Genomic DNA, 57,671 nt, shown 5'->3' with positions numbered 1-57,671 from the left:
GTCCAACATGCGCGGCACGGCGCTGACCATGGACGGCGGCTGGACCGCGCAGTGATCTGAAAAAGTTTAGACTGACGGCGTCGCGCCGGCGGTTTGCTTCATGAAAAGGCCCGGCGCTCCCCTTCACGGGAGGGCGCCGGGCCTTTCACGTTTGGCGCCGGCACAGCTCCAGGAAATCCTCGCGCTCGGGCCAGGGTTCGGCCTTGTGGGCGTAGAGGCAGAACGCCGCCACCGGCAAGGCCGGCAGGTCCAGCGCCGCGCCGACGTCGGCCAGCGGCGTCCCGGTCAGGCTGTGGCGCGTCCGCACGGTCAGCCCCATCCCGGCGCTTCGTGAGTTCGCCGCCGACGGTGTTCCGCTCCAGCGGATCGGCGTAGGACAGCGCAGCGCTGACGGCCTTCTCGGCGCGCAGGATCGGCAGGGCGCGCCGCAAAAACCACGTCTCGTCGTTGAAGGCGACCTCGGACGCGCAAATGAACCGGCCCAGCTCGACACTGTCCGCCGCCGGCAGCCCGGTGTAGCGGGTGATCGAGGCCTGCTGCATCGGCACGCTGAAGACAGCGACGCCGACCGGCGCGGCCGGTGCGACCCCGGTCTTGCGGAACAGTCCCACCGACAGCCGCGCCGCCGGAAAGCTGCCGCTGTAGTGGTGCTGGCGCACCAGCTCCCGCGCGGCGGCTTCGGCGATGACCTCCACTCCGAACTCAGAGGAGAGCGCGATAGGTGTTAGAGGCTGACCGGAAATAAAGTTGCGTGATTTCGGATGGCCGTGCTTCGGTTGAGTTGCGACACAAAACCGGAAGCCACTGATGGCCTGGACCGAAACCACGCGCCCGAAGTATCGTCGGGACGGGCTGCGCTATGCAAGTGATACGACCGATGCGGAATGGGCGGTGATTTCCCGTCACCTGCCCGATCCCTGCCGACGTGGCCGCCCTCGGCGGGTTGCCTTGCGCGAGGTGGTGAACGCCATTTTCTACATCGGGCAGACGGGCTACCAATGGCGCCTTTTGCCCAAGGATTTGCCGGCGTTCACGACGGTGCAGGGCTATTTCTACCGCTGGCGCGACGATGGGACCTGGGAGCGGATCAACCATGCCTTGGTGATGGTGGTCCGTGAGGCGATGGGACGCGAAGCCAGTCCTTCGGCGGGCGCGATCGACAGCCAGTCGGTCAAGACCACCGAGGCGGGCGGGCCACGCGGCTACGACGCGGGCAAGCGCATCAAGGGGCGCAAGCGCCATCTCCTGAGCGATACCAATGGCTTGCTCGTAGCGGCAACGGTTCACGCCGCCGATGTCCAAGACCGGGACGGAGCACCAGCGCTGTTGGCTTCCATCCGAACCCTTTTCCCTTGGCTGCGTCATGTCTTCGCCGATGGCGGCTATACCGGTCCCAAATTGGAAACCGCGCTCGATCGGATCGGCACTTGGACCGTGGAGATCATCAAGCGCTCCGATATCTCCAAGGGCTTCGAACTCCTCCCCCGCCGCTGGGTCGTCGAGCGCCTGATCGCGTGGCTCAACCGAAACCGCCGCCTGACCAAGGACTTCGAGGCTACCGTCGAAAGCGCCTTGGCGTGGCTCTTCATCGCCAGCGTTAAAATCCTCGTTCGACGGGTCGCCAGAACATGACCACAGCCAGAGCGATTCAGAGTCAGACTCTAACACCTATCGCTCGCTCCCAACGTAATGGAATTCACCTGCGGGTGATTTTAAATATGTCGCCAAGTAATAAAATAACTAGATAATCTGATGTTAGCCGAATGGCATATCCGCGTATGTTTGTCGCATGGGAAAACCTAATTGTTCCACTGGACAGCCTTAGACATAATAATGCAATAATTGGCGGACTTGCTGTTATAGCCTTAGCATGATCGTACCTGCCGCCCTTCTTATCTTGCGATGAATAGGATAAAAAGAATGCAGATCAAGTCATTTCAGTTGAAGATCGCTTCGCTCTCCGGACTCTGTCTGGCAGGAACGATCGTGGCTATGGTTGGCTTTGGTATTTTCTCAGCCAATGCAACCAACGACTTCGTTGGCCAGAACGTCTCCGAACTCCTCGAAAAGAAATCGAAGGAGGCCATTCAGAATCTAGCCTCAACCCAAGCCGGCTTGATCCGTTCAGAGTTCGAAACCGCCCTCAATGCCGCTCGCACCATGGCGCACGGCTTTGCCACCATGGTGGACCAGAAGAACGTTGGTGCAGTGCCCGTTGAACAGCGCCGTGAGGCACTCAACGCAATGCTGCTGAACGTCCTGAGCAACAACAAGCTGTTCAATGGCACCTACACGGCTTGGGAAACGAATGCCCTCGACGGGCGTGACGAGCAGTTCCGCAACAGGCGTGATACCGGCACCGACGCAACGGGCCGGTTCATCCCCTATTGGAACCGCGATCACAACGGTCGGATCGCCATGCAGTCGCTCGTAGAATATGACAGCCGCGACCTGCACCCCAACGGCGTCATGAAGGGCGGCTGGTATATCGGTCCAAAGGAAACGGGCAAGGAGAGCGTTCTCGATCCCCTGCCATATATCGTGCAAGGCAAGCAGGTCTTTCTGGCCACGCTTTCCGTGCCGATCATCGTCGACGGCAAGTTCCAGGGAGTCGCCGGCTCCGACTTCGACCTCGATTTTGTGCAGAAGCTGACCAGTCAGGTCAGCAAGTCGATCTTCGACGGGCGCAATGAAGTAATAATTGTATCCAACATGGGCTTGATCGTCGCACACAGCGCGCGGCCTGAGTTGATCGGTCAGCCACTCTCCAAGCTCAATACCTCCTGGGAGCAGGATATTGCCGTAGTGAAGAGCGGGCAGCCGAAGGTCGAGATCGACACCCAGTCGAAGATGTTGCGGACGCTCGCCCCTATTACCCTGGGGCAAACCGGGAAGCCATGGGCGGTGCTGATCCAGGTGCCGCAAAGCGTCGTTCTCGCGGACAGCGTTACCCTTGGTGCAGCGCTGGATGAGCGGGCAAATTCCACGGTGCTATGGCAGGTCGGGATCGCGGTGCTGGTGGCATTCGCGGCGGTCGGGGTTATGTGGGGCATGGCACGTGGTGTCGCGCGGCCAATTCGTGCGTGCGTCGGCTTTGCGGAGGGGATCGCCGCCGGTCGCTTTGACCAGAAGCTTGACGTCGAGCAGGTGGACGAGGTTGGCGTCCTGGCCGATGCACTGCGCAAAATGCTTGCCGACCTTGTGCGTATGAACACTCAGCGGGCCAAGGACCAGACGCGTTCGGAGGAAGAGCGGCGCACAGGGATGCTGCGGCTTGCCGACGATTTGGAAGGGCAAGTCATGAGCGTGGTCGAGGGGGTGGACGGCGCCGCCCGGGCGATGGGCATCACCGCCCAGAACATGACCAGCACCGCAACACAGACGAGCCAGCAGTCGGTGGTCGTTGCATCAGCCTCTGAAGAAGCCAACGTGAATGTTCAGACCGTTGCGGCGGCAACGGAGGAACTGTCCGGCTCCATTCGCGAAATCGGACAACAGGTCAACCGCTCAGCGGACATCGCTCGCGATGCCGTCGCTGCCGCTCAACAGGCGAACAGACAAGTGTTGGGGCTGAACGAGGCGGCGCTGAAGATCGGAACGGTGGTGCAGCTCATCCAGTCCATCGCCGCCCAAACCAACCTGCTTGCTCTGAACGCGACCATTGAGGCGGCTCGTGCCGGAGAGGCGGGCAAGGGCTTTGCGGTGGTCGCCGGAGAGGTGAAGAATCTTGCTAACCAGACCGCCAAGGCAACCGAGGAGATCGCTGGTCAGGTGAATGACATGCAACGGGTCACTGGGGAGACCACAGCGGTGATCAAGAGTGTTGGCACGATCATCGGCCAGATCAATGACATCGCCACCACGATCGCCGCCGCGGTGGAGGAGCAAAACGCAGCGACACTGGAAATAGCCCGCAACGTTCAGCAAGCTGCCAACGGCACCCAGGAGGTCACATCGAACATCGAAGTTGTCCGGCAAGCAGCGGCGGAGGCCAGCGAGTCCGCAGGGCAGGTGTTGACCGTCGCCGCCCAGCTTGGCGACGAAGCGGGACGCCTGCGTGCGGTGGTGACCGGTTTCCTGTCAAAGGTCCGCACTGCCTAGAAGCTGCTACGACCTCCCTTGTATGAGGGGGTCGAGTAGCAAGCGAACGGAAAACCTAGGTAAGGACAATGGGCATCCAGAGGGAGTGTCCGGAAAGCTGCGCCCTGGTCCACGAGGTTCCGGCGGACGCCTACGGCTATGGCGGGCGCACGCAGGAACACCGTACCATCGCCGGCCGGCTGGCGGCGTAAGACCGGTTACTTCCGGCGGTATTCGAACAGGACGCTGCCGTTGAAGCCGCACCAGTTGGAGCTGGCCACCTTGTTGTGCGGGGTTTCCGGAATCTCGACGACCGAGGTTCCCTTGGCTTGCAGGACCAGCCCCTCGCCCTCGTCGTTGGGGGTCCCGACGACGAGCCGGCCGGCGGCGTCCAGGCTGCCGACGCCGGAGAAGTCGCAGACCCACCGCGCGTTGGTCGGCTCCGCGCCGCTGACGCTGACGGCCACGCGCCCGTCGCGCAGCGCCATGGCCGCGATCCCGACGAAGCCCTCGTAATCGAAGGTGCCGACGTAGCGGTCGGCGGGCTTGGGCGCGCCAGGGTCGGGGCGGAAGCTCAGCACCGCCAAACGCCGTTCATACGCCATGCGCAGGCAGGGCACGGCGTTGCCGCAGGCGTTGCGGTCGGCGATCCACGCCTTCTGGTCGGCCTTGACCGCCGTTCCCGCCGCCCCGTCCTCCGGACTGGCGCCCGACAGCCGCTTGAGCGCGGCCCGGTAGGCGGCGGACAGCCGCTCATCCAGCTTCGACGTGACCGAGTCGGCGCAGATCGCCGTCTCGGTCGCGGTGGACGCCTTGGCGCAAGGGAAGCTCGCGGCCCCGGCGGCGGACGGCAGAGCCAGCAGGACGAGGGCCGGAATCAGACGGAACCGCATGCGCGAACCTTCGGTCGTGGACACAGCTTCCGGACCGGACGGCCCCCACCGGACCATCCCCGGACGCTCTCAAGCCGAAGCCTGACGCAGCAACCGGGGGCGGTCAACGGGCGCGCGGCCCCCCTCAGGACGCCGCCACCAGCGGCGGCGGGAAGCCCTCCCAGTTCAGCCGGGTCTCCGTGCGCGCCGCCACCGGGGCCGGGACGGGTGCCAGACGGTCGCGCCGGCCGCCGGCCGGGATGCCCAGCTCCGGGAACAGCAGTTCGGCGACCCGGTAGGATTCCTCCAGATGCGGGTAGCCCGACGCCACGATGGTGTCGATGCCCAACGCCTGATACTCGCGGATGCGCGCCGCCACCGTCTTGGGATCGCCGACCAGCGCCGTGCCGGCGCCGCCCCGGACAAGGCCGATGCCGGCCCACAAATTCGGGCTGATCTCCAGCTTGTCGCGGCGCCCGCCATGGAGGTCCGCCATGCGGTGCTGGCCGACCGCGTCGGATTCCTCGCGGAACCGCTTCTGGGCGGCGGCGATGGTGTCGTCGGACAAATGGCTGATCAGCCGGTCGGCGGCGGCCCAGGCCTCGGCCTCCGTCTCGCGCACGATCAGGTGGACGCGCAGGCCGTAGCGCAGGGTGCGGCCCAGCTTCGCCGCGCGCTCGCGCACGTCGTCGATCTTGGCCTTCACCTGCTCGGGCGGCTCGCCCCAGGTCAGGTAGGCGTCGTGCAGTTCCGCCGCCAGTTGGTGCGCGGCCGGCGACGAACCGCCGAAATAGAGCGGCGGGTGCGGGCGCTGGACCGGCGGGAACAGCAGCCGGCCGCCGTCGGCCTTCAGATGCTCGCCCTCGTAGCGCACCGTCTCGCCGGCCAGCAGGCCGCGCCAGATGTGCAGGAATTCGCGGGCGTGGTCGTAGCGCGCGTCATGGTCCAGGAAGAAGCCGTCGCCGGCCAGCTCCTGCGGCGCGCCGCCGGCCACCACGTTGATCAGCACGCGCCCGTTGCTGAGCCGGTCCAGCGTCGCCGCCTGTCGCGCCGCCAGCGCCGGGGTGAACACGCCGGGCCGCAGCGCCAGCAGGAAGCGCAGCCGCTCGGTCTGCGGGATGAGCGCGGCGGCGGTGATCCACGGATCCTCCATCGACTGGCCGGTCGGCACCAGCACGCCGTAATAGCCGAGCCGGTCGGCGGCGCGCGCGATCTCCGCGAGGTATTTCGGATCGACCGGCCGGTGCCCGATCTCCGAGCCGAGATAGGCGCCGTCCCCGGCGGTCGGCAGGAACCACAGGATGTCCGGCGCGGCGGGCGTGGCGGCGGTCGCGGGCGAGGGGGTGGTCATGAACGGAACGCTCCCGATGGTCAAGGCGGCGGTGGGGGGCTGCGCGGGGGGCGGCGGAATTGAACGCGGCGCCCTGCGTCACGCCCGGAACAATGAACGCGCTGAACGCAGGGAATCAACATTAAAATCTATCTTTGAAGTAGGGTTATATGCGACAAAATGCCCACGTCGTATGCTGCACCGCCGTCCGTGAAACCGGCGGACGACGCGACGACTGACGTACAGGAAAACAAAGGACACCACGCCGTGACCGACACCGGACCGCGTTCCCTGGCCGAACTGGAGGCGCGCTTCGCCCGCGACCTCGACCTGCTGATGGTGCCGCCGCCCGCCTGGGTGCCGCCGCAGGACGGCGCGCTCGACGTCGCCATCGTCGGCGCCGGGATGGCCGGGCTGACGGCGGCCTTTGCGCTGCGCAAGCTCGGCATCACCAACATCCGCCTGTTCGACCGCGCCCCGGCCGGGCGGGAAGGGCCGTGGGGGACCTACGCCCGCATGGAGACGCTGCGCTCGCCCAAGACGCTGGCCGGACCGGCGCTGGGCTTCGCCAACCTGACCTTCCGGGCGTGGTTCGAGGCGCAGTTCGGCCGCGACGCCTGGGAGACGCTGCACCGCATCCCGCGCCTGCAATGGCTGGACTACCTGCATTGGTACCGCCGCGTCACCAACCCGCCGGTCGAGAACGGCGTGGCGCTGACCGGGCTGGCCGGCGGCGCGGACGGCGTGACGCTGAACCTGAACGGGCCGGACGGCGAACGCCGCGTCGCCGCGCGCCGGGTCATCCTGGCGAACGGCCGCGACGGGCTGGGCGGGCCGTTCGTGCCGCCCTTCTGGAAGGCGGTCGACAAGCGGTTCTGGAGCCACGCCCATGAGGACATCGACTTCGCGGCGCTGGCCGGCAAGACCGTCGCCGTGCTGGGCGCCGGGGCCGGAGCGGTCGACAACGCGGGCACGGCGCTGGAGGCCGGGGCCGCCAAGGTGTACATGCTGATCCGCCGCGCCGAGGTGCCGCGCGTCAACAAGGCGCTGGGCGCCGGCCATCCCGGAATCGTGCTGGGCTTCAACGACCTGACGGACGCGCAGCGCTGGGAGCAGAACCAGTACATCGCCGACACCGCCGTGCCGGCCCCGCACAATTCGATGCTGCGCTGCTCGCGCCACCCGAACTTCGCGCTGCTGACCGGCTGCTCCATCAACGGCGCCACGGTCGAGGACGGCCGGCTGGTCTTGGACACCACGCGCGGCCGGGCGGTGGTCGATCACGTCGTGCTGGCGACCGGCTTCACCGTGGATTGGGAACAGCGGCCGGAACTGGCGGCGCTGGCCGAGAACGCCCTGCTGTGGCGCGACCGTTACGTGGCGCCCGGCAAGGAGGGCAGCGAGTTCGCCCAATACCCCTATCTCGGAAACCGCTTCGAGTTCCAGGAGCGCAACCCCGGCCAAGCGCCATGGCTGGGCCGCGTCCACGCCTTCAACTACGCGGCGGTGATGAGCCACGGCCGGGTGACCGGCGACATTCCCGGCATCAGCGCCGGAGCGGAGCGCTTGGCGGAAGGCATCGCCAGCCGGCTGTTCGCCGAGGATTACGACCGGCACTGGCAGCGGTTGCAGTCCTTCGAGACGCCGGAACTTCTGGGCGACGAATGGACCGAGGCGGACGGCTTCGCCTGAACGGCATCGACGGTGCCTGCGCGTGCGGGCGGCGGTTCTCCCCGCCGCCCGCCGCAGGATGGTCAACATTTTTTATAAAACTATATCTATGTAGGTTTATAGATTCGAATTGACTCGGCATTTCACGATGACCATCCTGTTCGGCAACAGAAAGCACACACAAAGTTTGCTTTTTAAAAGCCATAACAGGGGTATCTCGCGACATGCCGCCCATCCGCTCCGTCTCCCCCCACGCATCCGGATCGCCGCTGGGGCGGGTCCGCCGCGCGCTGATGGCCGCCGTCGGCGCCGCGGTGCTGCTGGGCTCGCTGGCCGTCCCCGCCGCCGCCGAGGGCACCATCCGCATCGCCGAGCAGTTCGGGCTGGGCTACCTGCCGCTGCACGTCCTGCGTCACCAGAAGCTGATCGAGAAGCACGGCAAGGAGCTGGGCGTCGACGTCACGGTGGAATGGGCGCAGCTCTCCGGCGGGGCGGCGATGAACGACGCGCTGCTGTCCGACAGCATCGACCTGGGCTCGGCCGGGGTCGGGCCGATGCTGACCATCTGGGACCGCACCAAGGGCAACGCCAACGTCAAGTCCATCGCGGCGCTGAACAACATGCCGCTGTTCCTGACCACCACGAATCCCAACGTGAAGACGGTCAAGGACTTCACCGACAAGGACAAGATCGCCCTGCCGGCGGTCAAGGTCGGGGTCCAGGCCCGCATCCTCCAGATCGCCTCCGAGCAGGCCTTCGGCGAGGGCAAGTTCGACGCGCTCGACAAACTGACCATCTCGCTGCCGCACCCGGACGGCACCGCCGCCCTGCTGTCGGGCTCGTCGGAGATCACCGGCCACATCTCGGCCCCGCCCTTCCAGTACCAGCAGCTCCAGGATCCCAAGATCCACAAGGTGTTCAGCTCCTACGACCTGCTGGGCGGGCCGCACACCTTCAACCTGATCTGGTGCAAGGAAGCCTTCCGCACCAAGAATCCCAAGACCTACAAGGCCTTCCTCGACGCGCTGAAGGAAGCCGTGGCGATCATCAACAAGGACCACGCGGCGGCCGCCGACGCCTATCTGGCCGTGAACAAGGGCGACCTCGACCGCGCCTTCCTGCTGAAGCTGCTCGACGACCCGGACATCCAGTTCACGGTCGTCCCCCGCGAGATCGAGCGCTTCGCCACCTTCATGCACAAGGTCGGCGCCATCAAGAACAAGCCCGCCTCGTGGAAGGACACCTTCTTCGAGGATCTGCACACCGAAACCGGGAGCTGACGCCATGAACGCCCTCTCCTACCCCGCCGTGGACACCGCCGCCGACGCCGCCTCGCACCGTCCCCTGCTGGACGTGTCGGGGGTGACGCTCCAGTACAAGACGCGCGACCATCTGGTGACGGCCTGCTACCGGGTCGATTTCCAGCTGTTCCAGGCGGAGCGCTTCGTGCTGCTGGGGCCGTCGGGCTGCGGGAAGTCCTCGCTGCTCAAGGCGGTCGGCGGCTTCCTGGCGCCGGTGGAGGGGGCGATCCGCCTGAACGGGCATGCGGTGACGCAGCCCGGCCCGGACCGCATGATGGTCTTCCAGGAGTTCGACCAGCTTCCGCCCTGGAAGACGGTCAAGCAGAACGTCATGTTCCCGCTGCTCGCCAGCGGCAAGGCCAACCGCCGCGAGGCGGAGGAGAAGGCGCTCGACGCCATCGCCAAGGTGAAGCTGACGAAATTCGCCAATTCCTACCCGCACACCCTGTCGGGCGGCATGAAGCAGCGCGTCGCCATCGCCCGCGCCATGGCGATGGAGCCGGACGTCCTGCTGATGGACGAGCCCTTCGCCGCGCTCGACGCCCTGACCCGGCGCAAGATGCAGGAGGAGCTGCTCCAGCTTTGGGACGACGTGCGCTTCACCATGCTGTTCGTGACGCATTCCATCGAGGAGGCGCTGGTCGTCGGCTCGCGCATCCTGGTGCTGTCGCCGCATCCGGGGCAGGTCAAGGCCGAGGTGAACTGCCACGACTTCGACCTCGCCTCCACCGGAAGCCCGGCCTTCCAGTCGACCGCCCGGCGCATCCACACCATGCTGTTCGCCGACGAGGTCGAAGCGCAGGGGAGCACCGGCGCATGACCGACCTGTCCGCCCCCGACCGTTTCCGTCCCACGCCCCCGATCCGTCCCGAATACGAGCGCGCGGTCACCGACACCGGGGTGATCGGCGACGCCGCCCGCCCGCTGTCGCCCTGGGAGAAGCTGGTCAACGTCGCGGCGCTGCGCCGGGTCCTGCTGCTGGCGGTCATCGCGGCGGTCTGGCAGGCGGCGGCGGTCTGGCAGAACAACCCGTTGATGTTCCCCACCTTCACCGCCACGGCGGCGGCGCTGTGGGACGCGGCGCTGAACGACACCCTGCTGCCGATGGCCTGGGTGTCGCTGTCGATCCTGCTGAAGGGCTACGCCATCGCCGTGGTGCTGGCGGTGGGGCTGACCACGCTGGCGGTCTCGACCCGGATCGGCGACGACCTGCTCTCCACCCTGACCGCGATGTTCAACCCGCTGCCAGCCATCGCCCTGCTGCCGCTCGCCATGCTGTGGTTCGGGCTGGGGGCGGTCAGCCTGACCTTCGTGCTGGTCCACGCCGTGCTGTGGCCGCTGGCGCTGAACACCCACGCCGGCTTCACCTCGGTGTCGGAAACGCTGCGGATGGCCGGGCGGAACTACGGGCTGCGCGGGCCGCGCTACGTGGCGACCGTGCTGATCCCCGCCGCCTTCCCGGCGATCCTGACCGGGCTGAAGGTCGGCTGGGCCTTCGCGTGGCGCACCCTGATCGCGGCCGAGCTGGTGTTCGGCGTGTCGTCGGGTAAGGGCGGGCTCGGCTGGTTCATCTTCCAGAACCGCAACGAGCTTTACACCGACAAGGTTTTCGCCGGTCTGGCCACGGTCATCCTGATCGGGCTGCTCGTCGAGAACGTCGTCTTCCGCTGGATCGAGGCGCACACCGTGCGCGCATGGGGAATGGTTCGCTAAAATCATGACGTCACCTCGTTTCGATGCCAATCTGACCACCGAACGCCCGACCTTCGTCACGCATCTCGACTGCGCCTACACCGGCGAGCGCTACGAGGCCGACACGGTCCACAACCTGTCGCGCGCCGGCAAGCCGCTGCTGGTCCGCTACGACCTGGACGGCGTCAGGCGCGCTCTGACCAAGGAGGCGCTGGCCGGGCGCCCGCAGGATCTGTGGCGCTACCGCGAGCTTCTGCCGGTCCGCCGGGTCGAGGACATCGTCAGCCTGGGCGAGGCGGTGACCCCGCTGGTCCCGCTGCCCAAGCTGGCGGCGAAACTCGGCGCCTCCGAACTGCTGGTGAAGGACGAGGGGCGGCTGCCCACCGGCTCCTTCAAGGCGCGCGGGCTGGTGATGGCGGTGTCGATGGCCAAGGAGTTCGGCATCACCCACATGGCGATGCCGACCAACGGCAACGCCGGCGCCGCGCTGGCCGCCTACGCCAGCCGGGCGGGGATCCGCACGACGGTGTTCTGCCCGGCCGACACGCCGGAGGTCAACGTCTCGGAGATCGAGCTTCAGGGCGCCACGGTCTACCGGGTGAACGGGCTGATCGACGATTGCGGCAAGATCGTCGGCGAGGGCAAGGCCAAGGTCGGCTGGTTCGACGTCTCCACCCTCAAGGAGCCCTACCGGATCGAGGGCAAGAAGACGATGGGGCTGGAGCTGGCCGAGCAGCTCGGCTGGGAGCTGCCCGACGTGATCTTCTACCCGACCGGCGGCGGCACCGGACTGATCGGCATGTGGAAGGCCTTCGCGGAGTTGGAGGCCATCGGCTTCATCGGATCGAAGCGCCCGCGCATGGTCGCGGTGCAGGCCGCCGGCTGCGCCCCGATGGTCCGCGCCTGGGAGGCCGGGGAGGAGCACGCGCCGCGCTGGGAGGACGCCCACACCATCGCGTCGGGCATCCGCGTGCCCCAGGCGGTCGGCGATTTCCTGATCCTGCGCGCGGTACGCGAAAGCGGCGGCTTCGCCATCGCGGTGGAGGACGCGGCGATCCAGGCGGCGCTGGACGAGGCGGCGCGCGAGGAAGGCTTCCTGCTGTGCCCGGAGGGGGCGGCAACCTACGCGGCCTACAAGCAGGCGCTCGCCGACGGTCGGGTGGGCCGGCACGAACGCGCGGTGCTGTTCAACTGCGCCACGGGCTTGAAGTATCCGCTGCCGCCGGTGCATCGCACGCTGGACCGGCATCAGCCGATCGATTGGGAAGGGTTCTGAGGGGAGGCCTCGGCTGGCGATTGCCCCTCCCTAACCCTTCCCCGCTGGGCGCTACGGCATTCACACATCTCGCATATGCAAGAAATTTGCGACCTTTGGTAGCGAATGCCCTTCTCCCCTTGAGGGAGAAGGGTTGGGATGAGGGGTGTTCCGCCGAAGGCGGAAGCTTGCGCCCCCTCACCCCAACCCCTCTCCCACAAGGGGAGAGGGGCTCTATTCAATGCCAAGCCGCATTTCCTACCGCATATGCGAGATGTGTGAATGCCGTAGCCGCCCAGCGGGGGAGGGCCGGGGTGGGGGCAATCGCCAGCCGACGCCCCCGCACCCTCACTCCAAAATGCGGTTGCGCAGATGCCCCTCCTCCAGCAGCAAGCGCACCGTCTCGGCGGCGTTCGTGCGCATCTCGATGGCGGCAGCGTCGGAATGGAAGGCGTTGTGCGGCGTCACCACCAGACGCCCCGCCAGCCAGTCGGCCCGCTCCCGCCACGCGTCGAGCAGCGGGTGCGGGGCGGGCGGCTCGCTCGGCAGCACATCCAGCCCGGCGGCGGCCAGCCGCCCGCTCCGCAGCGCCGCCTCCAGCCCGTCGAGCCCGTCCAGCAGCTCGCCGCGCGCGGTGTTGACCAGGATGGCGCCCGGCTTGAACCGCTCCAGCCGTTCGGCGGACAACAACCCGCGCGTCGTGGAATCGAGCGGGCAATGGAAGGTCACGATGTCGGCCTGACCCAGCAGATCCTCCAGCCGGCGGACCCGCGCATAACCGACCGCTTTCTCGTGCCCGGCCGGCTGGTGCGGATCGAAGCCGAGGATGCGGTGGCCGAAGGGCTTCAGCCGGTTGACCACCGCCGTGCCGATCCGACCGACGCCCACCACCCCGACCGTCGCCTTGGCCGAGCGCAGCAGCGGCGACAACGTGTTGGTCTGCCACGTCGTGGTGTGGGACCGGGCGCGGTGGTCGTGCTCCCACAGCCGGCGCTGCAACGACAGGATCAGCGCGACGGCGTGGTCGGCGACCTCCTCCGTCCCGTAATCAGGGTTGTTGGCGAAGGGGATGCCGGCCTCGGCCAGCGCCGCCACGTCGATCTTGTCGTAACCGACGCCGAACCGCACGACGCCCTTGCAGCGCGTCAGGTGCGGAACGCTGCGCCGGGTCACGGGGGCGCCCCAGACCAGCAGCGCGTCGAGCCGCGCGAGCCGGGCCGGGTCGAAGTCCTCCTCCCGCCGGGTGTCGAAGAAGTCGACCTCCACGGCCTCGCCCAGCACCTGGGCCTCCAGCACCGGCGGTCCCATCATGTGATCGGTCACGCCGACGACCCAACGCTTGTCCCCCGTCATTCCCTCATGCCTTCCTGCTGCGAGTGAACCCAATGAGCGCGTCTTTTCCCGCTGGCCGTTTTTCCCCCGACCGCCTCGTCGCCACGCTCGACGCCATCCTGCGCCGCGCCGGCAGCGCGCCGGAGGAGGCGGCCATCGTCGCGGCCAACCTTGTCGACTCCGACGCCAAGGGCCACGCCAGCCACGGCGTGTGCCAGATCGCCGTCTACATGACCAGCCTGGAGCGCGGATACCTGACCCCCAACCGCCACGCCCGAATCCTGCGCGACGAGCCGCCCTTCCTGGTGGTGGACGGCGACGTCGGCTACGGGCAGGTGATCGCGCGCGAGGCGACCGATCTCGCCATCAAGCGGGCGAAGTCCGGGACCGGCGCCACCATCCTGGCGCTGCGCAACGCCCACCACATTGGGCGTGTCGGCGCCTATGGCGAGCAATGCATAGCCGCCGGGCTGATCGGGGTGTTCTTCGTGAACGTGGTCAGCCGGCCGCTGGCGGCCCCCCACGGTGGAGCGCGGCCGCGTCTCGGCACCAACCCGATCTGCGTCGCGGTGCCGGGCACGCCGGGCCACGCGCCGGTGCTGCTCGACTTCGCGACCAGCGCGGTCGCCGCCAACAAATGCCGCGTCGCCGCCTCGAAGGGCGAGGCCGTCGCCGAGGGCCTGCTGGTCGATCCCAAGGGCCGTCCCACCACCGATCCGGCCGTGATGTTCGCCGAGCCGACCGGCGCCATCCTGCCCTTCGGCGGGCGCAACTCCGGCCACAAGGGCTACGGCTTGGCGCTGGCCTGCGAGATCCTGGCCGGCACCATCGCCGCCGGGCTGCCGGCCCTGCCGGAGAATCTGCGGCCGGGCCGGGTGGTCAACAACGCGCTGGCCTTCCTCCTCGATCCCGACCGGGTCGCCGGTCCCGGTTGGCAGGCGCTGACCGACGCGGTGCTGGACTACATGGAGGACACCCCGCCCGCCCCCGGCAGCGACCGCGTCCGCATCCCCGGCGAGCCGGAGCGCGCGCACGCCGCCCAGGCGGCAGACCGCGGCATCGCGCTCGATCCCGACACGCTGGCGGCGCTGCACCGGATCGGCGGCGGCTTCGGCTTGGACGTGGCGGCGTTGCTGGGGCATGGCTGAGGATCCTGATTTCACATCATTGTACCGCATATGTGTGGAAATATAGTCTATATTGACAGTAGAAATAAAGCCGCGTAGCGTCGGCGCATGGATCGCTCGCTTGAGGGAATGAGACCATGCCGGACACCAACCAGCTTTTCACGCTCGACCGCCTCGACCCGCAGGTCGTGGCCTTGCACGAGGGGATGCAGGCGCAGGGGCTGGTGTCCGCCGACCCGCTCGCCATGCCGCTGCACGAGGCGCGCGCGGCGGCGGAACGGTCGCACGTCTTCCTGAACCGCAACGCCCCGGCGATCCGCACCGAGGAGATCGAGGCCGCCGGCCCGGCGGGGCCGCTGCGGCTGCGGCTCTACCGCCCACCCGGCGGAGAGGGCCGTCCGCTGCCGGCGCTGGTCTATTTCCACGGTGGCGGCTTCGTGGTGAACAGCGTCGACACCCACGACCGTCTGCTCCGCCTGCTCGCCGTGCGCAGCGGCGCGGTGGTGGTCGCGGTGGCCTATGGCAGGGCGCCGGAGCACCGCTTCCCGCACCAACACGACGAGGCGCTGGCGGCCTTGCGCTGGGTCGCCCGGCACGGAACCAGCCATGGTCTCGACAGCGGCCGCATCGCGGTCGGCGGCGACTCCGCCGGGGCCAACCTCGCGCTCGGCGCCGCGCTTGCCGCCCGCGCGCCCGGCGAGCCGCGCGTGTCCTTCGGTTTCCTGTTCTACGGCATGTTCGCGCACGACTTCCACACGCCGTCGCACCGCCGTTTCGGCGACGGGCGCTATGGCCTGACCACGGCGCGGATGCGCTGGTACTGGGGGCAGTATCTCGGCCATGGCGAGACCACCCGCGACCCGCGCGCCGCGCCGCTGCTGGCCGACCTGTCGGGCCTGCCGCCGCTGCTGCTGCTGGCCGCCGGGCTGGACTGCCTGCGCGACGACAGCCTGCGGCTGGCCGAGCGGCTGGCGGCGGCCGACGTGCCCTACGACCTGACGGTGTACGAGTCCCTGCCCCATTCCTTCGCCAGCATGACCCGGCTGGTCGAGGCGGCGGACGGCGCCGTCACCCGCGCCGCGCTGGCCGTGCGCCGGCATCTGGGGACCTGAGCCAGCGGACGGGAGTTCCCCTCATGCGTCACAGCCTCCACCGTCTTGTCGAGCCGGCGCCGTCCGCGCTCGGCAGCCACGCGCAGATCCTGCAACTGGTCCTGGACAACATGGCGGAGGGGGTCTGCGTCGCCGATCTGGACGGCCGCATCATCACCGCCAACCCGGCGGCCGAGGCGGTGTTCGGGCCGCTGCACGGCGTCGCCTTCGACGAGCGCTTCGGGTCGAGCTTCCGGTTGGACGATCAGGTCACGCCCTGCCCGCCGGCCCTGCGGCCGATGACCCGCGCCATCCGCGGCGACAGCATCGAGCGCCAGAGCCTGTTCATCGCCGGCAACCGCAGCCCCGACACCTCCGGGGAGGACCAGCGGCGCGGCACTTGGATCCGGCTGAACGCCCGCCCGCTCTTGGAGCCGGACGGGCGGATCGTCGGCGGTGTGCTGGTGTTCCGCGACATCACCCACATCAAGTCCACCGAAGACCGCATGGCCTATCTGGCACAGTTCGACCTGTTGACCGGGTTGCCCAACCGCTTCCAGTTCCGCCAGCGGCTGGAGCGGGCGATGGCCGGCGCGCGGGCCGGCGGGCGGCGGCTGGCCGTTTTGTTCCTCGACTTCGACCGCTTCAAGGAGATCAACGACACGCTCGGTCACGCGCTGGGCGACGATCTGCTGGCCGCCATCGCGCGGCGGCTCGCGGACAGCCTGGGGCCGGCGGTCTTCCTGTCGCGGCTGGGCGGCGACGAGTTCACCGTGATCGTCGAGGACGCCAGCCGGGACGAGTCCGTAACGGCGGTCGCCGACGCCGTGCAGCGGGCGCTGGCCGAGCCCTTCCCCTTGGGCGACAACGCCTACGCCCTGTCGGCCAGCATCGGCGGCGTGGTGTTCCCCGACGACGGCGAGGCCGTCGACGACCTGCTGCGCAAGGCCGACATGGCGATGTATCAGGCCAAGGAGCGCGGTCGGAGCAACGTCCAGTTCTACGACGCGTCGATGACGGCGGTCGCGGCGGAACGGCTGTTCATGAAGACCATGCTGGCCCAGGCGCTGGCGCGCGGCCAGTTCTTCCTGCACTACCAGCCGCTGGTCGAGGCCGCGACCGGCCGGCCGGTCGGGGTGGAGGCGCTGCTGCGCTGGCGCTGCGACGAGCTGGGCCTCGTGTCGCCGGCCAAGTTCATCCCGGTGACCGAGGAGACCGGGCTGATCCTGCCGATCGGGCGCTGGGTGCTCGATACCGCCTGCCGGCAGGCCCGCGCGTGGCAGGAGGCCGGGCATCCGCCGGTCGAGATCGCCGTCAACCTGTCGCCCCGCCAGCTGCGCGACCCGTCGCTGGTGGACCACGTGCGCTCGGTGCTGGCCGACACCGGGCTGGACCCGGCGCTGCTGGTGCTGGAGATCACCGAGGGCCTGCTGATCGAGGACATGGCGCTCAGCCGCCGGGTGCTGACGGCGTTGAAGGGGCTGGGCATCCGGCTGGCGCTGGACGATTTCGGCACCGGCTATTCCAGCCTCAGCTACCTCAACTGCCTGCCCTTCGACATCCTCAAGATGGACGGCTCCTTCACCCGCAGCCTCAGCGACGCCGAGGGCGACAACGCGGGCGGGCAGGCCATCGCGCGGGCGATCATCGCGCTGGCCGGCAGCCTGAACATGGTGCTGGTCGCCGAGGGCGTGGAGACGGCCGAGCAGCGCGACTGGCTGACGCGCAACGGCTGCGACCTGCTGCAAGGCTACCTGCTGGGCCGCCCCGCCGACGCCCAGGCCGTGACCCAGACCCTGCGGGCGCTGGAGCGGGAGCACGCCGCGCTTGAACACGGAGATTTCGTTATATAAAAACAAACCACCGGCCGGAAGAAGATTCCTATTTTCAATATAGGGTTTTGGCGCTACTCTCTTCCTTGCGACGGTGAAAGCGGAAAATTCCCTAAGGTTTTCCGCTCGTCGGGACCGACGGCGCTCGCAAGGCGGTCCGGTCTCGGGATCGGTGGCGCGGGTTTTGGGATGGATCCGCGCCGCCGCCTCGCCTCAGATGTCGAAGTTCGGGGCCAGATCGCCGGTGGATTGCCGGTGGCGCAGGGCGTCGGCGAGCGTGTGGTTGTCGAGCACCCCGGCGGTCGCATCGCGCACCTGCACCATCAGCCAGCGCACCGAACAGGTTCCGGGGTCGAGGCAGTCGTCGCAGGGCTTGAAGGAGAATTTGCTGGCGCAGGGGATCGGCGCCAGATGCCCGTCGACCAGCCGGATCACCTCGCCGAAGGTGATCGCCGAGGGCGGTCGGGCCAGCCGGTAGCCGCCGCTCTTGCCGCGCTTGGCGAACAGAAGGCCCTGCTTGCGCAACTCCACCAGGATGGCTTCCAGGAACTTGCGCGGGATGTTCTCGCGTGTCGCGATGTCGGCGATCAGGATCAAGTCGTCGTCGTCGACCCGCTCCGCCAGCATGATCAGGGCGCGGAGCGCGTATTTGGCTTTCTGCGACAACATTCCGACGGAATCCGATCCTGTGCGGCGACAATGGGGATGGCCGCGCGCCCGAACCGCCGCGTGGACGCGCCGGCCAGACACATAAACCGGCTTGGATGTTCGGACAACACCGGCTTTCCCAGCGGCAGAAACGGGAAACGCCCGTTTTGCCTTGCCGAGGCGCGGCCATAAAATACAAGATTTCCTCGTCTTTAAAATCTACATTTCTATAGATTTATGTATTTTAGGGATTGCGCGCTCCGCTCAAGCCGCACTAAGCTTTTCGAACAGGGAGAGACGCGGCGGGACCGGTCAAGCAACGGACAGCCGACGCCGAAGTCCACGCACCTCCATTCAAAACACTCACTCTTCTTGTGGAAGACGACCAATGAATAAGACCCTGACCCGTTTCGCGTTCGCCACGCTGGCCGCCGTCCTTCCCTTCACGGCGGAGGCGGCGGGCGGCAAGGTCGTCGTCGGTTACCAGACGGACGCCCTTCCCTCCTCGGTGGGCATCGCCAACGGCGATTTCGCCAAGGCCACCGGCACCGAGGTCGATTTCCGCAAGTTCAATTCCGGCGCCGAGATCTTCGCCGCCATCGCGTCCGGCGACGTGCAGGTCGGCTATGTCGGCTCCAGCCCCTTCGCGGCGGCGACCAGCCGGGGCCTCGACGTCAAGGCCTTCCACCTCGCCACCATTTCCGGCACCGACGAGGCGCTGGTCGTGCGCAACGGCTCCGGCATCGAAAAGGCCGGCGACCTGAAGGGCAAGAAGCTCGCCGCCGCCCCGGTCTCGACCGACCATTACCAGCTGCTCGCCGTGCTCAAGCAGGAGAAGCTGAGCGAGCGCGACGCCCAGGTCTTCGCCATCCCGCAGCCCGACATCGTGGCCGCCTGGAATCGCGGTGACCTCGACGGCGCCTTCGTCTGGGATCCGGCGCTGACCGAGCTGAAGAAGACCGGCACGGTGCTGCTGACCTCGCGGCAGGTCGCCGACCGGGGCGCGCCCACCTTCACCGCCTGGGTCGCCACCGCCCCCTTCGCCAAGGACAACCCGGCCTTCCTCAAGAGCTTCGCCGGCGTCGTCGAGAAGTACAGCGCCTCCTTCCAGAGCGACAAGGCCGCCTGGGGCCCGGACTCCGAGAACGCGAAGGCGCTGGCCAAGCTGCTTGGCGGCACGCCGGCCGATCAGGCCTCGGCCCTGTCGAACCTGTCGCTGGTCCCGGCGCAGCAGCAGGCGACGGTTTCCTGGCTGGCCGGCGGCGAGGGCAGCGGCGCCGCCAAGATCCTGAAGGCGACCGCCGAGTTCCTCAAGGAGCAGAAGAAGATCACCACCGTCCTGCCGAGCTACGGCGGCTTCGTCACCGCCGACTACGTCAAGGACGCGCGCTGACCGCCAGCGCAGGAAAGGGGATCGCCATGCTCCAGGTCCGCAACGCCAGCGTCTTCTTCCCCGCCCGCGACGGCCGGACGGTCCACGCGCTCGACCGCGCCTCGCTGGACATCGACGCCGGCAGCATCGTGGTGGCACTGGGCGCGTCGGGCTGCGGGAAATCGACGCTGCTGAACGCCATCGCCGGCTTCCTGCCGCTGTCCGAGGGCGCCATCACGCTCGACGGGCAGCCGGTGGAGAAGCCCGGCGCCGACCGGGGCGTGGTCTTCCAGAAGGACACGCTGCTGCCCTGGAAGACGGTGGCCGAGAACGTCGCGCTCGGCCTGAAATTCGCCGGCCTGCCGGCCCGGCGGCGGCGCGAACGGGCGGAGGAGCTGCTGGGGCTGGTCGGGCTGGAGGATTTCGCCGACGCAACCCCGCATGAGCTGTCGGGCGGCATGCGCCAGCGCGTCGGCATTGCCCGCGCGCTGGCGACCGACCCGAAGATCCTGCTGATGGACGAGCCCTTTGGCGCGCTCGACAGCCTGACGCGCGAGCAGATGCAGGAGCTGCTGATCGACGTCTGGGCGCGCACCGGCAAGCGCATCTTCTTCATCACCCACTCCATCGAGGAGGCGCTGTTCCTCGGCACGACGGTGGTGGTGATGTCGCCGCGTCCGGGGCGGATCACCGCGCGCTTCGACCTGGATTTCGTGCGGCGCTTCGCGGCGGACCGCGACGTGCGAGCGGTCCTGTCCGACCCGCGCTTCGCCGAGCTGCACGACGAGATCCGCAACATCGTGCACCGGCCGTCCCATGAGGGGCGACGGGGCGGACAACGCGAAGGGTGGCTGCAATGACCGATCTGGCCCGCGCCGACGACACCACCCCCGCGCCCCCAGCAGCACCCAAGCTGGTGCAGTTGCACCCCTTCGGCCTGGGCGGCGCCCGCACGGCGCCGATCAGCCTCGCGACCGGGGCGGCGCTGCTCGGGCTGTGGTTCCTGGCCGCGCAGTACCGGCTGGTCCCGCCGCTGTTCCTGCCGAGCCCGCAGGAGGTGGCGACCCAGTTCCTCGCCATCGCCGAGGACGGCTACGCCGGGGCGACGCTGTGGGAGCATGTGGCGGCCAGCCTGTTCCGCATCGTCACCGCCGCCGTCATCGCCGCGTCGCTCGCCATCCCGCTGGGGCTGGCGATGGGGCTGAACCGCTGGGCCAAGGGCGTCCTCGACACCCCCATCGAGTTCTATTGGCCGCTGCCGCCGCTGGCCTATCTGCCGCTGATGATCATCTGGCTGGGCATCGGCGAGCTGTCGAAGATCGTGCTGCTGACGCTGGCGATGTTCGCGCCGATCTGCCTGTCGGCCCAGGCCGGGGTGCGGGCGCTGCCGATCGAGCGGGTCAACGCCGCCCTGTCGCTGGGCGCCACCCGCTGGCAGCTGTTCCGCGCCATCGTGCTGCCCAGCGCCCTGCCGGAGATCCTGACCGGGTTGCGCATCGGCATCGGCGTTGGCTGGAGCACGCTGGTCGCGGCAGAGCTGATCGCGGCGACGCGCGGCATCGGCTTCATGATCATGTCGGCCTCGCATTTCCTGGCGACCGACGTGGTCTTCGTCGGCATCGGCGTGATCGCCGTGTGGGCCTTCGCCTTCTCCTACGGCATGCGCCTGCTGGAGGCGTGGCTGGTGCCCTGGAAGGGCAAGAGCTGAACCATCCTCATCCCCGGAGTTCGACCTCAGTGCCGCGTTCGCCCAACATCCTGTTCATCATGGCCGACCAGATGGCGGCCCCCGCCCTGCCCTTCTACGGACACCCGCTGGTCAGGACGCCCAACCTGTCGCGGCTGGCGGCGGAGGGCGTCGTCTTCGAGAACGCCTATTGCAACTACCCGCTCTGCGCGCCGTCGCGCTTCTCGCTGCTGTCGGGGCGGCTGCCGTCGTCCATCGGCGCCTACGACAACGCCGCCGAGTTCGCGTCGTCGGTGCCGACCTTCGTGCATCACTTCCGCGCGGCGGGCTACCGCACCTGTCTGTCGGGCAAGATGCATTTCGTCGGCGCCGACCAGCTTCACGGCTTCGAGGAGCGGCTGACCACCGACATCTACCCGGCCGATTTCGGCTGGACGCCGGACTGGGCGAACGGGGCGTTGCGCTACGACTGGTCGCACCACATGGCCAGCGTGATCGAGGCCGGTCCCTGCCAGCGCAGCCTCCAGATCGACTTCGACGAGGAGACCGCCCATCAGGCGGTGCGCAAGATCTACGACTATGGCCGCACGGCGGCTGGAAAGGGCGACGAGGCCCCCTTCTTCCTGGCGGTGTCCTTCACCCACCCGCACGACCCGTTCAACTGCCTGCCCGAGCATTGGGACCTCTACGACCACGACGCCATCGACGCCCCCGCCGTTCCGGCGATCCCCGTGGCGGAGCAGGATCCGCACAGCCGCCGCCTGCACCTCATGGACAGCCTGCACCGCTACGACCTGACGGAAGAGCGCGTCCGCACGGCGCGCCACGCCTATTACGGCTCGATCAGCTACGTGGACGAGCAGGTCGGCCGGCTGCTGACCGCGCTGGAGCGCGCCGGGCTGGCCGAGGACACCATCGTGGTCTTCACCGGCGACCATGGCGAAATGCTGGGCGAGCGCGGCATGTGGTACAAGATGACCTTCTTCGAATGGTCGTCGCGCGTGCCGCTGCTGATCCACGCGCCGAAGCGCTGGACGCCCGGCCGGGTGTCCGCCCCGGTGTCGCACGTCGACCTGTTCCCGACCTTCCTCGACCTGATCGGCGACCGCGCGCCGCCGCCGGTCGATCCGCTGGAGGGAAGCAGTCTGCTGCCGCTGCTGGAAGGGCGGGCGGGCGACGCGGAACGCCCGGTCTACGCCGAGTATCTGGGCGAGGGCACGCTGTCCCCGCTCTTCATGGTGCGGCGCGGGCCGTACAAATACGTCTCTTGCGAGGACGACCCGCCGCAGCTCTTCGACCTCGACGTCGATCCGCGCGAGCTGGTCAACCGGGCCGGCGACCCGACGCTGGCCGACGTCGAGGCGTCGCTCGCCGCCGCCGTGGCGGAACGCTGGGACGCCCCGGCCCTGAAACGCGCGGTGATCGAGAGCCAGAACCGCCGGTTGTTCGCCCACCGCGTCCTGCTGACCGGCCGCCACACGCCCTGGGATTTCCAGCCCCACCGCGACGCGGCGACCTCCTACGTGCGGAACTTCGGCGTCGCCGAGGACACGCTGAAGGCCATCGCCCGTTTGCCGGCGGTTGAACCGGTGCCGCCGGATTTCCCGGATGTTTGATAAAGGGCACGCCGTACAAAGCCCCTCTCCCCTCGTGGGAGAGGGGTTGGGGTGAGGGGGCGCAAATCGTTCCGCCTCTGGCGGAATACCCCTCATCCCAACCCTTCTCCCACAGGGGGAGAAGGGCTTTCGTCACACCGCCGCCGCCGTCGCTTTGCCACTCTCAACCACCGCCGCCACCGGCTTCTTGAGCAACCGCAACGCCACCGCCGTCACCACCGTGCCGACGACCAGCGCCACGATGTAGCCGCCGAGCTGCGTCACCGCGTTGGGAATCGGCAGCACGAAGATCCCGCCGTGCGGGACCTTCAGCTCCGCCCCGATGGCCATGGAGATGGCGCCGGTCAACGCCGCCCCGGCCACCAGCGCCGGGATCACCCGGAACGGGTCGCGGGCGGCGAACGGGATGGCGCCCTCGGTGATGAAGGCGATGCCGAGCACGGCGGCGGCGTTGCCGGCCTCGCGCTCCTCCTTGGTGAAGCGGTCGGCGAACAGCTTGGTCGCCAGCGCGAGGCCCAGCGGCGGCACCATGCCGGCGGCCATGGCGGCGGCCATCGGCGTGTAGATCTGGCTGGCGATCAGCCCGGTGGAGAAGGCGTAGGCCGCCTTGTTGACCGGGCCGCCCATGTCGAAGGCCATCATCGCGCCGATCAGCAGCCCCAGCAGGATGGCGCTGCTGCCCTGCATGCCCTTCAGCCAGGCGCTCAGCCACGCCAGCGCCTGCGCGACCGGCGCGCCGACGACGTAGATCATCAGCAGCCCGGTCAGCAGCGAGCCCAGCAGCGGCAGGATCAGCACCGGCTTCAGCCCCTCCAAATTCCGGTGCAGCCGGATGTGGCGGTTTAGGAAGGCGACGCCGTAGCCGGCGATGAAGCCGGCGACGATGCCGCCGAGGAAACCGGCGTTGAGGCTGGCGGCCAGCATGCCGCCGACCATGCCGGGCGCGATGCCGGGACGGTCGGCGATGGAGAAGGCGATGTAGCCGGCCAGCGCCGGGACCATCAGGGCGAAGGCCGATTTGGCGCCGATCTGGAACAGCGCGTAGCCCAGCGTTCCGGCGTTGGATTCCTCGTAGACGTAGATGCCGCCCAGCGCGAAGGCCAGCGCGATCAGCAGACCGCCGGTCACCACGAAGGGCAGCATGAAGGACACGCCGGTCATCAGGTGCTTGTAGGGGCCGGTGCGCTGGGCCGAACGCTCCGCTTTGCCGGCGGCGACGGCGTCGCTCAGATGGGGCGAGCTTCCGGCGTCGCCGGCCTCGCCGTGCACGGTCGCCTCCTTGAGGGCGCGCTCGACCAGCGCCTTGCCGTCGTTGATCGCGGGCTTGGTGCCGCTCTTGAACACCCGCTTGCCGGCGAAGCGCGCGAGATCGACCTGCGTGTCGGCGGCGATCAGCACCACGTCGGCGGCGCGGATCTCCGCGTCGGTCAGCGTGTCGCGGGCGCCGACCGAGCCCTGGGTCTCGACGCGGACCCGGTGGCCCAGCGCGGTGGCCGCCTGCTGGATGCCCTCCGCCGCCATGAAGGTGTGGGCGATGCCGGTCGGGCAGGACGTGATGGCGACGATCGCCTTCGTCGCGCCGGCGGCCGGGGCCGCAGCAACCGGAATGACCGCCGGGCCGGCGCCCAGCGCACCTTCCAGCACCGCCCGCGCGTCGGCCAGCACGGCGTCGAGCGCCGCGACGGTGCGTTTCAGCCCGGCGAAGCGCTCCTCGCCGAATTCCCCGCTGCCGACCAGCAGGACGCCCTGCGCGCCCTGCACGGCGGCGGCGTCGAGCGGGGTCTGGATGCCGAGGCTGCTGCGCAGCTCGACCGTGACGGTGTGCCCCAGAGTGGCCGCCGCCTTGCGCAACGCCTCGGCGGCGAGGACGGCCTGGGTGCTGAAATCGCCCGCCGCGATCACGGCCAGCATGTTCGCCATGGTGCTTCCTCCTGGGCGGATCGGGTCCGCCCTTGATCGTTCTACAGGTCGGTCGGCGCGAGATCGGTCAGCGTGACTTGGGCGGCCAGCGCCCGCACCGTGTCCGCCTCCGGCAGGTTGGGGCCGAACTGGCCGAGCTTGGCGACCGCGAAGGCGATGGACAGGCGCGCCACCTCCTCCAGCGGACAGTCGCGCCGGAAGGCGGCGATCAGCCCGGCGACCATCGCGTCGCCCGCCCCGACCGTGCTCAGCGGGTTGACCGCCGGCAGCCGGCCCCGCACGGCCCGGTCGCCCGAGACGAACAGCGCCCCCTCCGCCCCCAGCGAGACCACCACCACGCCCACCCCGCGCCGGTTCAGGTCGCGGGCGGCGGCCAGAACATCGGGCAGGCCGGGCAGCGGCTTGCCGGCCCAGTCCTCCAACTCGTGGCGATTGGGCTTGACGCAGTAGGGCAGCGTGCCGTCGGTGACCGCCAGCGCGGCGGCCAGCGGCGCGCCGCTGCTGTCCAGCACCGTGCGGGCGCCCAGCGCCGCCAGATCCGCCGACAGCGTGGCGTAGCTGTCGGCGGGCAGCCCGTCCGGCAGGCTGCCGGCCAGCAGCACCAGCGCCCCCGGCTCCACGAGGTCGCGCAGGGACTGGCGCACGCGCTCCAGCGCCGCCGCGTCGGCGCTCAACCCCGGCAGGTTGATGTCGGTGGTGTCGGCCCCGGCGAGATCGGCGATCTTGATGTTGGTCCGCGTCTCCCCGGACAGCCGGACAAAGCCGTCGGCGATGCCCTTGGCGGCGAACAGCGCCTCGAAGGGAGCGGCGTTGGCGGCGCCCAGCAGCCCCCCGGCGATCACCGGCACGCCCCAGTCGGCGAGGCAGCTGGCGACGTTGACGCCCTTGCCCCCGGCGTTGTGGCGGACCGCCTTGGCCCGGTGGACGTGGCCCGGCCGCAGGGCGTCCAGCGTGATGGTCTGGTCGATGGCCGGGTTCAGCGTGACCGTCAGGACGGGGGTGGTCATGGCGCCCCCCCTTCCCCGGCCGCGCCCCCGTCCAGCGCGCGCACCGCGCCGGCGGTCTCGCACGCCAGCGCGCGTTGCGCCAGCTCGTGCAGCGCGGTCAGGCTGCTGTCGCGCAGGCGGTCCTTCACGCCGGGGATGTCGCGGGGCGTCATCGACAGCTCCCGCACGCCCAAGCCCGTCAGCAGCGCCGCGCCGAAGGGATCGCCGGCGATGCCGCCGCAGACGCCGACCCAGCGCCCGTGCCGCTCCGCCCCCTCCACCGTCATGCGGATCAGCCGCAGCACGGCCGGGTGCAGGCTGTCGGCCTCGGCCGCCAGTTCGGGGTGCTGGCGGTCGATGGCCAGCGCGTATTGCGTCAGGTCGTTGGTGCCGATGGAGAAGAAATCGACGTGGCGCGCCAGCACGTCGGCCAGCACGGCGGCGGCCGGCACCTCCACCATGATGCCGAGCGGCACCGCCGGAGCGTCGAGTTCCGCGCGGATCCGGTCGCACACGGCGCGCAGGGTCTCGACCTCGGTCAGGGTGGTGATCATCGGGAACATGATCGACAGCGCGCCGGGCTTGGCGTGCTTGGCGGCGCGGTAGAGGGCGCGGAGCTGCGGCTCCAGCAGATCGGGCTGGCGCAGCAGCAGCCGGGCGCCGCGCACGCCCAGGAACGGGTTCTCCTCGTGCGGCAGGTGCAAATGCGGCACCTGCTTGTCGCCGCCGATGTCGAGCGCGCGGACGATCAGCGGACGGCCGTCCAGCGCGTCGAGCATGGCCCGGTAGGTCTCGAACTGCTCGTCCTCGCCGGGCGCGTCGCCGCGCTCCAGGAACAGGAACTCGGTGCGCATCAGCCCGACGCCCTCGGCCCCCTGCGACAGGGCGACGGGGACTTGGTCGGGACGGTTGACGTTGGCGCCGATCTCCACCGCGTGGCCGTCGCGGGTGCGGGCGGGCAGGCCGCGCCGCTCCTCCTGCCGGGCCTTGCGGAGTTGCTGCTCCTCGATCCAGCCATGGGCGGCGGCGAGGTCGGCCTCGGTCGGGTTCAGATAAAGCCGGCCGGACTGGCCGTCGAGGATGGCCGGCGTGCCGTTCGCCACCCCCAGCAGCCCTCCGCCGCCCGCCACCATGGCCGGCAGCCCCAGCGTGCGCGCCAGGATGGCGGTGTGCGAGGTCGGGCCGCCCTGCGCCGTCGCCAGACCGATCACCCGCGCCATGTCCAGACCGGCGGTGTCGGACGGCGACAGATCCTCGGCGATCAGGATGCAGGGGGTGTCGGGCAGGTCGCGCAGGGTTCCGCCGCGCAAGCTCGGGTCGATGCGGGCCAGCACCCGGCGGCCGACGTCGCGCAGGTCGGCGGCGCGCGCGGCCAGCACCGGGTTGGGCAGCGCCGCCAGCCGCGCCGCGCCGCTCTCCACCGCCTCGTGCCACGCCCAGGCGGGTCCGTGGCCCTCGACCATCAACTGGCAGGCGCGGGTGATCAGGTCGGTGTCGTTCAGCAGCTCGGCCTGGGCGGTGAAGATCCCGGCCTCCGACGGACCCAGCCGGCGTGCGGTGTCGTCGGCCAGCGCCTTCAACTGCTGGCGCGTCAGGTTCAGCGCCTCGTGCAGCCGGTTGCCGCCGTCGATCAGCGATTCCGGACGATCGGGGACCGTCAGAGCGGCGCTCAGCACCGCGTGGACCGGCCCGATGGCGAGGCCGGGGCTGGCGCCGACACCGGCGACGGCGGGCAGCGCGGTCGGCGGCGTCCAGCCCTGGACGGGCGCGCGGGCCTTGCGCTCGGCCGCCGCTGCGTCGGCCTGCTCCTTGGCGGTCAGCCGGGTGATGGCGGCCTTCATCCGGGCGACGGTGGTGGCCGCGTCGGCGCCCTCGGCCGAGACCACGATCCGATCGCCCATCCGCAAGCCGAGTTGCAGCAGCGCGACCAGCGCCTTGGCGTCGGCGGTCTGGTCGCCGTGGCGGACCTGGACGCGGCCGGGCGCGGCGCGGGCGGTCTCGACCCAGACCGACGCCGGGCGGGCGTGCAGGCCGGTCGGGTAATCGACGGTCCACTCGAAGCGCTCCGCCAGATCGACGGCCGGACCGGTGGCGGCTGGAAGCGCGCTGTCCTCCGACAGGGCGGTCAGCAGCACCGCCGGGTCCGTCGCGGTGAACAGGCCGGCCAGCCGCTCCTCGTCCTGCATCAGCCGGGTCAGGCGGCGCAGCACCGCGATGTGCGCGTCCGACCGCGCGGCGATGGCGACCACCAGCCGGGCGGTCTGCCCCTCGTTCCACAGCACGCCGCCGGGAACCTGGAGGATGGCGATGCCGTTGCGGCGCACGAGGTCGCGGTCCTCGACCATCCCGTGGGGAATCGCGACGCCATGGCCGAGGAAGGTGTTCGCCACCCCCTCGCGCCGCAGCATGCTGTCGGCGTAGGCCGGGTCGATGCAGCCGCTGGCGATCAGCAGTTGGGCGGCCTCGCGGATCGCCTCCTCCTTGCCGACGGGATTGGCGCCCAGCCGGACCAGATCCGGGGGCAGCGGGACGTTGAGCGTGTCGGGGGCCATGACGGGTGCTTCCTCCGATTGTTCTTGTCTCTCGCCGTGTCTCGGGCGCCGTGTCGCGGGCTTGGCCTTCGCTGCGCGGCGCTTGGCGGCATTCTGAAAACGATTACACTGAAAACGATTACATTCGCCCTGTCAACGGCTGTTGCGTTGCAACATAACGCTTTCGAATGCGAACGGGCTTGTGCCTCATCAGGAAATGGGTGATTCTGCGGCCATGGCAATGGAAACGTTTTCATCCGGCCTGGAGGGGCATCCATGACGGTCGGGATCAAGGACGTCGCCCTGGCGGCCGGCGTGTCGGTCGCCACCGTGTCGCGGGTCATCGGCAACGGCCCCGTCAGCGAGGCTTTGCGCTCCCGCGTGGAGGACGCGATCCGTGCCACCGGCTACCGCCCCAACCTGTCGGCCCGGCGCCTGCGCTCGCAGCATTCCCAGACCATCGGGCTGATCGTCTCCGACATCCGCAACCCGTTCTTCACGGCGGTCAGCCGCGCGGTGGAGGAGGCGGCCTACCACGCCGGGATGCGGGTGATCCTGTGCAACAGCGACGAGAACCCCGAGCGCGAACTGCTGTACCTGCGGCTGATGCAGGAGGAGCGGATCACCGGCCTGATCTTCGCACCCACGCGCACCACGCTGGACGGTCTCGACGGAATTGGGCTGGACTTCCCGGTGGTGCTGATCGACCGGGGCGGGCCGTCCGGCGGCCACGACGCGGTGGTGCTGGACAACGCGCAGGCCGCCGCCACGCTGGTCGATCATCTGCACGCGCAGGGCTACCGGCGGATCGCCGGGCTGTTCGGCAACACCAGCACCACCGGCGTCGAGCGCCACGACGGCTACCGCGCCGCCATGGCCGCGCGCGGGCTGGAGGCGGACGCCCGCTTCATCCCCCCCTACGCCGAGGCGGCGGAGACGGAAGTCGCGCGTTGGCTGGGCGGCCCGGACCGGCCCGACGCGGTGGTGGTCAGCAACAGCCTGCTGCTGATGGGCGTGGTCAAGGCGGTGCGCGGCCTGGGCCTGTCGATCCCCGGAGACCTCGCCCTCGCCGGCTTCGACAACGAACCTTGGACCGAACTGGTCGGCCCCGGCCTGACGGTGATCGAACAGCCCGTCCACGACATCGGCCGCACCGCGATGGAACTGCTGTTCGAGCGCCTCGACGCCCCGGCCCGCCCGGCCCGCAAGGTGGTGCTGTCGGGAACCTGCGTCGTGCGCGGCTCCACCGCCGGGTCCAAGTCCCTGGCCGGCGCGGCGGTGCCATGAGAAAGGGAAGCAGCGTGGGCACGCCGGACGAGCCGTGGACATCCTTCACCGACCGCCGGGGCGAGCGGGAGGAGAAGCGCATCGCCGTGCTGCGGACGGCGGCGCAGGCGTTCAACGACATGGGCTACCACGCCACCTCGCTGGACGACATCGCCCGCCGCCTCAACGTGACCAAGCCGACGATCTACTACTACGTGAAGAACAAGGAGGAGATCCTGTTCGAGTGCGTGCGGATCGGGCTGGAGATGCTCGACACCGCCTCGACCGAGGTGACCGGCCATGGCGGCAGCGCGCATGACGAGCTGGTGGCGGTGATGACCACCTATGTCGGCGTCATGACCATGGATTTCGGCATGTGCGTGATCCGCGTCGGCGAGGAGCCGCTGACCGGGGAGAGCCGCCGCACCCTGCGCGCCCTCAAGCGGCGCATCGACCTGAAGTTCCGCGACCTGATCGAGCGCGGCATCGCCGAGGGCTCCATCGCGCCCTGCGACAGCAAGGTCGCCGCCTTCACCCTGGCCGGCGCCTTGAGCTGGGTCGCCCGCTGGTACCGCCCCGACGGCGATCTCGACGCCGCCGCGATTGCCCGCCAGTCCATCGCCCTGCTGCTGAACGGGCTGCGTCCACGCCCCGACTGACTCTGGCCACCGCTCCGCTCAGCGCCGCTCGATCCGGCGCAGGCGCAGGGCAACGGCCAGCGCGAGGACCAGCAGGGCGCCGTTGAACCCCGTCACGGCGGTCCAGCCGCCCTCCGCCCAGAACCAGCCGCCGGCCGACCCCAGCACGCTCGACCCGAGATAGTAGGACAGCAGGTAGAGCGACGCGGCGTGCCCCTTGTTGCCCGCCGCCATCCGGCCGACCCAGCCGCTGGCGACCGAATGCGCGATGAAGAAGCCGATCGTCACCGCGACCACCCCGGCGATCACGCCGGGAAGCGAGGGCAGCAGCGACAGCCCCGTGCCGGCCGCCATGACCAGCACACCGACCACCAGGACCAGCCCGCGGCCCACCCGGTCCGCCATCCGGCCCGCCAGCGGGGACGCCACCACGCCGAACAGGAAGACCGTAAAGATCACGCTGACCTGCCCCTGCCCGAGCCCGTAGGGCGGCGCGGCCAGCCGGAAGGTCAGATAGTTGAGGGTGGCGACGAAGACCCCCAGCACGAGGAAGCCCGTCAGGAACAGCAGCGGCAGGCCGGGGCTGCGCAGGTGGCCGAGCCACGCGGCGCGGTGATGCGCGAAGCCGGCGCCCGGCCGCCGCACGAAGTTCCGCGAGTTGGGCAGCAGCAGGACGAAGCCGAGCGCGACGACGAGGTCGATCACCCCCAGCGCCCCCAGCGCGACCCGCCAGGACGTGAATTCGGTGAGCGCGCCCATGCCGAGCCGCCCCATCATGGCGCCGAAGGCGGTGCCGCCGACATACAGCCCCATGGCGGCGCCCAGCGCCTTGGGTTGGACCTCCTCGGCCAGATAGGCCATGGCGACCGCCGGCACGCCGCCCAGCATGATCCCTTCGAGCGCGCGCAGGACCAGCATCATGCGCCAGTCCGGCGCCGCCGCGCTGGCGATGTGGAGGATGGCCGCCGCCGCCATCGAGGCGAACATCAGCCCCCGGCGCCCGGCCGATTCCGACACGGCCCCGGCGCACAGGATGGCGAAGGCCAGGCAGCCCGTCGTCACCGACAGGGCGAGCGAGCTTTCGGACGGGCTGCGGTGGAACTCGGCCGCGAGGCTGGGCAGCAGGGGCTGCACCGCGTAGATCAGCGAGAAGGTCGAGAAGCCCGCCAGGAACAGCGCGACGCTGACGCGCTGGAAACTCGCCGTGCCCGGCTCGGTCCAGACGGCCGGCGAGTCCGGGGAGCGTGTTCGGGAAGAGACGGCTTGGCTTGGCTGGGGGGCGATCCCCCCGCTGGGCTGTGAGAGGGTGGGCTGGGCGAGAGACGCGGTGGTCACGGCGGGCCTTTCCTTTCCGACAGGCCGGACTCTATCGGACCTCCAGCTATCGCACGTCAGCAATTTACCTCAATCAGCTATCGCGCTATTTTATAAGTCCCATGGACATCGCCCAGCTCCGCACGTTCATCCACGTCGCCGAACTCGGCAGCCTCAACAAGGCGGCCGGGCGGCTCCGCATCGCCCAGCCGGCGCTCAGCCGGCAGATCCGCCTGCTCGAGGAGGAGTTGGGGGTCCGCCTGTTCGACCGCCACGGCCGGGGCATGGCGCTGACCGACGAGGGGCGGGACACGCTCCGACACGCCACCCGCGTCGTCGCCGCCCTGGAGGAGCTGAAGGCCAGCGCCGCAGGCCCCGGCACGGCGCTCAGCGGCCATGTCGCCATCGGCCTGCCGCCGACCGTCGCCGACATCGTCTCGGTGCCGCTGGTCGCGGCCTTCCGCGCCCAGCATCCCAAGGTCATGGTGCAGCTGGTCAGCGCCTACAGCGGCTATCTCCTGGACTGGCTGTACCGGGGCGAGATCGACCTCGCGATGCTGTACGACCCGCGCGCGACCTACGCGCTGCGCTCCCAGCCGCTGATGCGGGAACGCCTGTTCCTGATCGGCCCCCCCGGCGCGGGGCTGGCGAAGGACCGCCCGGTGCCGTTCCGGGAGGCCGCCCGCGAACCGCTTCTGCTGCCCAGCCTCCGCCAGGGCCTGCGGGTGATCCTGGAGAAGGCCGCGCTCGACGCGGGCGTCGCGCTGAACGTGATCGTCGAGACCGACAGCTACACGGCCCTCAAGGATCTGGTCCGGCACGGCCACGGCTGCACCATCCTTCCGTTCACGCCGATCCACGAGGACGTGGCCGCCGGACGGCTCACGGCCGCGCCCCTCACCGACCCGGCGCCGACGCGGCAGCTGGTGCTGGCCTATCCCTCGGACCGTCAGGTGTCGCGCGCGGCGCGCTACGCCGGCGAGGTTCTGACCACGATCCTGCGCGACCACGTCGAGCGGGACGTCTGGGCCAGCCCGACGCCGGCGTAAGCCGCGCTACGCGCAGACCTCCCGGACGCAGGCGCGCAACCAGCGATGCGCCGGGTCGGCGTCCAGGCGCGGGTGCCAGAGCAGGGAGACCGTGATCTCCGGCAGCGGGACCGGAAGGGTGAAGCTGTGCATTCCAGCGCGCAGGGCCGCCGTGTGCCGTTCGGGGACGCTGGCGATCAGGTCGGTGGAGCGGGCGAGCGCCAGCGCGGTCGAGAAGCCGGCCACGATCGTCACGATCTCCCGCTCCAGCCCAAGCGCGTTCAGGGCGTCGTCGACCCGTCCCTTGTCGTGCCCCTGCCGCGACACCAGAACGTGCCGGCCGGCGGCGTAGCGCGCGGACGTGACCGCGCCTTGGCTCAGCGGATGGCCCGGCCGCACGACGCCGACGAAGCGGTCATGGAACAGGGCCTGCGCGCGGACCTCCGGCCCCATCGCCTTTCCCACGACGCCGGTTTCCAGATCGACACTCCCGTCGCGCAGCGGTGTGCTGTCCTTGTCCGGCTTGGCCACGAAGCGCAGCCGCACGCCGGGAGCCTCCGCGCCGACGCGCGCGATGAGATTTGGCCCGAAGGTCTCCACGAATCCCTCGCTGGTCCGCAGCGTGAAAATCCGCACGAGCTTGGCGAGGTCGAGCGCCTCGGCGGGCCGCAGAACCGCCTCGCCGTCCTGCACGAGCCGGCTCACCAGATCGCGCAGTTCGAGCGCGCGCGGGGTGGGAACGAGGCCGCGCCCGGCCCGGACCAGCAACGGATCCCCCGTCGTCTCCCGCAGCCGCGCCAGAGCCCGGCTCATCGCCGAGGGGCTGAGCCGCAAACGCCGCGCCGCGCGCGCCACGCTGCCCTCCGCGAGCAGGACGTCGAGGGTGACGAGCAGGTTGAGGTCGGGGGTCACCATGGGGGGATCCTGAGCGGGGTTGTGGAGGTTCGGCCACGGTTGCCCCCACCCCCTCCCTCCCCCGCCTGTGGCGGGAGAGGGGGCCGGACCCTTGTCGGCGTTCGGCGGAGTTCCCTCTCCCGCGCTAGCGGGGGAGGGTTAGGGAGGGGGCAACCGTGGCCGAACCCATCCAGCCCTGCTTAACACGGACCGACCCAGATAGGGCGTCAAACGCACGAATACCCTGCAAACGCTGCGCGTTCCGCCATGTCCCGCCACCAGCTAGCGTTCCGCGCAGCCGTTGGAACATGGAGTTCAAAGTGAAGCCAATCATCGCGGGAAACGTCGCGGAAGACATGGAACGGACGGCGCCGGTCCGCTGGGCACTCGCCGGCCTTTCGCTGTCCATGCTGCTGCCCTCGCTCGGCACCAGCATCGCCAATGTCGGCCTGCCGACGCTGGCGCAGGCGTTCGCCGCCCCCTTCCAGGCCGTGCAATGGGTGGTCCTCGCCTATCTGCTCGCCATCACCACGCTGATCGTCGGCGTCGGGCGGCTTGGCGACCTCATCGGCCGGCGACGGCTGATGCTGGGCGGCATCGCCCTGTTCACGGCGGCATCGGCCCTGTGCGGCGTCGCCCCCACGCTGTGGCTGCTGATCGCCGCCCGCGCGGCGCAGGGGGCCGGCGCCGCCGTCCTGATGGCCCTCGCCATGGCCTTCGTCGGTGAAACCGTTCCGAAGGCGAGGGCCGGCAGCGCCATGGGGCTGCTCGGAACCATGTCCGCCATCGGCACCGCGCTCGGCCCGTCGCTCGGCGGCGCCCTGATCGCCGGGCCGGGATGGCGGGCGATCTTCCTCGTCAACATCCCGCTGGGCGTCCTGACCTTTCTCCTCGCGCACCGCACGCTGCCGGCCGACCGCCGGGGATCGGGGAACGCTGCGGGGTTCGACCGGGCGGGAACGCTGCTGCTGGCTCTGACGCTGGCGGCCTACGCGCTCGCCATGACGATGGGACACGGCCGGTTCGGTGCGCTCAATCTGGGTCTGCTGCTGACCGCCGCCATCGGCGTCGGCCTTTTCCTGCGCGTCGAGGCGCGGGCCGCGTCGCCCCTTATCCGGCCGGCGCTGTTCCGCGATCCGGCGTTGGGCCCCGGCCTCGCCATGAGCGCGCTGGTCTCGACGGTGATGATGGCGACTCTGGTGGTCGGGCCGTTCTATCTGGCGGGCGGGATGGGGCTCGACGCGGCGTCGGTCGGGCTCGCGCTGTCGGCCGGTCCGCTCGCCGCCGCGCTGGCCGGCGTGCCGGCCGGCCGCCTCGCCGACCGTTTCGGGGCCGGGCGAACGGCCATCGCCGGGCTTGCCGGGATCGCCGCCGGCTGCCTCATCCTGTCCGCGATGCCGGCCCCGATGGCGATGACGCTCGGCAGTCCCGGATACGTCCTTCCCATCGTCGTCGTCACCGTCGGCTACGCGCTGTTCCAGACGGCCAACAACACCGCCGTCATGGCCGATGTCCACGCGGACCGGCGGGGCGTGGTGTCGGGCATGCTCAACCTGTCGCGCAACCTCGGCCTCGTCACCGGGGCGTCGGCCATGGGCGCCGTGTTCGCGCTCGCGTCGGGCGCCGCCGACGTCGCGACGGCAAGCCCCGAGGCCGTGTCGACCGGGCTGCGGATCACCTTCGCGGTCGCGACGGGGTTGGTCGTCGCCGCGCTCGTCGTCGGGGTGGGAAGCCGCGTCCGCGCGGCGCGCCTTGGAAACGCGTCCTGATCTGGAAGGATCGCGTCGGGCGCCGGCAAGGCGCCGCTGGTGCTCTGGCGCCGGCAAGGCGCCGTTGGTGGAAGGGACTGGATTTGAACCAGTGTACGCTTACGCGGGCAGATTTACAGTCTGCTGCCTTTAACCACTCGGCCACCCTTCCATCGGGGCGGCAGAGACTTAGCCGCTCGGCCGGGGCTTGGTCAAGCCCCTAACGCAGCCGGACGCGCGGCGACAGCGGGATGGCGAGAACGCAATGCAATCCCTCCGGAGCGAAGGCCAGAACCACGTCGCCGTCCAGCTCATAGGGCAGCGCGCGCTCGATCATGCGGGAGCCGAAACCCCGGCGATTCGGCGCGACGACGGGCGGGCCGCCGCTTTCGCGCCAGTCCAGCGTCAGCGTCCTGCCCTCGCCGTCACCCTCGCCGCCATCCGCCGACCACGTCACCTCCACCCTTCCGCCATCGACGGACAGCGCGCCGTATTTCGCCGCGTTGGTCGCCAGTTCGTGGAAGGCGAGGTGGAGCGACACGGCGACGCCGGTGGACAGCATCACCGGCGGGCCGCCGATGCGCACCCGCCCGGCGCCCTGGTACGGCGCCAGCGTCAGGCCGACGATCTCCTCCAGCAAGGCGCCCTGCCACTGCTCGCGGGTCAGCAGGTCGTGGGCCTGCGACAGGATCCGCAGACGCGCCTGGAAGGCCTCCGTGAAGGCCGCCGGCGATCCCGCCGAGCGCAGGGTCTGCGCGGCGATGGACTGGACGATGGCCAGCGTGTTCTTGACCCGGTGGTTCAACTCCTCCAGCAGGAGGTTCTGCCGCTCCTCCGCCTGCTTGCGCTCGGTGACGTCCAGGGAGATGCCCATCATGCGGGTGGGCGTGCCGTTGCGGTCGTAGACCGCGCGCCCACGCACCTGCACCCAGTGCACGCTGCCATCCGGCCAAACGTTGCGGTACTCGACGTCCAGATCCTCGTGGGCGTCGATGGCATGCTGCACGGCGCGCTGTTGGCCCGGCAGATCGTCGGGAAGGATGCAGGCCTTCAGCGTCTCGTAGGAGGACAGGCCGCGCCCGTCCGAAAGCCCAAAATTGGCCGCGCAGATGTCGGAGACCTGCATCCGCCCGGTGGCGAGGTCGAGTTCCCAGGCGCCGAGCCGACCGGCCTGGAGGGCGTAGCGCAGCTGCGCCTCGCTGTCCTGCAAGGCCTGGGCGGCGCTGCGCAGCCGGTCGCGGTCGCGCGCCTCGATCAGCGCCCGGCGCACGACCAGCCGCAGGCGCTGCATGCGCAGCTTGACGACGTAGTCGGTGGCGCCCTGCTTCAGCGCCTCGATCGCGTTCTCCTCCCCCAGCACGCCCGAGACGAAGATGAAGGGCGTTTCCGGCAGGCGTTCCCGCACCAGATCCAGCGCCTGCATCCCGTCGAAATCGGGCAGCGCGAAATCCGACAGGATCAGGTCGAACGGCCCGCCCTGCTCCAGCGCGTCGAGGAAGGACTGGCGCGAGACGACATGCTCGATCTCGAAGGAGAATCCGTCCACATGGTCGAGATGGGCGCGGGCGAGATCGGCGTCGATCGGGCTGTCTTCCAGCAAAAGCACACGGCAGCGCACCACGCCCTCATCGGTCGTCGCCTCATGGATCATCGACATCATGCCTTGGAACCGCCGCGCCGATGGCTGCCCGGAGGCGGTTCGTTCAGGATGGCCCAGAAGCTGCCCAGGCCGTGGATCGCGTCGAAGAAGTCCCGAAAGCCCACCGGCTTGACCACGAAGGCGTTGACGCCGAGGTGATAGCTGCGCACCAGATCCTCCTCCTCCTTGGACGAGGTCAGCATCACGACCGGAATCTGGCGGGTGGCGTCGTTCGACTTGATCCGCCGCAGCACTTCGATGCCGTCGATCTTGGGCAGCTTGATGTCCAGGATGATCACCGCCGGCCGCTTGAAATCGGTCGGGGATTCGCCGCCTTCCGGCATCAGGTAGGCGAGCGCCTCCGCGCCGTCGCGGGCGACCACGATGTCGTTGGCCAGCTGCGCCTCCTCGAAGGCTTCGAGGGTCAGCTCCAGGTCCTTCGGGTTGTCCTCGACCAGCAGGATGGGTTTCAGTTCGGCCATCGAGTCATACCTTGGAATCGAGAATGGTCAACGGCCGGGGCTGCGACCGGGGAAGCGAAACGGTGAAGGTCGCGCCCTGTTCCAGTTTGCCCTCCGCCCGGATCTGACCGCCGTGGCGCTCGACGATGCGGCGGACGTTGGCGAGGCCGATGCCGATCCCATCGAACTCCTCCTCGCGGTGCAGGCGTTGGAAGACCCCGAACAGCTTGTGCGCGTAGGTCATGTCGAAGCCGGTGCCGTTGTCCTCCACGACGATCTCGAACGCGTCGGGCGTGGCATGGCAGCCGACCCGGATGGCGGCGTCCGGCCGGTTCCGGGTGTATTTGATGGCGTTCGACAGCAGGTTCTGCATCACCAGCCGGATCATCATCGGATCGCCCTGGATCGTGGGCAGATCCTCCACCGTCCAGCGGATGGCGCGCCCCTCCGCCTCGGGCGCCAGCAGGCGGCGGACCTCGACCACCAGCCGGTTCATGTCGATGTCGACGAAGGTCAGCGACGCCCGGCCGAGATGCGAGAATTGCAGCAGCCCGTCCACCAGCTGGCCGGCGGAGGTCGCCGCGTCGATGATGGTGTCCAGATAATGCAGTTCCCGCGTGTCGAGCTTGGACGCCGCGCGGGCGCGCAGCAGTTCGGCGTAGCTCGTCACATGGCGGAAGGGCGCGCGCAGGTCGTGCGACACGGAATAGGAGAAGGCCGCCAGTTCGCTGTTGCTGCGCTGGAGTTCGACGTTCAGCGCCGCCATCTCCTCCGCCTTGCGCAGCACGATGCCGACGATGGCGTTGCGGAAATCGCGCGCGGTCTCGATCTCCCCGGCGCGCCAGGGCATCGCCTGCAGCCGCACCGTCTCCTTCCAGGTCTCGAAGGAGCGGCGCGGCGACAGGGCCGCGCCGGCCGGAGCGGCGGGTTTGTGCGGATCGCCGCCCCATTTCACGGTCCGCACCACCTCGGGCCGGAACCAGAACACGTAGCTGGGATGAAGCTGCGAGATGGAGATCGCCAGCAGCCCGCTGGCGGTGTCCGTGCAGGATTCCGCCTCCGGCAGGAGCGAAACCAGGGAGTCGGTGGCGAACACCTCGTCCTCGCCCCGTTCGCTGAGACGCCGGGCGATGCGACGGATCATGGCTTCCGGCGGCGTGCGGCCGATCCGATGGCAGCGGTCCTCGAAGAGGATGGCGGCCCCCTCCGCGTCGCCCAGCGTCAGCAGATCGTCATGAGCCTCGACCAGCCCGGTCACGAAATGCTCGGCCGCCGCCATGTGGGCGAGCAGCCGGGCCTCGATGCGTTTCAGCCGGATGCGGTGCTCCGCCGCGTCGCCCCGGTCGAGCGCGGTCATCTTGATCGACAGCACCTGCCCCAGCAGGTCGCAGGCCGTGCGGACCGAGAAGGCTGGCTGGCGCGGGCCGGCGTGGTGGCAGGAGATCAGCCCCCACAGGCGGTCGCCGTCCATCACCGAGATCGACATGGACGCCGCCGTGCCCATGTTCCGCATGTATTCGCGGTGCACCGGCGAGACGCTGCGCAGCACCGCGAAGCCGAGATCGAGCGGCGCCTCCCCCTCCCCGCCCCCCTCGCCGACCGGCGGCAGGATCGGCACCGGGGCGTAACGCGCGTCCGCGATCAGGCGCAGCCGGTTCAGCGCGTAGAGCCGCCGCGCCTGCTCCGGGATGTCGGAAGCGGGAAAGCGCAGGTCGAGGTAGGAGGGGAGACGCTCGTTGCGGTCCTCGGCGATGACGGTCCCGTTCCACTGCGCGTCGAATTGGTAGACCATCACCCGGTCGAAGCCGGTCAGCGCGCGCACCGCCACCGCCGTCTGCGCCATCAGGCCGCCCAGGTCGGTGGCGCTCTGGAGGCTGTGGATGCTCTTGCGCAAATCGGGGTAAAGGCTTTCCAGGGTCCGCGCGCCCTCGGACGGCACGCCCTCCAGCTCAAGCACCACCGCATCGCCCGACCGGTGCGCGATGGTTTGGAAACTGCCCGTCGGAAGATGCGCGACGCCCAGCTGGATCGGTTCGCGCGCCGGCGCCTGGCCCAGCCCGCGGCACAGCTCGGCCCCGACCTCGCCCGCGAAGAGCCGATCCGCCGTCTGCCCGAACGCGCGCTCCAGCTCCACGCCCAGCGCCTCGCCGGCCCGCGCGCTGGCTCTCAGCAGGCGCAGATCCGCGCCGGAGAACACCAGAAGATGCCCGTGTGGCTGGACGCTTTCGGGGATGTGGATCGGCTCCCGCGCGCAGGCTTCGGAATCATGGAAGGTGGTGTCGTTCGAAACGGTCGTCGTCACGGTCAGCCGCTGCTCTCCGTTGGGCCTGAACGTCGTTGCGGTCCGGGAAGCCAGGGCTTCGGAACAACGGCGAACCGGATGGAACGGGAGAATAACGGAAAGCCGGCGGAAGGGGATAAACAATTCTCACAACGAAAAATCGCCTTAACATAGGTTAAGTCATATAACTTTCGGCGATATACCGATGTTTTCCAAAAACCCACTCGGTGCTCTGGGTCTTTCGCGGCACGAATCGGATGACGTGCCTTGCCTCATCCTTTGATCGTGAGAATGAATATTGCACAGGTGCCGCCACCACCTTGCCGATTGCGGGATTCGGGACGGGGCAACCGCACTCCACCTTGCGAACCCGGCTTACCAGGGAACGCCGGAGCCTCCCACGGGTTGAAGAGGGATGATCGGCGCTGCGCGGCAGCGTGCGCCGGACCGGTCCACCAGCTTCAAGCCAAGGGGAAGCCACCATGAAACGTCAGCTCCTGCTCACCGCCGCGACGGTCGTGCTGCTCGCGACGCCCGCCATCGGCATGGCGCAGCAGCCGAACCCGACCGCCCCGCCGGCCACGCCCACCCAGGCCGCTCCCAGTCAAGCCGCTCCCAGTCAAGCCGCTCCCAGTCAAGCCGCTCCAGGCCAGGGCCAACTGTCGGCGCAGGACCGCGGCTTCGTCGAGAAGGCCGCGATCAGCGACCAGTTCGAGATCCAGGCGGGCAAGCTGGCCACCGAGAAGGGCCAGAAGGCCGAGGTCAAGACGCTCGGCCGCAGCATGGTCACCGACCACGGCAAGACCGCCGAGACCATGAAGTCGCTGGCCAAGACCAAGTCGGTCGCGCTGCCCACGGCGCTCGACGCCGAGCACAAGCAGAAGCTCGACCGGTTGAGCGGGCTGTCCGGCGCCGCCTTCGATTCCGCCTATGTGCAGGGCCAGCTGGACGCGCACCGGACCGCCGTCGCCCTGTTCGACACCCAGATCAAGGAAGGCCAGGACAACGACCTGAAGCAGTTCGCGCAGAAGACCCTGCCCACGTTGCAGGAGCATCTGCACCACGTGCAGACCCTGCTGCCGTCCGTCGCCTCGACCGCCCCGAACGAGGGAACGCACGGCATGCAGACGAGCAGCGTCCTGCCCGATGGCACGCTGGCGAACGCCGCCCAGGCTCCGCAGAAGGTCAGTTTCAACAACCTGATCGGCACCGACATCTACGGCGAGAACGGCAACAAGCTGGGCGACGTGTCCGACGTCATCCTCGACCCGCAGTCGGGCGCCGCCACGGCGGTGATCCTCAACCGGGGCGGCGTGCTGGGCATCGGCGCCAAGCAGATCGCCCTCGACTACGCGCTGCTGGACACCACCGGCGAGCGCGTCGTCGCCCGCCAGCTGACCGACGACCAGGTCAAGGCCATGCCGGAATTCCGCTACGAGGACACCACCGTGTCGCTCGGCGAGCGGTCGCGCAAGTCCGGCACCGACAAGTCCGGCGCGGACGCCCCGCGCACCCAGGAGTAAGCCTTCCCCTCAACAGCAAAAGGATGCCGACATGGCGAACGCCAGCAAGAAGCACATCGGTCCGGGCGCCCACGGCAAGGGCGCCGGGGTCGGCGCCACCACCGACCTTCCCGAGGGCGCGATCGGCGAGAACATGGTCCTCTCCAACCGCGACAAGTCCCGGCATTCGGACGAACGCGGCCTGGACAGCAAGACCGTCCAGACCGACCAGCTCCGCGACCACGCCGCCAACCGTCCCGCCGAGGACTGATCGGTTCCGCTCCGAAAAAGGCGCCTCCCCAAGGGGAGGCGCCTTTTTTCATTGGGGTGTCCTGGAACGCAGGACGGAGCCTTCGAGACCGTTCCGGCCGAACGGGCTTATGGCCGGTCGGCGGCGAAGGTGTCGCACCGCTTCAGGTCGCCGCTCTCCAAGCCGGTGCGGAACCAGCGGACGCGCTGCTCGGAGCTGCCATGGGTGAAGCTGTCGGGGGAGACGCCGCCGCGCGACTGGCGTTGCAGACGGTCGTCGCCGATGGCGCTGGCGGCGGTCAGCGCCTCCTCGACGTCGCCCGGCTCCAGGATCTTGCGGTCGCGGTTGGCGTGGTTGGCCCACAGCCCGGCGAAGCAGTCGGCCTGCAACTCCAGCCGCACCGACAGCGCGTTCGCCGCCGCCCGCCCGCCGGCGCGCTGCTGGGCCGCCTGGACCTGATCGGAGATGCCCAGCAGGTTCTGCACGTGGTGCCCGACCTCGTGGGCGATGACATAGGCCTGGGCGAAGTCGCCCGGCGCCTTGAAGCGGTCGCGCAGGTCCCGGTAGAAGCCGAGGTCGATGTAGACCTTGCGGTCCAGCGGGCAATAGAACGGCCCCATCGCCGCCTCGGCGCTGCCGCAGCCGGAGTTGACCGCCCCGTTGAACAGCACCAGCTTGGGGTCCTGGTATTGGCGGCCCATCTGCTGGAACAGGCCGGTCCAGGTGTCTTCCGTGTCGGCCAGCACCACCGACACGAAACGGCTCAACTCGTCGTCGGCCGAGCCGCGCGGCGCGTCCTCGCGCACGGAGCCGGTCTGCGTGGTCGGCGCGCCGCCGTTCAGGACCTCCATGGGGTCGATGCCCAGGAACAGCGACACCACGACCAGAACGATCACCCCGCCGACGCCCAAGCCGCCCCGGCCGATGCGGATGCCGCCCCCCGGCAGGCCACCGCCGAAGCCCCCGCCGCCGCCAAGCCCACCTTGGCCGCGCCGGTCCTCGACGTTCTCGCTTTCGCGTCCCCCTTGCCACCGCATGACCATGCCTCCGCTTTCTTGTGCAGAGACCAAACCCCGGCGGCGACCGCGCGTTCCTCGGCCTGTCCGCTTTTGACGGCCGCCCGCCTCAGCGCGCCGGCCCGCCCCCAAGTTCGCCGCTCAGGACCCGGTCGCGCAGGACCCGCTTGGTGACCTTGCCGTTGGCGTTGCGCGGCAGCGCGTCCTCCAGCAGCGTCACGTGGTCGGGCACCTTGTATTCGGCGACCGCCGCGCGGCAGAAGGCCTTCACGTCCTCCGCCGTCAGCGCGGCGGATTTGGCGATGACGAAGACGTGGATCTTCTCGCCCATCACCGGGTCGGGATGGGCGACCGCCGCGACCTCGACCACCTCGGGGTGGCGGGCCAGCGCGTTCTCGAGTTCCACGCTGTAGATCTTGTAGCCGCCCCGGTTGATGACGTCGCCCTTGCGGTCGAACAGACGCACATAACCCTGCGCGTCGACCGAGCCGATGTCGCCGGAACGCCAATAGCCGTCGACGAAGCTGTCGCGTGTGGCGTCCTCGCGGTTCCAATAGCCGCGGATGGTCATCGGTCCGCGGATCCACACCTCGCCGGTGGCGCCCGGCGGGCATTCGCGCCCGTCCTCGTCGACGACGCGCAGGTCGCCGCAGGGCACGCACATCCCCACCGCGTCGAGGCAGGCGCGCGTGTGGCCGACCGGAACGACGGCGATGATCGTCGCGCATTCGGTCGAGCCGTAGGCGTTCAGCAGGTGCAGGGCCGGCAGCCGCTCGGCCATCGCCTCCACCGTCGCCTCGGGCATCGGCGCGCCGCCGAAGCCGCCGATCCGCCAGGACGACAGATCGTGCCTAGTGAAATCGCCGCGCAGCAGGGCGAGGTTGTACATCGCCGGCACCAGCACGGTGTTGGTCATCCGTTCCCGGCTGGCCAAGGCGAGGAAGCCGTTCACGTCGAAGGCCGGCATCAGGATCACGCAGCCGGCCACCCGCACCATCGCCAGCACCACGGCGACCAGCCCGGTGACGTGGGAGGCCGGAACCGCCAGCACCGCCCGCTCCCCGTCGCGGAACCGCCAGCACTCCTCGAAATGCATCGCCGAGTGGATGATGTTGACGTGCGCCAGCAGCGCGCCCTTCGGCTTGCCGGTGGTGCCCGAGGTGTAGAGGATGACGGCGGTGTCCTCCTCGCCCCAGGCGACGGCGGGCAGAGCCGCGTCCGGTCCGTCCAGCAGATCCTCGAAACGGCCGGCGGCCCCGGCGGCGGCCCCCACGGACAGGCGGAGCGCCAGCGACGGCACCGCGTCGGCGTCCGGCATGCGGTCCGTCAGCTCGGCGTCGTGGACCAGGAACCTGGCTTCGCAATCGTTGAGGATGCCGGTGATGCCGGGCTTCTGCTCCCGCGCGCTGACCGGGACCGCGACGACGCCGATGCGCGTCGCCGCCAAGAGCGCGATCAGGAACTCGGCCCGGTTGGACAGCACCAGCGCCAGACGGTCGCCCTGGACGGCGCCGCGCGCGGCCAGCGCGGCGGCGGCCTTGGTCACCTGCGCGTCGAGATCCCGGTAGCTGTAGCGGCGCGCGCCGTCGACCATCGCCTCGTTGCCGGGCGCCCGCTCCACGGCGGCGCGGAACATCGCGTCGAGCGTCTTTGGCCGTTCGCTGTAGCACGGTACGAGGCGCGTGCCGAAAAGAAGCTCGCGCCGCTTGGGAAAGCCCTCACCGTCCGGCCACGCCATGCTCGTCTCCCTCGTGAATTTGCAGCGTCTCCAGCGGAGCCACCATCGATGGGCCACCGCGTCGCGCTTGTCGTGATTTCCAAAATTATGTCATCCTGTGAACTGAGTGTCAAACAATGGCACAATCCGCCGCCGCAACAGTGGCGGGCCGCCGCGCCGGCCAACCAGGGGAGGACGACCATGCCGAAACCTCATTACGTCACCACCGAAGCCGGGCAGCTGCGCCTGTGGCGGGGCGGCAGCGGCCCCGATCTGCTGGTGCTGCCCGGCCTGATCACGGCGGCCTCCGTCTGCGCCGAAACCCTGGCCGCGCGCCTGCCGGGCTGGACGGTGAAGGTGATCGAGCTGCCGGGGATCGGCGGCTCCGCGCACGCCTGGACACCGGAGGACGACATCGGCGCGCTGGCGGCGCGGATCGCCACGGCGGCGCGATCCATCGGGATCGGCGCCTGCGCCGTGCTGGCCCTCGACCTCGCCGCCCCGCTGGCGGTCGCGCTCGGCAAGGCCCTCGCCACGCCGCCGGAGGCGATCCTGCTCGCCAACGCCGACGCGGCCGAGGGCTGGGCCGCGCGCGGCCTGCGCCCGGCCGCGCTGGCGCCGCGCCCCGACGGCACCCACCTCGCCGTGCTGTCCGCGCACATCCGCGACGCCCACATCCTGGAGCCGCGCGACCCCCGCCTGCCGGCGTTGAACGGCGATCCGCTGCCGGACGCGGCGGATCTCGCCGCCACGGTCATCGCCGCCGCCGTGGCCCCGCACCGCTACGAGGCGCTGTGGGCGTTGTGCGCCGGGGCGATGCCGAGCGCCGGGGACGGCGCGACGCGGACGACCCCGGACGATCTTCCGGCCCGGCTCGCCGCTCTGGCCGCGAGCCTGCCGGCAAGCGGCCCGGTGCCGCCGGCCCGGCCCTTCGCCGACCCGGCCCTGGTCTGGCACGATTACGTCGACACGCCCAAGGGCCGGGTGCATCTGCGCCGCTGCGGGACGGGCGGACGGCCGCTGCTCGCCTTCCAATCCGCGCCGGGGTCGTCGGCGCCGCTGCTGCCGCTGATCCGGGGGTTGGCGAAGGATTGGGAGGTGATCGCGCCGGACTATCTCGGCAACGGCGATTCCGACAAGCCGGAGCGGGCGGTGGACATCGGCGCGCTCGCCGACGACGCGCTGGCGGTGGCCGACGCGCTGGGGCTGGAGAGCTTCGACCTGTGGGGCACGCACACCGGCGCGCTGGTGGCGCTGGAGTTGACGGTCCGCCACCCCGAGCGGGTCGGCCGCGTCGTGCTCGAAGCGCCGGTGCTGCTGCCGCCGAGCTTCAGCGCCGACATCCTGGAGAACTACTTCCCGCCGCTGGTGCCCGACCGCTGGGGGCTGCACCTGCTGCAAGCCTGGAACATGCGGCGCGACATGTTCCTGTTCTGGCCGTGGTATCGACAGGAGCGCGCCGCCGGCCGCTCGCTCGGCGTGCCGGAGCCGGAGATTCTGCACGACTGGGTGCTGGGGCTGCTGAAGAGCGGGCTCCATTACGACCGCTCCTACCGCGCGGCCTTCGAATACGACACCCGCGCCCGCCTGCCCCGGCTCACCCGCCCGGCCCTGATCTGCGCCGGCCCCGCCGACATGCTGGTCGAGGGGCTGGTGGAGGCCAAGCGCATCGCGCCCGCCGGCACCGTGGTGACCGGCACCCCCGCCACCGTCTGGTACCCCGGCCAGACGGAGGCGGCGGTGACCGAGACGCTGGGCGTTTACGACGCCTTCCTGCGGGGGTAGGCGACGACGACCGGAAGCGCGGCGCGGCCCCGCCGCTACTCCCGCTCGAAGGAGCGGATGGCGTCGGCGATCATCCCGGCCAACGGCAGGGCGTTGGTCGGGTGGGGCACGCCGTCGCCCGACAGCGGCCGGCCCAGCCCCTCGGCCTCGAAACGGGCGGCGATGGCCTCGCCGAACAGGGCGTGGACGCCGAACACCCGCAGCGACGCGGCGCCCAGGCCGCGCGCCGCCCGCGCGCAGGAGAAGATCGTCTCGCCGGAGCTGATCACGTCGTCCACGATCACCGCCGGGCGCCCGGCCAGCGGCGCGTCGAAGGGCAGCGCCACCGTCACGTCGCGGTCGCCGCGCCGCTCCTTGCGCCCGACGATCCCGGTCAGGCCGAGCGGCCCGGCGACGGCCTCGACCAGCGGGGCGGCCTCCTCGTCGGGGCCGATGACGACGGTGTCGGCGGGCACGCCGTCGGCGCGCAGCCGCTCGACGATGGGCCCCGCTCCGGTCAGCGCGCGCGACGGGCGGCCGACGAACACCTCGTCCAGCGAATGGGTGCGGTGGAGATGCGGCTCGACGCAGACGAAGCGGTCGAAGCAGCGGCCCAGCCAGTCGCCGATCACCGTCTGGCTGACCGGCTCGCCCGGTTTGAAGACCGCGTCCTGGCGCATGTAGGCCATGTAGGGCGCCACGAGGCACAGCTCCGTCGCGCCCTGGCGGCGCAGGACGGAGGCGGCCAACGTCAGCTCCACCAGCTTGTCGTTGGGCTGGTCGAGCGAGCGGTAGACGATGGCGCGCTCCACCGGCTGCGGCAGCCGGACGAGGCTCTCGCCGTCGGGGAAGCGGTGCAGCTCCGCGATGTGGCAGGGAATGCCGAGCGCGTCGGCCAATCCTTGGGCCGCCTGCGCCGATTCCGGAAATCCGTAAACGCCCGTGTAGCGGGCCATGCCCCGTCCCCCCCATCGCCATGCCCCAAGCCGGGGCCGAGGGCAAGCTTGGCGCAGGAAACCACGAAAGGTCAATCGGGGCGAAGGGCAGGGCAATCGGAGGTTATCCCTAGTCCGGATCGATCTCCGGATCGCTCCATGTCCGGATCGGTCTATGCGTCTGGCCGTTCGGGCGGGGTTCCGGTTCCGGCATCGCGGCTGTACACCACTGTCCAGGAACGGCCGCGCCCGTCCGCTCCCGCCACCCGCCGCCTTGCCGGAGTTCCGATCCCGTGCGTCTCCTCCCGTGGCTTCGCGGCTGCCTGCCCAGCACCCTGCGGGGCCGGCTGTTCCTGATCTCGCTGGCCGTGGTGTCGGTGCCGATCTCCGTCGCCGGCTACCTGCTGGAGCACGAGGGCCGCCACGCGCTGCTGCGGGAGAAGGGGGAGAAGCTGTTCGGCCTGACCCGGATCCTCGACGCCCATCTCGGCGCCGGCTTCGACCCGTGGCTGGCCGGCGCGGAGGGCGCGCCGCCCGCGAACCGGGAGGCGGCGATCGGGCGGCTGTCGGCGGCGCTCACCCCCTTCACCGATCTGGTCGCCGAGGCCAACCCCGGCGTCGGCGTCGGCTATTACAGCAAGGCGCTGAACGCCATCGTCACCTACGGGCCGAGCCGCCAGTACAGCGGCACCGTGGGGACGACCATCCCGCCCGACCATCCCGGCTGGACGGTGCTGGACAGCGGAGAAAAGGCGTTGGAGACCGGGCCGCAGGTGCGCGGCCTGATCCTGAACGCGATGTGGCCGGTCACGCGGGACGGCGCGGTGATCGGCTACATCTGGGCCAACGAGCTGTCCGACGACGTGGAGCGTCAGGCCGCCGCGATGGACCGCGCCGTGCTGGCGGTCAGCGCCGGGGGGATCCTGCTGGGGCTGCTGCTGACGCTGGTGATGTCGCGCCGGCTGGACCGCGACATCCAGGGGATCATCCGGGGGCTGGCCCGCATGCGGACCGATCTGCGCCACGCCCTGCGCCCGCCGCCGGGCGAGGTCGGCGAGATCGCCGTCGAGGTCAACGGCATGGCGCGCGCCCTGCTCGACGCCCGCACGCTGACCGAGAACATCCTGCACAGCATCGCCGACGGCGTGGTCGCGGTGGACCGCGAGGGCCGGGTCACCGCGCTCAACCCGGCGGCGGAGCAGATGACCGGCTGGACGGCGGCGGAGGTCCTCGGCCAGCCCTACGGCGCGCTGTTCAAGCCGGACGGGCGATTCGCCAGCGCCCTGCTCGACACCCTGGAGACGGGGCAGGAGCACATCGGCGTGCCGCTCGACCTGCCGACGACGCGGCAGACCCTGCACGTCGCGGTCAGCAGCAGCCTGCTGCGCGACAGCCGGGACCAGACCATCGGGGCGGTGGTCGTCCTCAAGGATCTGACCGAGCAACGCCGCCTGCGGACGCAGATCATGCGCGCCGACCGCTTGGCCGCGCTGGGCGAGCTGGTGGCCGGCATCGCCCACGAGGTGCGCAACCCGCTGACCTCGATCCGCGGCTTCATGCAGTTCCTGGGAAGCTCCGACGACGTGACGGAGTGGCAGCGCTACGCCCCCCTGATCGTGCGTCAGGTGGACAGCCTGAACCGGCTGGTCACCGAGCTTCTGGAGTTCGGGCGCCCGCGCCCGCCCTCGATCCGGCCGGTGCAGATCAACGACCTGATCCGCGAGGTCTCGCTGCTCGCCGGGCGCAAGTCGAACGCGCAGGTGGTCCTGGAACTGGCGCCCGGCCTGCCGCTGGTCGAGGCCGACGGCGAGGCGCTGAAGCAGGTGGTCCTCAACCTCATCATCAACGCCACCCAGGCGATCGCCGAGACCGGAACCATCCGCATCGCCACCGACGACGAGGACGGGCGCGAGGCGGTCGTCGTGGTGGCGGACGACGGCGCCGGGATCGAGCCCGAGAATCTGGACAAGGTGTTCGACCCCTTCTTCTCCACCAAGCTCAACGGCACCGGCTTGGGGCTGGCGATGGTCCACCGGATCGTCGATGCTCACAACGGGACCATCACCGTCGCCAGCACGCCCGGCGCCGGGACCACGGTGACCCTGCGGCTTCCCTTCGTCCACAGCCTGTCGGAATCGTCATGACCCCTCCCTTTCCCACCGCCCTGGTCGTGGACGACGACGAGGCGATCCGCCAGATGCTGGCAGCCGTGCTGTCGCGCGAGGGCTTCGCCGTGACCACCGCCGCCGACGGGGTGGAGGCGGTCGCCGCCTTCGCCGCGCAGCGGCCGGCGCTGGTGCTGATGGACATCCGCATGCCGCGCATGACCGGGCTCCAGGCGCTGGCCGAGATGCGCAAGATCGACCGCGCCACCGCCGTCATCCTGATGACCGCCTACGCCGAAGTCGAAACGGCGGTCCAGGCGATCAAGGACGGGGCCTTCGACTACATCATCAAGCCCTTCGACATCGCCGAGCTGCTGCTGCTGGTCGGGCGGGCGTTGCAGATGCGCAGCCTGCGCGACGACATCGCCGTCCTGCACCGCGAGCTGTCGGCCAGCTACCGCACCGACCGCATCCTCACCGCCAGCCCACGCATGGCCGAGCTGTTGCAGACCATCGCCAAGGTCGCCAAGAGCACCGCCACCGTGCTGGTCACCGGCGAGAGCGGCACCGGCAAGGAGCTGGTGGCGGCGGCCATCCACTACAACAGCCCGCGCAGCGCCGGCCCCTTCGTGAAGGTGAACTGCGCCGCCGTGCCGGAAGGGCTGCTGGAGAGCGAGTTCTTCGGCCACGAGAAGGGCGCCTTCACCGGCGCCGCCGCCCGCCGCCGGGGCCGCTTCGAGCAGGCCGAGCACGGCACCCTGTTCCTGGACGAGATCGGCGACATCTCCGCGAGTTTGCAGGTCAAGCTGCTGCGCGTGTTGCAGGAGCGCGAGTTCGAGCGGGTCGGCGGCACCGATCTGGTGCGGATCGACACCCGCGTCATCGTGGCGACCAACAAGAACCTGGAGGAGATGGTCCGCCAGGGCCAGTTCCGCCAGGATTTGTATTTCCGGCTCAACGTCGTCACCCTGCGCACGGTGCCGCTGCGCGAACGGCCCGAGGACATCCGGCTGCTGGCGAGCCATTTCCTGCAACGCTTCGCGGCGGAGAACCGGATCGACGTCACCGGCTTCGACGACCAGGCGATGGCCTGCCTGATGGCGCACGGCTGGCCCGGCAACATCCGCGAACTGTCGAACGCCGTCGAGCGCGCGGTGGTGATGAGCACCGGTCCGTTGATCTTCTGCGAGGATCTGCCCGAACAGCTCGCCTGCCGGGGCGACGATCCCGCCGAGCCGTCCCTTGGCCCGTCGCCCGAGCCGGACCACCCCCCCGTCGCGGGCGGCACGCCCCTGCGCGACCAGGTCAGCCGCTTCGAAGCCCGCGTCGTCGCGGAAACCCTGGCGCGCAACGGCGGCAACCGCATGCGCACCGCGCAGGATCTCGGCATCAGCCGGCGGTCACTGCTCTACAAGCTCCAGGAATACGGGATTTCGTAAGGAGAGCCGGGGTATGGTCCGCCCTCGGGCCGCTCACCCTCCCCTCCCCGCCCAAGGGGCGCTCACCCCGCCATCGCGCCGCACAGCGCGTCCATCGCCGCGACGCCGCGCGTGAACGCCTCGGCCGCCGTGGCGGCCAAGGCCTGCGCCTCGTCGCGGCGCCCTTCGCGGACGCCGTCCTCCACCGCGCGCATCAGCCCGACGAAGGCCGTCAACCCGAAATGGCTCGCGGCACCGGACAGCCGGTGGGCGATGTCCTCCAGGTCGGCGTCCGCGGTCTCGGGTGCCGCCAGACGCGGCAGCCCGTCCGCCGCCGCCTCCAGCAGCAGCCCACGGATGGTCGCGAAGCGCTTGGCCCCCAGCGAGCGGACGTAGCGGTCGAGGATCTCCTCGTTCACCGTCGCCTCCCTTGGAACCGCCGCCACCGGCCGGGGCTCGGCGGCCGGCTCCGGGCGCATCGGCACGCTGTTGGACAGCAGGTGCATCAGCCGCTCCGGGAAGATCGGCTTCTCGATCACCGTGTCGATCCCGGCGGCGAGGTAGCGCGCGCGGTCGGCGGCGAAGACGTTCGCCGTCACCGCGACGATGGGCACCGCCGCGCGGTCGTCGTCCGGCAGGGCGCGGATGCGGCGCGCCACCTCCGGCCCGTCGATGTCGGGCAGGCGGATGTCGAGCAGCACCGCGTCGAAGCGCCGCTGCGCCGCCAGCGCCAGCGCCTTCTCCCCCGTCTCGGCGACGGTCACCCGGTGCCCGGCGTCGGACAGCAGACCCAGCGCCACCTCGCGGTTGATGGCGTCGTCCTCCACCAGCAGCAGCGCCAGGGAGCGCACCCGGTGGATCGGCAGCAGCCGGCCCGGCGCCTCCGGCAGGGCGACGGCCGCGACCCGCTCCAGCGGGATGGTGACGGTGAAGATGCTGCCCAGACCGACCGCGCTGTCCACCGCGATGGTGCCTTGCATGGCGTCCAGCAGGTGCCGCACGATGGCGAGCCCCAGCCCGCTGCCGCCGAAGCGCCGGGCGATGGTGGGGTCGGCCTGCTCCAGCTTCTCGAAGATGGCGGCGCGGCGGTCGGGCGGCACGCCGATGCCGGTGTCGCGGACGCTGACGGTCAGCCGTTCTCCCTCGTCCTCCCGCGCCAGCCCGACCCGCAGATCCACCCCGCCGCGCTCGGTGAACTTCACCGCGTTGCCGACGAGGTTGACCAGGATCTGCCGCAACCGCTGGCGGTCCACCACGATCAGCTCCGGCACGTCCGCCGCGATGTCGAGGTCGAGCGCGATGCCCTTCTCGCTGGCGAGGCTCTCGACCGTCGCCACCACCTCCTCCAGCACCGGCAGCAGGGCGCAGGGGCCGGGGTCGAGGTCGAGCTTGCCGTCCTCGATCTTGCGCAGATCCAGGATGTCGTTGACCTGATCGAGCAGCCCGTGGCCGCAACGCATGATCGACACGGCGTAGCGCCGCTCCCCCGGCTCCAGCCGCCCGGTCAGCAGCAGCCGGCACAGGCCGAGGATGCCGTTCAGCGGGGTGCGCATCTCGTGGCTGACGGTGGCGAGGAATTCGGTCTTGGCGGCGTCGGCGCGCTCGGCGCGCTCCTTGGCCTGCCGCAGCTCCTCGCGCGCCCGGCGGGACGCGGTGATGTCGTTGGCGATGCAGATGATGTGGCAGCGCCCGTCGCCCGACCATTCGAAGGGGTGGCGCTGGAGCGCGTAGACCGCCGTTTCCCCCTTGCCCGTTTCCCCATTGCGGGCCAGCACCAGCTCCTCCAGCCCCAGCGAGCGCAGCGCCCCCGCCGTCCCGCCGGCCAGCGCGCGCCCGGTCTCCTCGCCCAGCGCGTCCGGCAGCGCGCGGTCCTGGATGGCGGCGCGGCCGGTGCCGAAGGCCTCCTCCGCCGCGCGGTTCCACAGCACGACGCGGCCCGTGTCGCCATCGAGCACGTAGAGCACGCTCGGCACGTTGTCGATCACCGCGTCGAGGAAGGCGCGGGTCCGCCGCAGCATCTCCTCCGCCTCGCGGCGGCGGGTGATGTCGACGACGGAACTCAGCAGCACCTCCTCGCCCTGGAACTCGAAGGCGATGCCCGACAGCAGGCCCCAGATGGTGCCGCCGGACTCGGTGACCAGCTCCGTCTCGACGTCCAGCGCCAAGCCGGTGGCGAACACGTCGCGGACGAAGTCCTCGCGCACGTCCGGCGCCGCCCAGACGCTCGACGCCGGACGGCCGAGCAGGATCGCCGCCTCCGCCACGCCGAACAGGTCGGCGGCGCGGCGGTTGACGAAGCGGATCTGCCCGTCGTCGCGGCCGGAGATCACCAGCGGCACCGGCGCCGCCTCCAGCACCGTGCGCAGCCATTGCTCGTTGCGGCGCAGCGCCTCGCTCTTGACCCCGGTCTCGTGGATGTAGAAGCGCAACGCGCGGGCCAACTCGCCGATCTCGTCGGTGCCGGTGACCGGGATGTCGGCGGCCCCGCCCTCGGTGCGGTCGCGGATCGCCTCGCTGACCGCCCACAGCCGGGCCAGCACCTTGCGGCGGACATAGGCGACGCTGAGGACCATGCCGACCAGCACGACGCCGACCGAGGCGAAGAACAGCCGGGTGTAGGTGGTGGAGACCTCGATGATCTGCCGGCGGCTGTCCTCCGCCGCGCGGGTCTGCTCGACGAAGATGCCGGTGTTCAGCCCGGTGTTGACCAGCGACACCTGGTTGGCGCGGTCGACCAGCCCGGTCAGCGCCTCCGACGCCTGCAACTCGGCCTGACGCTGGCGGAAGACGGAGCGGTCGCCTTCGACCACCGCGCGCATGCCCTCGGTCAGTTGGGCGACGCGCGGGCGCAGTTCCTCCGGCAACGCCGATCGGTCGCCGGCCAGCGCCGCCAGCTGCGCCACGGCTCCGTCGCCCAGCCGCGACAGGCCGAAGCTGTTCTCCGTCTGGTGGACCGACGCGGTCAGGAACAGCAGCCGCTCCGCCTTGGCCAGCCAGCGCTGGACCGCGAGGTCCTCCTGCCCGCGCAGGGCCGGGTCGGCCAGCGCGTCGGCCACCCGCTTCACGTCGCGGTCGCGCTCGGTCAGGGCGCGGCGGGCGGCGATCCGGGCGGCGACGCCCCGGTCGATGGCCTCGCGCAGCCGCAGGATCTCGTCGCGCTGCTGCTTCAGCCCGCCGATGCGCTGGGCCGGTCGGCTGTCGCCGGATTCCAGCTCGGCCAGCAGGCGGTCGTAGCCGCCAAGCTGGTCGGACAGCCCCTGGTTGATCGTTTCCCGGCCGAAATTGTCGTTCGACAAGGCCAGTTGTTCCAGGCTGCGCATGATCCGCTGGTGCTGGCGCTCCAGCTTGGCGGCGGCGACGACGGCGGGGAACTGTTCGGACGTGACCCTGGTGATGCCGGCGTGCAGCCCGTCGAAGGCGACGTAGGCGCCGAGCCCGATGAGCAGGGCGACCAGCCCGTTGAAGGCCAGCGCGCCGTACAGCCGGGCGCCGACACCGATCCTGAAGAGGCCGATCCTGACCACGCCCGCCATGCCGGTTCCGTCTTTCGCCAAGCGCCGCCTTTCGCGCGGCCGTGCCGGCAGAGTATCATGGCGCCGCCGTCGGATAAGGGGAGAAGGATGGGCTTGCACCGTTTGTTGACCGCGCTCGGCCTGCTGGCCGCGCTGTGGGCGGTGCCGGCGCGCGCCGCCGAGAACGCGGCTCCGCGCCCGCCCGACACCGCCCCCGTGCTGGCCGAGATCGAGCGGCGCGGGGTGGTGCGCTGCGGCGTGTCCTTCAACCCCGGCTTCGCCGCCAACGACGATTCCGGACGGCCGGTCGGCTTCATGGTCGATCTCTGCCGGGCGCTCGCCGCCGCCGTGCTGGGCAAGGCCGACGCGGTGGAGATCCGCCGCCTGTCCAAGCCGCAGGAGTTCGCCGCCGTCGCCGCCGGCGAGGTCGACGTGTCCTTCGCCCAGACCTCGTGGACACTGACGCGCGACGCGACGCTGCCCATCGACTTCGGCCCGCCGGTCTTCCACGACGAGCAGGGCATCGCCGCGTGGCGGCTGCCGGACGGGCGCTCCCCGTTGCAGTCCGGCGAGGCGACCATCTGCGTGCCGGCGGCAACCACCTCGCATTGGGCGCTGGAATCCTATCTGGCGCGCGGGGAGAAGCCGTGGACGCTGCGGCCCCTCCCGACCTGGCCGGACGCCTTGCAGGCGTTCATCGGGCGGGAATGCACGGCGCTGGCGACCGACCGGGCGCTGCTGACCGCCGCGCTGCGCACGCTCGACGCGCCGGCCGACGCCATCGTCATCGCCGAGCCGCCGGTGCCCTCGCGCGAGCCCATCGCGCCGCTGGCCGCCAACACCGACCGGATGTGGCTGGCGGTGGTGCGCTGGACCATGTTCGCGCTGATCCTGGCCGACGACGCGGGCGTGACCGGCGAGAACGCCGGTTTCCTGCGCATCACCGGCGGCAGCGAGGTTCAACGCCTGCTCGACGGCCTGCCGGACGCGGCGCGCAAGGTGGGGCTGCGGCCGGACTGGGCCTATCAGGCCATCGCGCAGGTCGGCAATTACGGCGAGATCTTCGAGCGCAACCTGGGCGCCCGCTCCCCGTTCCAGATGGAGCGCGGACCGAACAAGCCCTGGACCCAGGGCGGGCTGCTCTACGCACCGGTGTTTCAATAGGGCGCCGCCGTCCACAGCCATGCACAATTGCTGACGGTCTGTTCAAAAGAGGCCATATTTCCATTCATTCGCCGGGCGGATAGTCACGCGCCGGTCCGACGTCGGGCGCGGCACGCACGAGGCTATGGCTGGAAGTCGAACGATGACGCGGAACGCTCAGACGATGGAAGACCCGGTGATGGAATCCCCAACGGCGGAACAGGATCCGGTGCGGCGGCGCATCGACGACGCGCTGGACCGGGTGGCCGGCCTCGTCCACGAGCGGATCGAGCGCAACGGCGCGTCGACCGTCGAGTGGTTCGTCCACCAGTTCTACGCCAACGTCCCCCCCGACGACCTCGTGCGCACCCCGGACGAGCAGCTCTACGGCGCCGCGCTCGCCATGTGGCAGACGGCGCGCCGCCGCCAGCCTGGGCAGCCCGCCCTGCGGGTCTACACCCCGCGCGTCGAGCAGGACGGCTGGCACGCCCGGCGGACGGTGGTGGAGATCGTCAACGACGACATGCCCTTCCTGGTCGATTCGGTGACGGCGGAGCTGCACCGCCAGGGGCTGACCGTCCATCTGGTGATCCATCCGGTGCTGCCGGTGCTGCGCGACGCTTCGGGCGAGCTGACCAGCCTGTACGAGCCGGGCGCGGACGCACCCATCGGCGCGCGGCCGGAATCGCTGATGCACGTCCAGGTCAATCCGGTCGGCGATCCGGCGGCGCTGGAGCGCATCCGGACCGGACTCGAAACGGTGCTGGCCGACGTGCGGGCGGCGGTGGAGGATTGGCGCACCATCGGCGCCCGCGTCGCTGAATCGGCCGAACTGACCCGCGCCGCGCGCAACGTCCTGCCCGACGACGGAGCCGACGAAGCAACCGCCTTCCTCGCCTGGATGAACGAGGACCACTTCACCTATCTTGGCTCCCGCGATTACCGGATCGTGGCGGGCGACGAACCGTCGCTGGAGTTGATCGAGGGCAGCGGCCTCGGCATCCTGCGCGACGACGCGGTCATCGTCTTCGACGGGCTGCGCCATTCCGCCAGCCTCGCGCCCGAGGTGCGGGAGTTCCTGCACCAGCCGCGCCCGCTGCTGGTCACCAAGTCGAGCCGCCCCTCCACCGTCCACCGCCCGGTGGCGCTGGACGCCGTGCTGATCAAGCGCTTCGACGCCGAGGGGCGCATCGCCGGGGAGCGGCTGGTGGTTGGGCTGTTCACGGCATCCGCCTACAACAGCAGCCCGCGCGAGATCCCGATCCTGCGCCGCAAGGTCGCCGACGTGGCCGCCCGCGCCGGCTTCGACCCGCAGGGCCATGACGGCAAGGCTCTGCTCAACATCCTGGAGACCTACCCGCGCGACGAGCTGTTCCAGATCCAGCCGGCGGAGTTGCACGACACCGCCCTCGGCATCCTGCACCTGCAGGAGCGCCAGCGTCTGGCCCTGTTCGTCCGCCGCGACCCCTTCGAACGTTTCGTGTCCGGTCTGATCTTCGTTCCGCGCGACCGTTTCGACACCGATCTGCGCCGAAAAATCCAGTCCATCCTGGAGGAGGCCTTCGCCGGAACCTGCACCGCCTTCTACACCCAGATGGGCGACGGCGCGCTGGCGCGCCTGCACGTCATCGTCCAGGCCGGACCCGGCGGGCTTCCCACCGTGGACGTGGACGCCGTGGAGCAGCGCCTCGTCCAGGCCGCGCGCGGCTGGGGCGACCGGCTGCGCGACGCCCTGATCGAGTCCTGCGGCGAGGAGCGCGGGCTGGCGCTCGCCGCCCGCTACGCCGAGGCCTTCCCGGTCGGCTACCGCGACAGCCACAGCGCCGTCCAGGCCGTGTTCGACATCGCCCGGATCGAGCAGGCGCTGGCGGGAGACGGCTTCGCCATCACGCTCGGCCGCGCGCTGGAGGCGGAGGAGGACGAGCGCCACGTCACCATCCACCACGTCGGCCGCCCGGTCGCCCTGTCCGACACGCTGCCGATGCTGGAGCACATGGATCTCCGCGTCATCACCGAGGAGCCCTTCGCGGTCACCCCGGCCGGCGGCAAGGAGCCCGTGTGGATCCACGACTTCACCACCCGCAGCGCCACGCCCTGGCCCGCCGACGCGAGCGACGCCAAGCGCCATTTCCAGGACGGCTTCGCCGCCGTGTGGGACGGGCGGATGGAGGATGACGGGTTCAACCGGCTGATCCTGCGCGCCGGGCTGTCGGGGCGCGAGGTCACCGTGCTGCGCGCCTACGCCAAGTTCCTCAAGCAGGCCCGCTTCGCCTACGCCCAGGACACCGTCGAGGCCACGCTGGCCGCCCACCCGCAGATCGCCCGCCTGATCGCCCGTCTCTTCGCCGCCCGCTTCGACCCCAGGCACCGCAGCGACGAGGCCCCGATCCTCGACGCCATCGACACCGCGCTCGACGCCGTCACCAACCTCGACGACGACCGCATCCTGCGCCGCTTCGTCACGCTGGTCCGCGCCACCCTGCGCACCAACGCCTACCAGACCGCACCCGACGGACAGCCCAAGCCCTACCTCTCCCTCAAGCTCGACAGCGGCGCCATCGACGAGCTTCCCCTGCCCCGCCCCTGGGTCGAGGTCTTCGTCTATTCTCCCCGCATGGAAGGCGTCCACCTGCGCGGCGGCAAGGTCGCGCGCGGCGGCATCCGCTGGTCCGACCGCCGCGAGGACTTCCGCACCGA

Annotated in this window: 44 protein-coding genes, 1 tRNA gene and 1 pseudogene (1 of these 46 running past the window's edge); 27 read left to right on the top strand and 19 right to left on the bottom strand. The window is 70.1% G+C overall.

What is annotated here, in order from left to right; genetic code table 11:
* Positions 1–55 carry the final stretch of a 3-hydroxybutyrate dehydrogenase gene (locus EJ913_RS11910; RefSeq protein ID WP_126998053.1) on the top strand. Its footprint begins 734 nt before the window's first position, so the window shows 55 of its 789 coding nt (coding positions 735–789); its start codon lies off the left edge, out of view; the stop codon is at positions 53–55.
* 90 nt (positions 56–145) lie between these two features.
* Here the strand turns inward: EJ913_RS11910 and EJ913_RS31620 are convergent, their stop codons facing one another.
* Positions 146–319 (bottom strand): hypothetical protein, encoded by a 174-nt coding sequence (locus EJ913_RS31620; RefSeq protein ID WP_185909760.1) that lies wholly within the window; start codon positions 317–319, stop codon positions 146–148.
* Positions 320–419: 100 nt separating this feature from the next.
* Positions 420–659 (bottom strand): annotated as a pseudogene (locus EJ913_RS33350) (Mom family adenine methylcarbamoylation protein); the annotation flags it as partial.
* 148 nt (positions 660–807) lie between these two features.
* Here EJ913_RS33350 and EJ913_RS11905 point away from each other — a divergent pair.
* The 3 genes from EJ913_RS11905 (at position 808) to EJ913_RS32985 (ending at position 4,292) form a co-directional block, all read left to right on the top strand.
* Positions 808–1,632 (top strand): IS5 family transposase, encoded by an 825-nt coding sequence (locus tag EJ913_RS11905; RefSeq protein ID WP_126998051.1) that lies wholly within the window; start codon positions 808–810, stop codon positions 1,630–1,632.
* A gap of 288 nt (positions 1,633–1,920) precedes the next feature.
* Entirely contained in the window at positions 1,921–4,101 is a 2,181-nt protein-coding gene (locus EJ913_RS11900; protein WP_126998049.1) for a methyl-accepting chemotaxis protein, read from the top strand.
* A 68-nt stretch (positions 4,102–4,169) separates the two neighbouring features.
* Positions 4,170–4,292, top strand: coding sequence for a hypothetical protein (locus EJ913_RS32985; RefSeq protein WP_280531375.1), 123 nt, complete (start codon positions 4,170–4,172; stop codon positions 4,290–4,292).
* Positions 4,293–4,298: 6 nt separating this feature from the next.
* On the opposite strand, the gene EJ913_RS11890 is transcribed toward EJ913_RS32985, so the two are convergent.
* A complete protein-coding gene (locus EJ913_RS11890) occupies positions 4,299–4,973 on the bottom strand; it encodes a lysozyme inhibitor LprI family protein (protein WP_126998047.1) in 675 nt (224 codons plus the stop codon).
* Between the two features lie 124 nt (positions 4,974–5,097).
* A complete protein-coding gene (gene ssuD / locus EJ913_RS11885; protein ID WP_126998045.1) occupies positions 5,098–6,303 on the bottom strand; it encodes an FMNH2-dependent alkanesulfonate monooxygenase in 1,206 nt (401 codons plus the stop codon).
* 246 nt (positions 6,304–6,549) lie between these two features.
* On the opposite strand from ssuD, the gene EJ913_RS11880 reads away from it, so the two are divergent.
* The 5 genes from EJ913_RS11880 to EJ913_RS11860 all read left to right on the top strand — a co-directional run bounded on the left by EJ913_RS11880 (position 6,550) and on the right by EJ913_RS11860 (position 12,222).
* A complete protein-coding gene (locus tag EJ913_RS11880) occupies positions 6,550–7,974 on the top strand; it encodes an FAD/NAD(P)-binding protein (protein ID WP_244939332.1) in 1,425 nt (474 codons plus the stop codon).
* Between the two features lie 203 nt (positions 7,975–8,177).
* A complete protein-coding gene (locus tag EJ913_RS11875) occupies positions 8,178–9,233 on the top strand; it encodes an ABC transporter substrate-binding protein (RefSeq protein ID WP_244939331.1) in 1,056 nt (351 codons plus the stop codon).
* Between the two features lie 4 nt (positions 9,234–9,237).
* On the top strand, positions 9,238–10,074 hold the full coding sequence (locus tag EJ913_RS11870; protein WP_126998041.1) for an ABC transporter ATP-binding protein: 837 nt from the start codon (positions 9,238–9,240) through the stop codon (positions 10,072–10,074).
* Positions 10,071–10,967, top strand: coding sequence for an ABC transporter permease (locus tag EJ913_RS11865; protein WP_126998039.1), 897 nt, complete (start codon positions 10,071–10,073; stop codon positions 10,965–10,967). The genes EJ913_RS11870 and EJ913_RS11865 overlap by 4 nt, the downstream gene beginning before the upstream one ends.
* 4 nt (positions 10,968–10,971) lie before the next feature.
* Entirely contained in the window at positions 10,972–12,222 is a 1,251-nt protein-coding gene (locus tag EJ913_RS11860; RefSeq protein ID WP_126998037.1) for a threonine synthase, read from the top strand.
* Between the two features lie 327 nt (positions 12,223–12,549).
* On the opposite strand, the gene EJ913_RS11855 is transcribed toward EJ913_RS11860, so the two are convergent.
* Positions 12,550–13,554, bottom strand: coding sequence for a C-terminal binding protein (locus tag EJ913_RS11855; RefSeq protein WP_126998036.1), 1,005 nt, complete (start codon positions 13,552–13,554; stop codon positions 12,550–12,552).
* Between the two features lie 32 nt (positions 13,555–13,586).
* Between EJ913_RS11855 and EJ913_RS11850 the strand changes: the two genes are divergently transcribed.
* The 3 genes from EJ913_RS11850 to EJ913_RS11840 all read left to right on the top strand — a co-directional run bounded on the left by EJ913_RS11850 (position 13,587) and on the right by EJ913_RS11840 (position 17,604).
* Positions 13,587–14,681, top strand: a complete 1,095-nt coding sequence (locus EJ913_RS11850; protein ID WP_126998034.1) for a malate/lactate/ureidoglycolate dehydrogenase — start codon at positions 13,587–13,589, stop codon at positions 14,679–14,681.
* A gap of 116 nt (positions 14,682–14,797) precedes the next feature.
* On the top strand, positions 14,798–15,772 hold the full coding sequence (locus tag EJ913_RS11845; protein WP_126998032.1) for an alpha/beta hydrolase: 975 nt from the start codon (positions 14,798–14,800) through the stop codon (positions 15,770–15,772).
* 23 nt (positions 15,773–15,795) lie between these two features.
* On the top strand, positions 15,796–17,604 hold the full coding sequence (locus EJ913_RS11840; RefSeq protein ID WP_126998030.1) for a putative bifunctional diguanylate cyclase/phosphodiesterase: 1,809 nt from the start codon (positions 15,796–15,798) through the stop codon (positions 17,602–17,604).
* A 192-nt stretch (positions 17,605–17,796) separates the two neighbouring features.
* On the opposite strand, the gene EJ913_RS11835 is transcribed toward EJ913_RS11840, so the two are convergent.
* Positions 17,797–18,252 carry an RrF2 family transcriptional regulator gene (locus EJ913_RS11835; protein ID WP_126998028.1) on the bottom strand — a complete coding sequence of 152 codons (456 nt, stop codon included), beginning with the start codon at positions 18,250–18,252 and terminating at the stop codon, positions 17,797–17,799.
* Positions 18,253–18,619: 367 nt separating this feature from the next.
* Between EJ913_RS11835 and tauA the strand changes: the two genes are divergently transcribed.
* From tauA to betC, 4 genes are read left to right on the top strand one after another with little or no spacing between them, the layout of a single operon-like run.
* Positions 18,620–19,624, top strand: a complete 1,005-nt coding sequence (gene tauA / locus EJ913_RS11830) for a taurine ABC transporter substrate-binding protein (RefSeq protein ID WP_126998026.1) — start codon at positions 18,620–18,622, stop codon at positions 19,622–19,624.
* Positions 19,625–19,650: 26 nt separating this feature from the next.
* Positions 19,651–20,463, top strand: coding sequence for a taurine ABC transporter ATP-binding protein (locus EJ913_RS11825; protein WP_126998024.1), 813 nt, complete (start codon positions 19,651–19,653; stop codon positions 20,461–20,463).
* Complete coding sequence (locus tag EJ913_RS11820; RefSeq protein ID WP_126998022.1) at positions 20,460–21,311, top strand: ABC transporter permease subunit; 852 nt, start codon at positions 20,460–20,462, stop codon at positions 21,309–21,311. Before EJ913_RS11825 ends, EJ913_RS11820 begins: the two co-directional genes overlap by 4 nt.
* 29 nt (positions 21,312–21,340) lie before the next feature.
* A complete protein-coding gene (gene betC / locus EJ913_RS11815; RefSeq protein ID WP_126998020.1) occupies positions 21,341–22,906 on the top strand; it encodes a choline-sulfatase in 1,566 nt (521 codons plus the stop codon).
* 132 nt (positions 22,907–23,038) lie between these two features.
* Here betC and EJ913_RS11805 read toward each other — a convergent pair whose 3' ends face one another.
* The 3 genes from EJ913_RS11805 to ptsP are packed head-to-tail and all read right to left on the bottom strand — an operon-like array spanning position 23,039 to position 28,364.
* Positions 23,039–24,826 carry a PTS fructose transporter subunit IIC gene (locus tag EJ913_RS11805; protein WP_126998016.1) on the bottom strand — a complete coding sequence of 596 codons (1,788 nt, stop codon included), beginning with the start codon at positions 24,824–24,826 and terminating at the stop codon, positions 23,039–23,041.
* A 41-nt stretch (positions 24,827–24,867) separates the two neighbouring features.
* A complete protein-coding gene (pfkB, locus tag EJ913_RS11800) occupies positions 24,868–25,833 on the bottom strand; it encodes a 1-phosphofructokinase (RefSeq protein ID WP_126998014.1) in 966 nt (321 codons plus the stop codon).
* Positions 25,830–28,364: a phosphoenolpyruvate--protein phosphotransferase gene (gene ptsP, locus EJ913_RS11795; RefSeq protein WP_126998012.1), complete on the bottom strand. Its 2,535-nt coding sequence runs from the start codon at positions 28,362–28,364 to the stop codon at positions 25,830–25,832. Before ptsP ends, pfkB begins: the two co-directional genes overlap by 4 nt.
* Positions 28,365–28,619: 255 nt before the next feature.
* On the opposite strand from ptsP, the gene EJ913_RS11790 reads away from it, so the two are divergent.
* Both EJ913_RS11790 and EJ913_RS11785 read left to right on the top strand, forming a co-directional pair.
* Complete coding sequence (locus EJ913_RS11790; RefSeq protein WP_126998010.1) at positions 28,620–29,630, top strand: LacI family DNA-binding transcriptional regulator; 1,011 nt, start codon at positions 28,620–28,622, stop codon at positions 29,628–29,630.
* 14 nt (positions 29,631–29,644) lie between these two features.
* Complete coding sequence (locus EJ913_RS11785; protein ID WP_238521737.1) at positions 29,645–30,268, top strand: TetR/AcrR family transcriptional regulator; 624 nt, start codon at positions 29,645–29,647, stop codon at positions 30,266–30,268.
* An 18-nt stretch (positions 30,269–30,286) separates the two neighbouring features.
* Here EJ913_RS11785 and EJ913_RS11780 read toward each other — a convergent pair whose 3' ends face one another.
* Positions 30,287–31,582 carry an MFS transporter gene (locus tag EJ913_RS11780; protein WP_211098938.1) on the bottom strand — a complete coding sequence of 432 codons (1,296 nt, stop codon included), beginning with the start codon at positions 31,580–31,582 and terminating at the stop codon, positions 30,287–30,289.
* Positions 31,583–31,683: 101 nt separating this feature from the next.
* Here EJ913_RS11780 and EJ913_RS11775 point away from each other — a divergent pair, with 101 nt between their 5' ends.
* The gene (locus tag EJ913_RS11775; protein WP_126998006.1) at positions 31,684–32,610 is read left to right on the top strand and encodes a LysR family transcriptional regulator; all 927 of its coding nucleotides are present in this window, start codon (positions 31,684–31,686) and stop codon (positions 32,608–32,610) included.
* Between the two features lie 6 nt (positions 32,611–32,616).
* Here EJ913_RS11775 and EJ913_RS11770 read toward each other — a convergent pair whose 3' ends face one another.
* Complete coding sequence (locus EJ913_RS11770; RefSeq protein ID WP_126998004.1) at positions 32,617–33,504, bottom strand: LysR family transcriptional regulator; 888 nt, start codon at positions 33,502–33,504, stop codon at positions 32,617–32,619.
* Between the two features lie 299 nt (positions 33,505–33,803).
* Between EJ913_RS11770 and EJ913_RS11760 the strand changes: the two genes are divergently transcribed.
* The gene (locus EJ913_RS11760) at positions 33,804–35,252 is read left to right on the top strand and encodes an MFS transporter (RefSeq protein WP_244939330.1); all 1,449 of its coding nucleotides are present in this window, start codon (positions 33,804–33,806) and stop codon (positions 35,250–35,252) included.
* Between the two features lie 65 nt (positions 35,253–35,317).
* Here the strand turns inward: EJ913_RS11760 and EJ913_RS11755 are convergent.
* The 4 genes from EJ913_RS11755 to EJ913_RS11740 form a co-directional block, all read right to left on the bottom strand.
* Positions 35,318–35,403 (bottom strand) — tRNA-Tyr (locus EJ913_RS11755).
* A 48-nt stretch (positions 35,404–35,451) separates the two neighbouring features.
* Positions 35,452–36,891 (bottom strand): sensor histidine kinase, encoded by a 1,440-nt coding sequence (locus EJ913_RS11750; protein ID WP_126998000.1) that lies wholly within the window; start codon positions 36,889–36,891, stop codon positions 35,452–35,454.
* Entirely contained in the window at positions 36,888–37,352 is a 465-nt protein-coding gene (locus EJ913_RS11745) for a response regulator (RefSeq protein WP_126997998.1), read from the bottom strand. Before EJ913_RS11745 ends, EJ913_RS11750 begins: the two co-directional genes overlap by 4 nt.
* A 4-nt stretch (positions 37,353–37,356) precedes the next feature.
* Positions 37,357–39,633, bottom strand: coding sequence for an ATP-binding protein (locus EJ913_RS11740; RefSeq protein ID WP_126997996.1), 2,277 nt, complete (start codon positions 39,631–39,633; stop codon positions 37,357–37,359).
* A 461-nt stretch (positions 39,634–40,094) separates the two neighbouring features.
* Between EJ913_RS11740 and EJ913_RS11735 the strand changes: the two genes are divergently transcribed.
* Positions 40,095–41,135: a DUF4142 domain-containing protein gene (locus EJ913_RS11735; protein ID WP_126997994.1), complete on the top strand. Its 1,041-nt coding sequence runs from the start codon at positions 40,095–40,097 to the stop codon at positions 41,133–41,135.
* Positions 41,136–41,166: 31 nt separating this feature from the next.
* Positions 41,167–41,385: a hypothetical protein gene (locus EJ913_RS11730; RefSeq protein WP_126997992.1), complete on the top strand. Its 219-nt coding sequence runs from the start codon at positions 41,167–41,169 to the stop codon at positions 41,383–41,385.
* Between the two features lie 107 nt (positions 41,386–41,492).
* Here EJ913_RS11730 and ypfJ read toward each other — a convergent pair whose 3' ends face one another.
* Together ypfJ and EJ913_RS11720 are read right to left on the bottom strand one after the other, a co-directional pair.
* On the bottom strand, positions 41,493–42,401 hold the full coding sequence (ypfJ, locus tag EJ913_RS11725; protein WP_126997990.1) for a KPN_02809 family neutral zinc metallopeptidase: 909 nt from the start codon (positions 42,399–42,401) through the stop codon (positions 41,493–41,495).
* Positions 42,402–42,489: 88 nt separating this feature from the next.
* On the bottom strand, positions 42,490–44,118 hold the full coding sequence (locus tag EJ913_RS11720) for a class I adenylate-forming enzyme family protein (protein WP_126997988.1): 1,629 nt from the start codon (positions 44,116–44,118) through the stop codon (positions 42,490–42,492).
* 180 nt (positions 44,119–44,298) lie between these two features.
* Here EJ913_RS11720 and EJ913_RS11715 point away from each other — a divergent pair, with 180 nt between their 5' ends.
* On the top strand, positions 44,299–45,882 hold the full coding sequence (locus tag EJ913_RS11715) for an alpha/beta fold hydrolase (protein WP_126997986.1): 1,584 nt from the start codon (positions 44,299–44,301) through the stop codon (positions 45,880–45,882).
* 35 nt (positions 45,883–45,917) lie between these two features.
* Here the strand turns inward: EJ913_RS11715 and prs are convergent, their stop codons facing one another.
* Positions 45,918–46,817 carry a ribose-phosphate diphosphokinase gene (prs, locus tag EJ913_RS11710; protein ID WP_126997984.1) on the bottom strand — a complete coding sequence of 300 codons (900 nt, stop codon included), beginning with the start codon at positions 46,815–46,817 and terminating at the stop codon, positions 45,918–45,920.
* 272 nt (positions 46,818–47,089) lie between these two features.
* Between prs and atoS the strand changes: the two genes are divergently transcribed.
* Entirely contained in the window at positions 47,090–48,940 is a 1,851-nt protein-coding gene (gene atoS / locus EJ913_RS11705; RefSeq protein ID WP_126997982.1) for a two-component system sensor histidine kinase AtoS, read from the top strand.
* A complete protein-coding gene (gene atoC / locus EJ913_RS11700; protein WP_126997980.1) occupies positions 48,937–50,340 on the top strand; it encodes an acetoacetate metabolism transcriptional regulator AtoC in 1,404 nt (467 codons plus the stop codon). The genes atoS and atoC overlap by 4 nt, the downstream gene beginning before the upstream one ends.
* A 62-nt stretch (positions 50,341–50,402) precedes the next feature.
* On the opposite strand, the gene EJ913_RS11695 is transcribed toward atoC, so the two are convergent.
* On the bottom strand, positions 50,403–53,873 hold the full coding sequence (locus tag EJ913_RS11695) for an ATP-binding protein (protein WP_244939329.1): 3,471 nt from the start codon (positions 53,871–53,873) through the stop codon (positions 50,403–50,405).
* Positions 53,874–53,939: 66 nt separating this feature from the next.
* On the opposite strand from EJ913_RS11695, the gene EJ913_RS11690 reads away from it, so the two are divergent.
* Both EJ913_RS11690 and EJ913_RS11685 read left to right on the top strand, forming a co-directional pair.
* Positions 53,940–54,995: a transporter substrate-binding domain-containing protein gene (locus EJ913_RS11690; protein WP_126997978.1), complete on the top strand. Its 1,056-nt coding sequence runs from the start codon at positions 53,940–53,942 to the stop codon at positions 54,993–54,995.
* Between the two features lie 142 nt (positions 54,996–55,137).
* The coding region (locus tag EJ913_RS11685; RefSeq protein WP_244939328.1) for an NAD-glutamate dehydrogenase domain-containing protein at positions 55,138–57,671 on the top strand (2,534 nt) is incomplete at its 3' end.

The sequence above is a fragment of the Azospirillum doebereinerae genome (assembly GCF_003989665.1).
GTDB classification, from domain to species: Bacteria; Pseudomonadota; Alphaproteobacteria; order Azospirillales; family Azospirillaceae; genus Azospirillum; species Azospirillum doebereinerae.
This window is presented reverse-complemented; position numbering and strand designations above follow the sequence as displayed.

Excerpts from the sequence above, each read along its gene's own strand:
- EJ913_RS32985 (WP_280531375.1), top strand. The coding sequence starts at position 4,170 with ATGGGCATCCAGAGGGAGTGTCCGGAAAGCTGCGCCCTGGTCCACGAG.
- EJ913_RS11775 (WP_126998006.1), top strand. The coding sequence starts at position 31,684 with ATGGACATCGCCCAGCTCCGCACGTTCATCCACGTCGCCGAACTCGGC.
- EJ913_RS11845 (WP_126998032.1), top strand. The coding sequence starts at position 14,798 with ATGCCGGACACCAACCAGCTTTTCACGCTCGACCGCCTCGACCCGCAG.
- EJ913_RS11900 (WP_126998049.1), top strand. The coding sequence starts at position 1,921 with ATGCAGATCAAGTCATTTCAGTTGAAGATCGCTTCGCTCTCCGGACTC.
- pfkB (WP_126998014.1), bottom strand. The coding sequence starts at position 25,833 with ATGACCACCCCCGTCCTGACGGTCACGCTGAACCCGGCCATCGACCAG.
- EJ913_RS11715 (WP_126997986.1), top strand. The coding sequence starts at position 44,299 with ATGCCGAAACCTCATTACGTCACCACCGAAGCCGGGCAGCTGCGCCTG.
- EJ913_RS11890 (WP_126998047.1), bottom strand. The coding sequence starts at position 4,973 with ATGCGGTTCCGTCTGATTCCGGCCCTCGTCCTGCTGGCTCTGCCGTCC.
- EJ913_RS11735 (WP_126997994.1), top strand. The coding sequence starts at position 40,095 with ATGAAACGTCAGCTCCTGCTCACCGCCGCGACGGTCGTGCTGCTCGCG.
- EJ913_RS11905 (WP_126998051.1), top strand. The coding sequence starts at position 808 with ATGGCCTGGACCGAAACCACGCGCCCGAAGTATCGTCGGGACGGGCTG.
- EJ913_RS11860 (WP_126998037.1), top strand. The coding sequence starts at position 10,972 with ATGACGTCACCTCGTTTCGATGCCAATCTGACCACCGAACGCCCGACC.
- EJ913_RS11865 (WP_126998039.1), top strand. The coding sequence starts at position 10,071 with ATGACCGACCTGTCCGCCCCCGACCGTTTCCGTCCCACGCCCCCGATC.
- EJ913_RS31620 (WP_185909760.1), bottom strand. The coding sequence starts at position 319 with ATGGGGCTGACCGTGCGGACGCGCCACAGCCTGACCGGGACGCCGCTG.
- ypfJ (WP_126997990.1), bottom strand. The coding sequence starts at position 42,401 with ATGCGGTGGCAAGGGGGACGCGAAAGCGAGAACGTCGAGGACCGGCGC.
- EJ913_RS11805 (WP_126998016.1), bottom strand. The coding sequence starts at position 24,826 with ATGGCGAACATGCTGGCCGTGATCGCGGCGGGCGATTTCAGCACCCAG.
- EJ913_RS11770 (WP_126998004.1), bottom strand. The coding sequence starts at position 33,504 with ATGGTGACCCCCGACCTCAACCTGCTCGTCACCCTCGACGTCCTGCTC.
- atoC (WP_126997980.1), top strand. The coding sequence starts at position 48,937 with ATGACCCCTCCCTTTCCCACCGCCCTGGTCGTGGACGACGACGAGGCG.
- EJ913_RS11825 (WP_126998024.1), top strand. The coding sequence starts at position 19,651 with ATGCTCCAGGTCCGCAACGCCAGCGTCTTCTTCCCCGCCCGCGACGGC.
- EJ913_RS11835 (WP_126998028.1), bottom strand. The coding sequence starts at position 18,252 with ATGTTGTCGCAGAAAGCCAAATACGCGCTCCGCGCCCTGATCATGCTG.
- EJ913_RS11750 (WP_126998000.1), bottom strand. The coding sequence starts at position 36,891 with ATGATGTCGATGATCCATGAGGCGACGACCGATGAGGGCGTGGTGCGC.
- tauA (WP_126998026.1), top strand. The coding sequence starts at position 18,620 with ATGAATAAGACCCTGACCCGTTTCGCGTTCGCCACGCTGGCCGCCGTC.
- EJ913_RS11690 (WP_126997978.1), top strand. The coding sequence starts at position 53,940 with ATGGGCTTGCACCGTTTGTTGACCGCGCTCGGCCTGCTGGCCGCGCTG.
- EJ913_RS11720 (WP_126997988.1), bottom strand. The coding sequence starts at position 44,118 with ATGGCGTGGCCGGACGGTGAGGGCTTTCCCAAGCGGCGCGAGCTTCTT.
- ptsP (WP_126998012.1), bottom strand. The coding sequence starts at position 28,364 with ATGGCCCCCGACACGCTCAACGTCCCGCTGCCCCCGGATCTGGTCCGG.
- EJ913_RS11870 (WP_126998041.1), top strand. The coding sequence starts at position 9,238 with ATGAACGCCCTCTCCTACCCCGCCGTGGACACCGCCGCCGACGCCGCC.
- EJ913_RS11850 (WP_126998034.1), top strand. The coding sequence starts at position 13,587 with ATGAGCGCGTCTTTTCCCGCTGGCCGTTTTTCCCCCGACCGCCTCGTC.
- EJ913_RS11820 (WP_126998022.1), top strand. The coding sequence starts at position 20,460 with ATGACCGATCTGGCCCGCGCCGACGACACCACCCCCGCGCCCCCAGCA.
- EJ913_RS11840 (WP_126998030.1), top strand. The coding sequence starts at position 15,796 with ATGCGTCACAGCCTCCACCGTCTTGTCGAGCCGGCGCCGTCCGCGCTC.
- EJ913_RS11730 (WP_126997992.1), top strand. The coding sequence starts at position 41,167 with ATGGCGAACGCCAGCAAGAAGCACATCGGTCCGGGCGCCCACGGCAAG.
- EJ913_RS11745 (WP_126997998.1), bottom strand. The coding sequence starts at position 37,352 with ATGGCCGAACTGAAACCCATCCTGCTGGTCGAGGACAACCCGAAGGAC.
- prs (WP_126997984.1), bottom strand. The coding sequence starts at position 46,817 with ATGGCCCGCTACACGGGCGTTTACGGATTTCCGGAATCGGCGCAGGCG.
- EJ913_RS11855 (WP_126998036.1), bottom strand. The coding sequence starts at position 13,554 with ATGACGGGGGACAAGCGTTGGGTCGTCGGCGTGACCGATCACATGATG.
- ssuD (WP_126998045.1), bottom strand. The coding sequence starts at position 6,303 with ATGACCACCCCCTCGCCCGCGACCGCCGCCACGCCCGCCGCGCCGGAC.
- EJ913_RS11875 (WP_244939331.1), top strand. The coding sequence starts at position 8,178 with ATGCCGCCCATCCGCTCCGTCTCCCCCCACGCATCCGGATCGCCGCTG.
- EJ913_RS11790 (WP_126998010.1), top strand. The coding sequence starts at position 28,620 with ATGACGGTCGGGATCAAGGACGTCGCCCTGGCGGCCGGCGTGTCGGTC.